We start from the raw sequence: 55,767 nt of genomic DNA on the forward strand, positions 1-55,767 counted from the left end.
AGGACGAAACCCAGCGCCCCGGCGAGCACGAGGGCGGCGACCGCGATGACCGCAACCAAGGCGCGCCGGAGACCCCGCCCGCCGCGGTTCTGGTCGACGCCGTCATCCGCAACGTCATCGTCGACCGTCGAGAAGTCGGGATCCACCCGTGTCGCGGCGTCGGCGGTCATCACATTCCGCCCACGTTGCCCGAGGCGCCGCCCTTCGGCTCCCACAACGGGTTGCCGAACGTGCTGGGGTGCGATTTGAAGGTGGGCTGCGAGCAGGTCGCGCCGTACTCGGGCGTCGTCTTCTGGTTGTACTTGAGCGCCTTGATGAACTGGGCGATGCGCGGGTCGGTGGGGGAGTTGAGGAACAGCTGGTAGCCCCACGCCTGCAGCGAGATCGGAGACTTCAGGTTCGGGTACGGCGACATGGCCATGCGGTCGATGCCGGAGACGTTCTTGGCCAGCGTGCTGACCTGCGCCGCCGACAGCTTGCTCTTGTCGTAGGTGATCCAGATAGCGCCGTGCTCGAGCATGTGCACGGCGTTCTCGTTGGCAATGGCCTTCGAGTAGACGGTGCCGGTGCAGTCGGCCCAGTACTGGCTGTGGTTGCCGCCGACGGGTGGTGTCGAGTCGTACTTGATCTTGCCTTCGACGTGGTTGTGCTGCCCCTCGACGCGGTAGCTGACGCCGCTGATCGCAGCCGCCGCGGGCAGTTCGGCCTGGCGGTACGGATCGCCGGAAGAGACGGCCTGCCCGCCCTTGGTGGCCGTGCCGCTGCTGCCCGACTTGTGGGTGGCGACCACGACGCCGACGACGGCCGCCGCGAACGCGACGACCACGACCGCGGCGATGATCAGGCCCCACGGCCGCTGCTTCTGGTTGACAATCGACTTCTTCTTGCGGGCCGGCCGTTGCTGCGCCGGACCCCGGTTCGCAGGACGATTCGCCGGCTTCCCGGACGGCTTGGACCCCGCGGGCCGACCGGCCGGTTTGCCGCCGCCGGTCGTCCTGGTGCCGGTCATCTTGGTGCCGGTCATCTTGGTGCCGGTCGTCTTGGTGCCCGTCGTCTTCGTGCCTGATGCCTTGCTATCGGCCGGCTTCGTACCTGACGCCTTGGCATCGGCCGGCTTGCTGCCCGGCGCCTTCGTGGTGTCGACCTTGGGCTCGGTGCTGGTCTTCGGCTGGGCGTCGACCGTCGGCTCGGTGCCGGTCGCCCGGGCGTTCGTGCTGCTCCGACCCGAACTCTGCACTGAACTCTTGCCCGAACGCGCTCCGGTGCTGCCCGGCCGGCGACCGGACCCCGAGGCTCTCGACGCGGGTGACTTGCGCTCGGGCATGGGCCTGCTTCCTGCTGGGCGGTCTCTGACGTTGCGGAGGTGAACGTTCCGGAGGTGGACGCGCGGTCCGACCGTCAAGTCTAGGTGCCCGTCGCGTATGCGCGCGCTGAGCGAACCTGTGCCCCGCACGCCCGGCCGTGCACGCCCGCCCCGCAGGCCCCGCACCACGGCGAACTCGTGCCCTCCCGGCCACTACGATCGTGGCGTGACTCCCGCCGACCTCGCCGCCCTGGTGCAGTCCGCCGTCCGGGCTGCCCTCGACGCGGGCGATCTCACCGGTGAGGTGCCCGCCGACGTGGTGGTCGAACGGCCCCGGAGCGCCGAGCACGGCGACTACACCACGAACGTGGCCATGCGCCTGGCCAAGCCGGCCGGACGGCCGCCCCGCGAGGTCGCCGAGCTGCTCGCCGGTCGGCTCCGCGCCGCCGACGGGGTCGCGCGGGTCGACGTCGCCGGCCCCGGGTTCCTCAACATCACCCTCGACGCCGGCACGCTCGGTGCGGTCGCGCGCCAGATCGTCGACGCCGGCGCCCGCTACGGCCGCAGCGACGAGCTCGCCGGGCAGCGGATCAACCTGGAGTTTGTCTCGGCCAACCCCACCGGCCCGGTGCACCTGGGCCACACCCGCTGGGCCGCCCTGGGCGACAGCCTGCACCGGCTGCTCGAGGCGGCCGGCGCGCAGGTGACGGCCGAGCACTACATCAACGACTTCGGCTCGCAGATCGAGAAGTTCGGGGCCTCGCTGTACGCCGCGGCGCAGGGGCGGGACGTGCCGGACGACGGCTACCACGGCGACTACGTGCCCGAGGTCGCCGAGCAGATCGTGCGGGCCGACCCCGGGGTCCTGGAGCTGCCGGCCGACGACGCCCTCGCGGTGTTCTCCTCCCGCGGTGAGCAGCTCATGGTGCAGGCCCTGCGCGAGTCGTTGGCGCGGTTCCGGGTCGACTTCGACGTGTGGTTCTCGGAGCGGACGCTCTACGAGACGGGGGCGGTCGACGCCGCTCTCGACCGGCTGCGCGAGCAGGGGCACGTCTACGACGCGGACGGCGCGATCTGGCTGCGTACGACCGACTTCGCCGACGACAAGGACCGGGTCCTGGTCCGCAGCAACGGCGAGAAGACCTACTTCGCCTCGGACGCCGCGTACTACCTGGACAAGCGCTCGCGCGGCTTCGAGCGTTGCGTCTACATGCTCGGCGCCGACCACCACGGCTACGTCAACCGCCTCAAGGCCATCGTGGCCTGCGCCGGCGACGACCCCGAGCAGACCATCGAGGTGCTGATCGGGCAGCTCGTGAAGCTGGTGCGCGACGGCGAAGAGGTGCGCATGTCCAAGCGCGCCGGCAACATCGTCACCCTGGGCGAGTTCGTCGATCTGGTGGGAGTCGACGCGGGCCGGTACTCACTGGCCCGTTGGTCGGCCGACACCCCGCTCACGCTGGACATCGGCGAGATCACCAAGAAGTCGGCGGACAACCCCGTCTACTACGTCCAGTACGCGCACGCGCGGACGTGCAACGCGAAGCGCAACGCGGGCGAGGTCGGCATCACGCTGGGCGTCTTCGCACCGGAGCTGCTCACCGACCCGCACGAGGCCGCGCTGCTCACCGCGCTCGGCGAGTTCCCGCGGGTCGTGGCCACGGCCGCGGAACTGCGGGCCCCGCACCGCGTCGCGCGCTACCTCGAGGAGCTGGCGGGCACGTACCACCGCTGGTACGACACCTGCCGCATCATCCCGAAGGGCGACGAGCCGATCACCGACGTCAACCGCACCCGGGTCTGGGTGAACGAGGCCACCCGCGTCGTGCTCGCCAACGGGTTGGACCTGCTCGGCGTGAGCGCCCCGGAGCGGATGTAATCGGATGAGCAGGAACGCCCACCCGGCGGGGCCACGGCACGGCGACGTGCTGCCCGCGCCGTCGCAGAGCGCGCGTCCCGACGACGTCAACGGTCTGGACCCCGCCATCTGGCCGGCCACCGCGACGCGCACCGACGGGGTGCTCGAGCTCGGCGGCCTGCCGGTCACCGGGGTGGTGCGCGACCACGGCACTCCGGCCCTGCTGCTCGATGACGCCGACGCCCGGGCCCGGGCCCGCGCCTACGCCGAGAACCAGACCTTCGACGTCTACTACGCGGCCAAGGCTTTCTTATGCACGGCGATGGCCAGGCTGGTCGCCGACGAGGGCCTGGGCCTGGACGTCTGCACCGGCGGCGAGCTGGCCGTCGCCCTCGCTGCAGACTTCCCGCCCGAGCGCATCGTGCTGCACGGCAACAACAAATCCGTCGACGAGCTCACCCGCGCCGTCGACGCGCGGATCGGGCGAGCCATCGTCGACTCCTTCACCGAGATCGAGCGGCTGGCCGCGATCGCCGACGCCGCCGGCGTGCGCCAGCGGGTCCTCGTGCGAGTGACCGTCGGCGTCGAGGCCCACACCCACGAATTCATCGCCACCGCCCACGAGGACCAGAAGTTCGGGTTCTCGCTGCGCGACGGCTCGGCCCTGCAGGCGGTCGAGGCGGTCCTGGACTCGCCGTCGCTGTCGCTGGCCGGCCTGCACTCCCACATCGGCTCGCAGATTTTCGAGACGACGGGCTTCGAGGTCGCCGCCCACCGGGTCGTCACCTTGGCGGCGACCATCCGCGACAAGCACGGCGTCACCGTCGACGAGCTCAACCTCGGTGGCGGCCTCGGCATCGCCTACGTGCCCGGCGACGACCCGGAACCGCCGAAGCAGACCCTCGAACGCCTGCGCGGCATCGTCGAGCTCGAGTGCGCGGCGGCCGGCATGCCCGTCCCGCAGCTGTCCGTCGAGCCCGGTCGCGCCGTCGTCGGCCCCAGCATGATCACCGTGTACGAGGTGGGGACGGTGAAGGACGTCATGCTCGACGGCGGTGTGACGCGAAGGTACGTGTCCGTCGACGGCGGGATGAGCGACAACATCCGCACCGCGCTCTACGACGCGCAGTACACGTGCGTCGTTGCCAACCGCGCCTCGGACGCCCCGCCCGTCCTGTCCCGCGTGGTCGGCAAGCACTGCGAGAGCGGCGACGTCGTCGTACGCGACACCTGGCTCCCGGCCGACGTCCGCCCGGGTGACCTGCTCGCCGTGGCGGCCACCGGCGCCTACTGCCGGAGCATGGCCAGCAACTACAACCACGTGCCGCGGCCACCGGTCGTCTCGGTCGCCGACGGGGTCGCCACCACGGTCGTGCGTCGCGAGACCGAGGACGACCTGCTGCGCCTCGACCCCGGGGTCACCGCATGACCCGGCCGGTGCGCGTGGGCCTGTTGGGCTGTGGCGTGGTCGGGTCGCAGGTCGTGCGGTTGATGGCCGAGCAGGCCGACGACCTCGCGCAGCGGGTCGGCGCACCGCTCGAGCTGGCGGCCGTCGCGGTGCGGCGGCCCGGCCGGCACACCGACGTCCCTGCCGAGCTGCTGACGACCGACGCCGATGCCCTCGTCACGCGTGACGACATCGACGTCGTGGTCGAGGTCGTCGGCGGCATCGAACCGGTGCGCAGCCTGCTGCTCGCCGCCCTGTCCGGGGGCAAGAGCGTCGTCAGCGCGAACAAGGCGCTGCTGGCCGACGACGGCGCCATGCTCCACGACGCGGCCGCGAAGGCCGGCGTCGACCTGTACTACGAGGCCGCGGTCGCCGGTGCCATCCCGTTGCTGCGCCCCCTGCGTGAGTCGCTGGCCGGCGACCGCATCACCCGGGTCATGGGCATCGTCAACGGCACCACGAACTTCATCCTGTCGCGCATGGACGCGACCGGCGCCGGGTTCGACGAGGCGCTCGCGGAGGCCACCGCCCTCGGGTACGCCGAGGCCGACCCCACCGCCGACGTCGACGGTTACGACGCCGCCGCGAAGGCGGCCATCCTGGCCGGGTTGGCCTTCCACACCCGGGTCACAATGTCGGACGTCTACCGCGAGGGCATCGGCGAGGTCAGCGCCGCCGACATCGCGAGCGCGAAGGCGATGGACTGCACCGTCAAGCTGCTCGCCATCTGCGAACGCGTGGTCGACGACGCGGGACGCGAGCAGGTCTCGGTGCGCGCGCACCCGGCGATGATCCCGCGCGACCACCCGCTCGCCGGCGTCGGTGACGCCTACAACGCAGTGTTCGTCGAGGCTGAGGCCGCGGGGTCATTGATGTTCTACGGGCGGGGCGCGGGCGGTGCGCCGACGGCCAGCGCCGTGCTCGGCGACCTCGTCGCGGTGGCCCGCAACCGCGTCAGCGGCAGCCGCGGCGCGGGCGAGAGCGCCTACGCCGACCTGCCCGTCCAGCCCATGGGTGACACGGTGACGCGCTACCACGTCGCGCTGGACGTCGCCGACCAGTCGGGCGTGCTCGCCGGCGTCGCCAACGCCTTCGCCGACGAGGGGGTCAGCATCAAGACCGTCCGCCAGGAGGGACGGGGCGACGCCGCGACCCTGGTGCTCGTGACCCACGCCGCCACCGATGCCGCGCTCGCCCGGACGGTCGACAAGCTCGCCGGCATGGCGCTCGTCGGGCGCGCGGCGAGCGTCATGCGGGTCGAAGGGCAGATCGTCGAATGAGTGACGCCAGCGGACCGGTCCCGTCCCCGCCCGGCGCGAGTCGCACCCGGTGGCCCGGGCTCATCGAGGCCTACCGCGAGCGCCTTCCCGTCGACGCCGGCACACCGGTGGTCACCCTGTTCGAGGGCAACACCCCGCTGGTGCCGGCTCACGTGCTGTCCGAGCTGACCGGCTGCGAGGTGTACCTGAAGGTCGAGGGGGCCAACCCCACCGGGTCGTTCAAGGACCGCGGCATGACCATGGCCATCTCGAAGGCCGCCGAGGAGGGCGCGAAGGCCGTTATCTGCGCGTCCACCGGCAACACCTCGGCGAGCGCTGCGGCGTACGCGGTGCGAGCCGGCATGACCTGCGCGGTGCTCGTGCCGCAGGGCAAGATCGCGCTCGGCAAGCTGGCGCAGGCGCTCGTGCACGGGGCACAGCTGCTACAGGTCGACGGCAACTTCGACGACTGTCTCGAGCTGGCGCAGAAGCTGGCCGCCGACTACCCGGTGTCGCTGGTCAACTCGGTCAACCAGTACCGGATCGAGGGCCAGAAGACCGCCGCCTTCGAGATCTGCGACGCCCTCGGGAAGGCGCCGGACGTCCACTGCATCCCGGTCGGCAACGCCGGCAACATCACGGCGTACTGGAAGGGCTACCGCGAGTACGTGGACGACGGGGTGGTCGCGTCGTCGCCGCGCATGTTCGGTTTCCAGGCCGCAGGGGCCGCGCCCATCGTCATGGGTGCCCCCGTGACCTCGCCGACCACGATCGCCACCGCCATCCGGATCGGCAACCCCGCGTCGTGGACCTTCGCGGAGGACGCGCGCGACGAGTCCGGCGGTCTCATCGACGCCGTCACCGATCGGCAGATCCTGCAGGCCTACCGTCTCGTCGCCCGTAGCGAAGCGGTCTTCGTCGAACCCGCGTCCGCGGCCAGCGTCGCCGGCCTGCTGGCCACGGCGGCCGACGGGCGCCTGCGCCCCGGGACCACCGTGGTCTGCACCGTCACCGGCAACGGTCTCAAGGATCCCGACTGGGCGATCTCGGGCGCACCCAAACCGATCACCGTGCCGGTCGACGGGCTCGCCGCGGCCGTGCAGCTCGGATTGGCCTGATGGTCGACTTCGTCGACGGCACGGTGCAGGTACGGGTACCGGCCAGCAGCGCCAACCTCGGGCCCGGGTTCGACGCCCTGGGTCTGGCCTTGAGTCTCTACGACGACGTCGCCGGCATGGTCACCGACGAGGGGCTCGCCATCGAGATCATCGGGGAGGGCGGGTCGGCCGGCACGGCTCTTGCGCGCGACGAGTCGCACCTGGTGGCCCGCACCATGCGGGCCGCCTTCGCAGCGATGCAGGTCGAGCCGGCGGGGCTCACGATCGACTGCCGCAACCGCATCCCGCACAGCCGCGGGCTCGGCTCGTCGGCGGCCGCGGTGGTCGCCGGCCTGGTCCTGGCGCGCGCCCTCGTCGTCGACGGCAGCGAGCGTCTCGACGACGCCGCCCTGCTGACACTCGCGGCCGACATCGAGGGTCATCCCGACAACGTCGCGCCGAGCCTGCTGGGTGGTCTCACCATTGCCTGGCGCGATCACGACCACGCCCGGGCGATCCGGTGCCGGCTCGACCCCGAGGTGCAGCCCGTCCTGCTCATCCCACCGTTCAGCGCGTCCACCGAGCTGGCGCGTGGTCTGTTGCCCACCACGGTGCCGCACGCCGACGCCGCGTTCGCCGCGGGTCGCGCGGCCTTGCTCGTCGCCGCCCTGACCGGTGCGCCCGAGGCACTGTTCGAGGCCACCGAGGACCGGCTGCACCAGGCCTTCCGCGCGCCGGCAATGGCCGACAGCTGGCAGCTGCTGACCGAGCTGCGCAGCGCCGGGCACCCGGCTGTCATCTCGGGCGCCGGCCCGTCGCTGTTCATCCCGGCTCGAGGTCAGGTCGAGGCCGAGGCGGTACGGGCGGCGGCGCCTGAGGGTTGGCGGGCCGAACGTCTCGCCATGGACGTCGACGGCGCCCGTGTGGTGTCACCCGACTGATCGACGGTGTCACCCGACTGATCGCCGCGCGGGGCGGGAACACGCCGGGCGCCCCTGGTGTTGCTGCTGTCAGAGCGAGCGTCTAGGCTCGAGCCCGTCAGGCAGGTTGGTGCCGCAGGCACAACAGCGGTACGAATCCATTTCCTCCACGGTCGTGATCTTTCATCCGACGCGTGGACGGGCTCTGACTCTCCACACATTCCGGCCTCCGGCCGGAGCACCGGACCCGACCGGACCTCGTCCGGCCTGGATCCGCAGTACACCGGTCGTCGTGCCCGCTCTGCACGACGGCACCTTCGGAAGGATCCGACTCACGTGACAGACACCCAGGAGCAGACCTTGCCCGCCGTCGCCGAAGCACCGGCGCCGGACAAGGCTGCCGGCAGCACGAAGGCGTCCCGCCCGGCTGCCAAGAAGGGCTCGTTGTCCTCGATGTTGCTGCCCGAGTTGCAGCAGATCGCGGGCGGCCTCGGCATCAGCACCGCCAAGAAGAAGAAGAGCGACCTCGTCGCCGCTATCCAGGCCGCGCGCAGCGGCACCGGCTCGACGGGCAGCGCCTCCACGGACAGTGCCCCGAGGACCAGTGGTCCGAGGACCAGCGCTCCGAGGAGCAGCGCCCCGAGAAGCAGCGCCCCGACCGGCGAGGCCGCGCCCGCCACCATCGACGCCCCCGCCGCGGACTCGACCGCAAACGGCACCGCGGCGGGCGCGAGCCGCACCCGGACCCGTGCGGGCCGCGCCGCCGCGGACACCGCGACCGGTACCGAAGCGGCACGTGACACGTCGCCGGCCGCCGACCGGACCGCGTCCGCATCGGCCCCCGCCGAGACCCGTCCGCCCCGCGAGGACCAGGGCGAGCGACGCGTCGAGCGGGCCGCCCGCAACGATCAGCAGGGCCGTAACGATCAGCAGGGCCGTAACGATCAGCAGGGCCGTAACGATCAGCAGGGCCGCAACGATCAGCAGGGCCGCAACGATCAGCAGGGCCGCAACGACCAGCAGGGCCGTGATCAGCAGGGCAACGACCCGCAGTCCGACGACGACTTCGACGGCACCGGGCGCCGTCGTGGCCGTCGTTACCGCGACCGCCGCGGGCGCAACCGCGACCGGCAGGGCGGCCAGGGCCTGGGCCAGGGCAACGACATCGAGCCCACCGTCACCGACGACGACGTCCTCGTGCCGATCGGCGGCGTCGTCGACGCGCAGGAGGACAAGGGCAACTGGTTCATCCGGGTGGGCGGCTACTTCGCCACGTCGGACGACGTCTACATCGCCAACGCCATGGTCCGTCGCTACGGGCTGCGTCGAGGCGACGCCGTCACGGGCCAGGTCAAGGCCCTGCGCGAGGGCGAACGGCGCGAGAAGTACAACCCGCTCGTCCGCCTGGACACCGTCAACGGCGACGCGCCGGACAAGGCCAAGAACCGCGTCGAGTTCACCAAGCTGACCCCGCTGTACCCGCAGGAGCGGCTGCGTCTCGAGACCGAGCCGCACATCCTCACCACGCGGGTCATCGACCTGGTGATGCCCATGGGCAAGGGCCAGCGGGCGCTGATCGTCTCCCCGCCCAAGGCGGGCAAGACGATGGTGCTGCAGGCCATCGCCAACGCCATCTCGATCAACAACCCCGAGGCCCACCTCATGGTCGTGCTCGTCGACGAGCGCCCGGAGGAGGTCACCGACATGCAGCGGTCGGTCAAGGGCGAGGTCATCGCCTCGACCTTCGACCGTCGCCCGCAGGACCACATCACCGTCGCCGAGCTGTCCATCGAGCGGGCGAAGCGATTGGTCGAGATGGGCCACGACGTCGTCGTGCTCCTGGACTCGATCACCCGACTGGGCCGCGCGTACAACCTCGGCGCACCCGCCAGCGGTCGCATCCTGTCCGGCGGCGTCGACTCGACCGCGCTCTACCAGCCCAAGCGCTTCCTCGGCGCCGCCCGCAACATCGAGAACGGCGGCTCGCTGACCATCATCGCCACCGCGCTCGTCGAGACCGGGTCGGCCGGCGACACGGTGTTCTTCGAGGAGTACAAGGGCACCGGCAACGCCGAGCTCAAGCTCGACCGCAAGATCGCCGACAAGCGCGTCTTCCCGGCGATCGACGTCGACCAGTCCTCCACCCGCAAGGAGGAGATCCTGCTGTCGCCGGACGAGCTGGCGGTGACGATCAAGCTGCGGCGGGTGCTGCACGCCCTGGAGTCCCAGCAGGCCATCGAGCTGCTGCTCGACCGTCTGCGCAAGACCCGCACCAACATCGAATTCCTGATGCAGATCGCCAAGACGACCCCCGGCCAGGACCAGTAGGAACCCACAGACACCAGCAGTCACAGCAGACACGGGCCAGGCCCGTCCTCGAATTTGTTCGGGGACGGGCCTGTTGTGTGTCCGGACCGCGACCGATGCCGAACAACACGGCGCGATAGCGATCAGGTGGAAACGCTTGCTGTCAGCCCGGACGCACGGTTACGTTCTGCTGAGTGTGAAGCGGGGCACACGCGATAAACCGGTCGGGATGCCCCCAACAGGCGTCAGATCCGCCGGTCTGAGGGGAGAACGCATGAGTCGATGGACGCGGAACCTGGCACGGGTCGGGGTGAGTGCCGCGGTCGTCCTGGGCACGGTGAGCGCCTGCAGCAGCTCGAGCGGTGCGCCGACGCTGAATTGGTACATCAACCCTGACAACGGGGCGCAGGCGACGCTGGGCAAGGAATGCGCCGCCGCCTCCGGGGGCAAGTACAAGATCTCCACCCACATCCTGCCGAACGACGCCAGCCAGCAGCGCCAGCAACTGGTCACGCGCCTGGCGGCCAAGGACTCCTCCATCGACATGATGAGCCTGGACCCGGTGTTCGTCGCCGAGTTCGCCGAGGCCGGGTTCCTGGCCGACGTGCCGTCGTCGTACAAGGCCGACTTCACCAAGGACATCGTCAAGCCGGCCGTGGTGGCGTCCACGTGGAAGAACAAGCTGGTCGCGGCGCCGTTCTGGGCCAACACCCAGCTGCTCTGGTACCGCAAGTCCATCGCCAAGGCCCAGGGCCTGGACATGAGCAAGCCGGTCACCTGGCAGCAGCTCATCGACGCCGCGTCCAAGGCGAAGAAGACCATCGGCGTGCAGGCCGACCTCTACGAGGGCTACACGGTCTGGATCAACGCCCTGGTCGAGGGGGCCGGCGGCAAGATCGTCCAGAACCCGGGTGCCATCGCCAAGAAGCTCAAGCTCGGCCTGAACTCCGCCGCCGGGAAGGACGCGGCCGGCGTCATCTCGCAGGTGGCACGCAAGGGCATCGGCGGCCCGTCGCTGTCGACCAGCGAGGAGGCGCAGTCGCTGGCCGTCTTCGAGAACCCCAGCACCAGCGCGTTCATGACCATCTGGCCGTACGTCTGGGCCGCGATGAAGGCCGACGGCGTGAAGTTCCGCGACACCGACGTGGGCTGGACCTACTACCCCGAGACGGTGGCCGGCAAGCAGTCCAGGCCGCCGTTCGGCGGCATCGAGATCGGTGCCGGCGCCTACGGCTCGCACAAGTCCCTCGTGTGGCAGGCGCTCTCGTGCATCCGTAACGAGAAGCACCAGCTGGAGTACTTCAACAGCTCGGGCAACCCGGCCGCCAACACCCAGGTCTACAACGCGGCGTCGATCCGCAAGGCCTACCCGATGGCGAGCCTGATCCGCTCCTCGCTCGAGCGGGCCGCGCCCCGGCCGCAGACCCAGTACTACGGCGACCTGTCCACGGCGCTGCAGGAATCGTTCAGCCCGCCGAACTCGGTCAACTCGTCGACACCCAAGAAGGCGCAGGACTTCATCCTGGCCGTGCTGAAGGGGGACAAGCTGCTGTGAATGACGCTTGCGGAATGAACCAAGGGCGCTGGCTCTGCCGGCCGGCCCGAGTGAAGCGAGGCCGGTCGTGACAGCGACCTTGCAGAAGGAGTCGGGCGGCGCGCACGAGGCCGAGCCGAAGAAGGCCAAGAAGGCGGGGCTGTCCGACCGCTCCAAGCAGGAGCGCAACCTCGGCTGGAAGCTGGCCGCGCCGGCCTTCCTCGTCATGATGCTCGTGGTCGCGTACCCGATCGTCAACGCGATCTACCTGTCGTTCTTCAACTACCGGCTGACCGACCCGAACGGGCGGGCCTTCATCTGGTTCAAGAACTACAAGGTGGTCCTGTCGGACTCCACCTGGTGGAAGGCCGTCGAGATCTCGGCGCTGATCATGGTCATCACGGTGGCCATCGAGTTCGTGCTGGGCATGGCACTGGCCATGGTCATGAACAAGATCGTCATCCCGCGCAAGACGCTGCGGACGATCGTGCTCATCCCGTACTCGATCATCACCGTCGTGTCGGCCTACGGGTTCCAGTACGCCTTCGCCCCGACCAGCGGGTACCTGAGCGTGTGGCTGCACTACATCACGTTCGGGTCCTTCAACCGCAACTACGACTTCTTCGGCCACCACTGGTCGGCGCTGATCGCGATCATGGTGTCCGAGATCTGGAAGACCACGCCGTTCATGTCGCTGCTGCTGCTGGCCGGCCTGGCGCAGGTGCCCGGCGAGCTGACCGAGGCGGCCGAGGTCGACGGTGCGACGTTCTGGGAGCGGTTGCGCCGGGTCATCCTGCCGTCGATGAAGGCGGCGATCATGGTCGCCGTCCTGTTCCGTGCACTCGACGCGTTCCGGATCTTCGACAACATCTACATCATGACGAAGGGCTCACAGAACACGCAGTCGGTGGCCATCCTGGCCGCCAACCAGACGCTCACGCGCAGCGAGATCGGCCTCGGGTCCGCGATCTCGATCCTGCTGTTCTTCTGCGTGATCATCATCAGCTTCGTGTTCATCAAGTTCTTCAAGACCGATCTGTCCCGAGTGGCAGGGGAGTGACATGAGTGCCGAGGTCTCCCACCGCGCCAAGGTCTGGATGGGCGTCGCCGCCATCCCGATCATCCTCTACACCCTGCTGCCGATCGGTTGGATCCTGTCGCTGTCGCTCAAGACCGGGGCGACGGTCAACGACCGCGACTACATCCCCAACAAGTGGTCCTGGGCGAGCTACAAGTACATCTTCACCGGCGGGGCCCACGACCTGTTCGTGCCGGCGCTCATCAACTCGATCGGCATCTGCCTCATCGCCACGTTCATCTCGGTGATCCTGTCGGCGTTCTGCGCCTACGGCATCGCCCGGTTGGACTTCCCGGGCAAGAAGCTGGTGCTCAACGCGGCGCTGCTGACGGCGTTCTTCCCGTCCATCAGCATCGTGACGCCGCTGTTCAACCTGTGGCGCGAGATCGGGCTGTACAACACGTGGCCGGGTCTGATCATCCCGTACCTGTCCCTGACCCTGCCGCTGTCGATCTGGACCATGACGGCGTTCTTCCGCCAGATCCCCTGGGAGATGGAGCAGGCGGCACAGGTCGACGGCGCGACGAGCTGGCAGGCGTTCCGCAAGGTCGTGTTCCCGCTGGCCGCTCCCGGCGTGTTCACCACGGCGATCATCGCCTTCTTCAACGCCTGGAACGACTTCGTGTTCGCGACCGGCCTGTCGTCCACGCCGGGCAAGGCCGGGCACTTCGACGGCGCCCAGACCGTGCCCGCGGTCCTGGGTACCTTCCAGGGCCCGTCCCAGTTCATCCCGCCGACGGGGTTCGTGGCGGCGGCCGCCGTGGTCGTCACCATCCCGGTCGTCGTCCTCGTCCTCGTCTTCCAGAAGCGCATCGTCGCCGGCCTCACCGCCGGTGCAGTGAAGGGTTAGGGAGCACTCGTGTCGACCATCGAGATGAACCACATCACCAAGGTGTACGGCGACGGTTTCAAGGCCGTCACCGACGTCAACATCGACGTCGCCGACGGGGAGTTCCTGATCCTCGTCGGGCCGTCCGGATCCGGTAAGTCCACGCTGCTGCGGATGATCGTCGGGCTGGAGGACATCACCAGCGGCGACCTGGTCATCGACGGCACCAGGATGAACGACCGCGCCCCACGTGACCGGAACCTGTCCATGGTGTTCCAGAACTACGCGCTGTACCCGCACCTGACCGTGTTCGAGAACATCGCCTTCCCGCTGCGGTTGAGCAAGAACAAGGTGCCCGAGTCGAAGATCAAGGAGATGGTGGGGGAGATCGCGGACTCCCTCGAACTCCGCGAACACCTCGACCGCAAGCCGGCGAACCTCTCCGGCGGCCAGCGGCAGCGCGTCGCCATGGGACGGGCGATCATCCGCTCGGCCAACGGGTTCCTCTTCGACGAGCCGCTGTCCAACCTCGACGCCAAGCTGCGCGGGCAGATGCGCACCGAGATCGCGCGGCTGCAGCGCCGCCTGGGCATCACCACCGTCTACGTCACCCACGACCAGACCGAGGCCATGACGCTCGGCGACCGGGTCGCGGTGCTGCGTCGTGGAGTGCTGCAGCAGGTGGCCAGCCCGCGCGAGCTCTACGAGCAGCCCGTCAACCTGTTCGTGGCCGGGTTCATCGGGTCCCCGCCGATGAACTTCCTGCCGGCGACCGTCGGCGACAACGTGCTCGAGATGCCCTTCGTCAACCTGCCGCTGCCCGAGGCCGTCGGCAAGGCCAAGAACAAGGGCGACCTGGTCATCGTGGGCGTGCGACCCGAGGCCTTCGAGGACGCGAACCTCGTCGAGGAGGTGCACCGCCACGAGGGGGTCACGTTCACGGCCACCGTCGACGTCACCGAGTGGCTGGGCAACGAGAAGTACGCCTACCTGCCCTTCGAGCCGCACAAGGACGTGCAGCAGGCGCTGAACGAGCTGGACCGCGAGCTCGACGGCGAGGCCATGCGCACCCAGCTCGTGGTGTCGCTGGACGGTTCGAGCAAGATCCGGCAGGGCGACGACGCCGAGCTGTGGGTCAACCCGGACTCGATCCACGTCTTCGACGCCGAGTCGGGCGACAACCTGACCCGCGACGAGAGCAAGGCCCGCCAGATCGCCGACGAGTCCGAGGAGGACCGCAAGCGCGAGCTCGCCCGGGCCCAGGAGAAGGAGCCCCTCAAGGTCTGAGCGCGGGAACAAACGGGCCGCAGCCCGGGTTCAGTGAGCGATTGGATTTGCCAGGCCCGAACCTGGCAGACTGATCGATCGGGCCGCGAGGCCCGTCACCACCCGGCTGCGGTTCACCCTCGCCTTCCACGAGGGACCCGGGGCCAGACACACAAGGGAACCAGAGACATGCGCGAAGGCATCCACCCCGAGTACGTGACCACCGAGGTCACCTGCTCCTGCGGCAACACGTTCACCACCCGCAGCACGGCCAAGTCCGGCCAGCTGCGCGCCGAGGTGTGCTCGGCCTGCCACCCGTTCTACACGGGCAAGCAGAAGATCATGGACGTCGGCGGCCGCGTCGACAAGTTCGAGAAGCGCTACGGCAAGCGCGTCCGCTAATCCGCCTCCCCGGAACTCTTCTGTTGTTGTCGAGTGTGCTGGAACCCTCAGGTGACGTCGTTGCCTGAGGGTTCCAGCGTTAACCCGTCAGGGCGTCTCGCCGAGCTGCTCGCCGAGTACACCGACGTGGAGCGTCAGCTGGCCGACCCGGCTGTGCACGCCGACGCCGGCCGCGCGCGCACCCTGGGCCGCCGCTTCGCCGAACTGGCGCCGATCACGGCCGCGGCGGCCGAGCTCGAGACCGTCCGGGGCGACCTGGCCGCCGCCCGTGAGCTCGCCGCCGAGGATCCGTCGTTCGCAGCCGAGGTCGAGTCGCTGACCACCCGCACCGGCCAGCTCGAGACACGGCTGACGCACCTGCTCGTCCCGAAGGATCCCAACGACGCCAAGGACGTGATCCTCGAGGTCAAGGCCGGCGAGGGCGGCGACGAGTCGGCACTGTTCGCCGGCGACCTGCTGCGCATGTACCTGCGCTACGCCGAGCGGCAGGGCTGGGCCGTCGAGGTCCTCGACGAGGAGTCCACCGACCTGGGCGGCATCAAGTCGGTGACCGTCGCCGTCCGGTCCCGCAAGGTCGACAGCGCCGTGTGGGCGCATCTGAAGTACGAGGGCGGGGTGCACCGGGTGCAGCGCGTCCCGGCCACGGAGTCGCAGGGCCGCATCCACACGTCTGCCGCCGGAGTGGTCGCGCTGCCCGAGGCCGAGGAGGTCGACGTCGAGATCGACCCGAACGACCTGCGCATCGACGTCTACCGGTCCTCCGGCCCCGGCGGGCAGAGCGTGAACACCACCGACTCGGCGGTGCGGATCACCCACGTCCCCACCGGAACCGTGGTCAGCATGCAGAACGAGAAGAGCCAGCTGCAGAACCGCGAGGCCGGCATGCGGGTGCTGCGCGCCCGGTTGCTGGCGGCCGCCCAGGAGGAGGCCGCGGCGGCGTCGTCCGACGCGCGTCGCTCCCAGGTGCGCACCGTCGACCGGTCCGAGCGGGTACGCACCTACAACTTCCCGGAGAACCGGATCAGCGACCACCGCGTCGGGTTCAAGGCCTACAACCTGGACCAGGTCCTCGACGGTGCGCTGGACGACGTCATCGCCGCGCTGCAGCAGGCCGACACCGAGGCGTTGCTGGCCGGCTCCGGCTCATGAGCGTCGCGGCCCGGTCCCTGCTGGCCGAGGCCACCGAACGGCTGTCCGTCGCGGGCGTGGACAGCCCGCGCGTCGACGCCGAGCTGCTGCTGGCCGCCCTGCTCGACCGTCCCCGCGGCGCCCTGCTCACGCTCGACACCGTGCCGGACTCCGTCGCGCGGCGCTTCGACGAGTGGGTCACCCGCCGGGTGCGCCGCGAGCCGTTGCAACACATCACCGGCCGCGCGCCCTTCCGCCACCTCGTGCTCGACGTCGGGCCCGGAGTGTTCGTCCCGCGGCCGGAGACCGAACTGCTGGTCGACGCGGTGCTGCCGCACCTGTCCGGGCTCGAGGCCCCGGTCGCCGTCGACCTGTGTGCCGGGTCGGGCGCGCTCGGCCTGGCGATCGCCGACGAGGTCCCGGCGGCCAGGGTGCTGGCCGTCGAGCGGTCCGGGGCGGCCGCCCGCTGGTTGACCGGCAACGCCGCCGGCACGTCGGTCCGGGTCCTGGTGGGCGACATCCGCGATCCCGAGCTGCTGCGGTCGATGGACGGTCGGGCCGACGCCGTGGTCTGCAACCCGCCTTACGTCCCGCTGCCTACCGACGTCGCCCCCGAAGTGCTGGCCGACCCGGGGGACGCGGTCTTCGCCGGGGCGGACGGGCTCGACCTCATGTCGACGGTTGTCACGCGGGCGGCGGCGCTGCTGCGGCCCGGCGGGATCCTGGCCGTCGAGCACGACGACACCCAGGGCGAGGCGGTGCCCGGCCTGCTCGAGGCCGACGGCCGCTGGACCCGGATCGCCGACCACGACGACCTGACCGGACGCTCCCGCTACAGCACCGCCCGTCGCTCCTGACGCCTGCGTCAGCCTCCGGGCGGGCGAGCTGACGAACCGCGGACAGGTGCGTGGGGCAAGATGTCGGCCGTGGCCCTGTTCTTCGAGTGCGGCGATCCCGACGTCCGCGACGACGCCATCCAGACCGCCGCCCACAGCGTCGCGTCGGGCGAGCTCGTCGTGCTGCCGACCGACACCGTCTACGGGCTCGGCGCGGATGCCTTTGATGCCGTCGCCGTGAACGACCTCCTGACGGCCAAGGGACGGGGCCGGGACATGCCCATTCCCGTCCTGGTCGGTTCCTGGACCACCATCGACGGGCTCGTGAGCGCCGTCGACGCGCGGATGCGGCTGCTGATCGAGGCGTTCTGGCCCGGCGGCCTCACCCTGGTCGTCCGGCACGCGCAGTCGCTCGCGTGGGACCTCGGCGACACCCACGGCACCGTGGCCGTGCGCATGCCCCTGCACCCCGTCGCCATCGAGCTGCTCGAGAAGACCGGGCCGATGGCCGTCTCGAGCGCCAACAAGTCGGGGCAGCCCCCGGCCCAGACCGCGGCCGAGGCCCGGGCCCAGCTCGGCGAGGACGTCGCGGTCTACCTCGAGGACGGCCCGGTGGCGGTCGGGGTCGCCTCCACCATCGTCGACGTCACCGGCCCCCAGCCCCGGGTGCTGCGCGCCGGCGGCGTCACCGAGAGCGCGTTGCGCGAGGTCGTCCCCGACATCATCGGCCTCGAACCGGCGCGGCCGACGCCCCGGCCGCGCCCATGAGGCATCCCAGCCTCGAGTACCTCCTGGTCGCCTGCGTCGCGGCCATCGCCAGCTTCGTGCTGACCCCGATCGCCAGACGGGTCGCGATCAAGATCGGCGCCGTGGCCAAGCCCCGCGACCGCGACGTGCACGCCGTCGCCATCCCGCGGATGGGCGGGGTGGCGATCTTCGCCGGGTTCGCCCTGGGCCTGTTCGTGGCCTCCCGGCTGCCCACGCTGGGGGAGGGGTTCAAGATCGGGCCGGAGATGCCCTGGGTGGTCGCGTCCGCCGCGATCATCTGCGGTATCGGGGTGCTCGACGACATGTACGAACTGGACTCGCTGACCAAGCTCGCCGGGCAGGCGCTCGCCACCGGCCTGATGGTCACCAAGGGCGCGGTCCAGCTCGGCACCATCTACCTGCCCGGGGTCGGCGGCGGGAGCACGTTCACCTTCGACCGCAACCTGGGCATCCCCGTCACCATCATCCTCACCCTGCTCACCATCAACGCGCTCAACTTCATCGACGGGCTGGACGGGCTGGCCGCGGGCGTCAGCACGATCGCGGCCATCGCCTTCTTCGTCTTCGCCTACCACCTGGCCCAGGACGGGTTCACCGGGTCGGCGTCGCCGCCGACCCTGCTGGCCGCGGCCCTGGCCGGCACCTGCATCGGCTTCCTGCCGCACAACTTCTTCCCAGCCAAGATCTTCATGGGTGACTCCGGGTCGATGATGGTGGGGCTGATCCTGTCGGCGTCGGCCACGACGGCCACCACCACCGTCGACCCCCAGGTCTTCAACAGCGCGCTCGGCACCCTGCCGCTGTACCTCCCGCTGATCATCCCGGCCGCGGTGCTCGCGCTGCCGTTCGTCGACCTGCTGCTCGCCGTGGTGCGCCGGGTCGCACGCGGCCGCTCGCCCTTCGCGCCCGACAAGCAGCACCTGCACCACCGCCTGCTCGAGATCGGCCACAGCCATCGCCGGGCCGTGCTCCTGCTCTACTTCTGGTCGGCGGTCGTGGCGTTCGCCGGGGTCGGGTTGTCCTTCGAGGGCAGCCAGTGGGTGGTGCTCTGGCTGCTCGTGACCCTGGTCGTCGTCGGCCTGCTCGTCTCGCTGGTCCCCACCGCGCGCCACCGGCGCACCCCGGGCCCCGCCGTGGCCGGGGCGACGCGCCACCGCGAACGCCTGAAGGCCCGCGAACCCAGCGGTCAGGGCGGCAAGCGCTGACACCGGTCCGTCGGGCACGATTTTCGACGAGGGCCCATCGGTAGGTACGGTTTCAGGCATGGTCGTCCGGGACACGCTGCAGCGGCACCTGACGCCGCCGTCGGCGATGGGTCGCCGGGGCCCCGCCATGATCGCGGTGCGGGTGCGGTTGGTCGTGTTCGCCGTGCCCCTGGTGGTCGGGGCGCTCGCCTACTACCTGCTCTCGGACAAGGCCGGCCGGGCGGCGCTGAGCTACGCCGGCGGCGTGGCCCTCACGGCGGCCCTGCTCATCGGCGGCCTGCTCGCCGTGCGCGCCGGTGCGGCGCTGTCGCCCTCCCTCGCGACGGTCATGGCGCTGAGCACCTACACCACGGTGGCCGCCGTCCTCATCGCGGTGCTCGCCGCGTCCGATCCGCACGTCCTGGACGCCCCCGCGTTCGCGCTCGGCCTGGTCGTCGGCGTGGTCGTCGGCGTCGCCCTGCAGATCCGCGATGCCCGCCCACCCGGCGCACGAGCCTGAGAAATCACTTGTTAGAGTGCGGACGACAATGACGAAGCAGGCATCACCCGGCACCACCGAGGGTGATCAGGACCCATGGGCGGCCTTCGGTTATCTGGTGGCCGGCGTCGCGTTCTACGGTGTTCTGGGATGGCTTCTGGGTCTCTGGCTGCACGCCAGTTACCTCGTCCCGGTCGGCATCGTCGTCGGGATGTTCTTCAGCTTCTACATGATCTTCGCGCGGTACCGCTTCCGCGGTGACGACGACAGCCCGACCAGAACCCCGATCCACCACGATCATCCGACCGAACGACGCGGTGATCGCGCAGACCGAGGAGAGATGCAGTGAGCGACGCTTGCGGAGCGAGCCATGAGCGTGGCGGCTTGTCCGGCCCGAACGGAGTGAGGGCGTGAATGTGCTGGCCGAGAGTTACCAGCCCCCGGACCCGGTCGACTTCTTCCTTCCGGACTTCACGGGGACGCACTGGGACCAGCACGGGTACCTCGCCGTCTACACCAAGCCGGCGGCGTTGCTCCTGCTCGGTGCCATCCTGGCCTTCGCCTTCCTGTATTTGACCTCGCGCCGCGGGGAGGTCGTGCCGGGCAAGCGGCAGTATCTCGGTGAGTCCGCCTACAACCTGATCCGCGACGGCATGGGCCGTGACGTCATCGGCGCCGACTTCATGCGCTGGGTGCCCCTGCTGGTGTCGCTGTTCTTCTTCATCATCATCAACAACCTGTTCGGCATCGTGCCGTTCTTGCAGTTCCCGACGTTCTCGCGCGTCAACTACGCCTACGGGCTGGCCGCGCTGGTCTGGATCATCTTCAACGCGGTCGGGATCATCGACAAGGGCCCGCTGGGCTACCTCAAGCACGTCACGATCCCGTCGGGCGTGCCGTGGTACCTGATCTGGCTCGTGGCGCCGCTGGAATTCCTGTCCAACGTGATCGTCCGCCCGATCACCCTGTCGCTGCGACTGTTCGCCAACATGTTCGCCGGCCACCTGCTGATCATCCTGTTCTCGACCGGCGGTGCCTTCCTGCTCCTGCACGCGTCGAACGGCGTGATCAACAAGCCCGCCGGCGTGCTCGCCTTCGCCCTGGGCGTCGCGATCGGCTTCCTGGAGCTCATCGTGGCCACGCTCCAGGCCTACGTCTTCACCCTGCTCACCGCCAGCTACATCGCCGGTGCACAGGCCAAGGATCACTGACCCGCGCACCGCACGCCCCTGACTCACCCCAGCACGACGCACCACCGACCTCGGTCATCGGGACCGAAGAACGAGAGGAAACACAAATGGCAATCGGCGGCACGCTCAACATGGTTGGTTACGGCCTCGCCGCGATCGGCCCCGGTATCGGTGTAGGCATCGTCTTCGCCGCGTACATCAACGGCACCGCTCGCCAGCCGGAGCTGCAGAGCCGGCTGCAGACCATCGCCTTCCTGGGCTTCGCGCTGTCCGAGGCGCTCGCCATCATCGGTATTGCGCTGGCGTTCGTACTCAAACCCTGACGTGCGACCCAGCAACCCTGAACGACCCCGGATAGGAGCGTCCCGATGAGCGCAGTGCTCGCGGCGAAGGAACCCGGACCCCTGAACTTCGTGTGGTCCGAGTTCGTCCTCGTCCTGATCATCTTCGCGATCCTGTTCTACCTGGTGCGCAAGTACGTCGTGCCCGCGTTCGAGAAGAACTTCGCGGCACGTCGGGACGCCATCGAGGGTGGACTGGAACGCGCCGAGAAGGCGCAGGCCGAGGCCAAGGCCACGCTGGAGAAGTACCAGCAGCAGCTCGCCGAGGCGCGGTCAGAGGCCGCCCAGATCCGCGAGAACGCCCGCGCCGAGGCGCAGCGCACCATCGAGGAGCTGCGTGCGCAGGCGCAGGAGGAATCGGCGCGGATCGTCGCCCGCGGCGAGGAGCAGCTGGCCAACCAGCGGCAGGCCGTCGTGCGCGAGCTGCGCGGCGAGATCGGCACGCTGGCCGTCGAGCTGTCCGAGCGCATCGTGCAGCAGCGCCTCGCCGACGACGCACAGGTCTCGGCCACGGTCGACTCGTTCCTGGCCGGCCTCGAGGCACAGGATGACGCCACGTCGGCCTCGACAGGGTCGGCAGGGGAGCCGCGGGCATGATGCGATCGGCGAGCCGGCAGGCGCTCGAGACCCTGCAGGACGAGCAGCGCTCGGCGGTGGGCCCGCGAGCCCACGCCACCACGCTGGTGACCCTCGCGCAGGAGCTCTACGCCGTGGCCGACCTGCTCGTCGGCAACCCGCGTCTGCGGCGCACGGTGGGTGACCCGGCAACACCCGCCGACGACCGCGTCGGCATCCTCGAGGGCCTGATCGGGTCCCAGATCGGCGAGGCGGCCCGCAGGGTCGTCGCCGCCGCGGTCCGGCTGCGGTGGTCGAACCCGTGGGACCTGTGCGACTCCCTCGAGAGCGCCGGCGACGACGCGCTGTTCGCCTCCGCCGAGAAGCGCAGCGAGCTCGACACCGTCGAGGACGAGCTGTTCCGCTTCGAACGCATCATCCAGGGTGACGGCGAGCTCGTCGCGCTGCTCGACGAGTACACGGTCGACCCGGCCCGCCGCCGGACCCTGCTCGACTCGTTGCTCGGGGGCAAGGTCAGCGACGCCACCAAGGCGTTGCTCGACCACGCCGTCTCCAGCCAGCGCAAGCGCAGCATCCTGCTGGCCATCGACGACCTGCTCGAGCTGGCGGCCAAGCGCCAGGAGCGCTCGATCGCGCGCGTGGTGTCCGCCAGCCCGCTCAGCGACGCGCAGCAGCGCAAGCTCACCCGGATCCTGACCGAGATGTACGGGCGCGAGATCACGCTGCGCACCGCGCTCGACCCCGCCGTCCAGGGCGGTCTCGTGATCCGCGTCGGTGACGAGGTCATCGACGGCAGCGTGGCCGCCCGCTTCGCCACGGCCCGATCCTCGCTCACCACCTGAGCCCACCGACTCACGCACGACGCCCACGACCGAGAAGAAGGAAACACTTATGGCCGAGCTGACGATCTCCGCCGACGAGATCCGTAGCGCTATCGAGAGCTACGTGTCCTCCTACACACCCGAGGCGACCCGGGAAGAGGTGGGCACCGTCGCCGAGACCGGTGACGGCATCGCCCGCGTCGAGGGTCTGCCGAGCGCGATGACGAACGAGCTGCTGGAGTTCGAGGACGGCACCCTGGGCATCGCGCTCAACCTCGACATCCGCGACATCGGCGTCGTCGTCCTCGGCAACGCCGAGGCGATCGAGGAGGGCCAGGCGGTCAAGCGCACCGGCGACATCCTCTCCGTCCCGGTCGGCGACTCCTACCTGGGCCGCGTCGTGAACCCGCTGGGCCAGCCGATCGACGGCAACGGCGAGATCGAGACCTCGGAGCGCCGCGCCCTCGAGCTGCAGGCACCCACCGTGGTGCAGCGCAAGGAGGTCAAGGAGCCGCTCCTCACCGGCATCAAGGCCATCGACGCCATGACCGCCATCGGTCGCGGTCAGCGGCAGCTGATCATCGGTGACCGGCAGACCGGCAAGACCACCGTCTGCCTCGACGCGATCATCAACCAGCGCGAGAACTGGAAGACCGGCGACCCGGACAAGCAGGTGCGCTGCATCTACGTCGCCATCGGCCAGAAGGGTTCGACGATCGCCGCGGCCCGCGACACCCTCGAGGAGGCCGGCGCGCTGGAGTACACCACCATCGTGGCCGCCCCGGCCTCGGACTCCGCGGGCTTCAAGTACCTGGCGCCGTACACGGGCTCGGCCATCGGCCAGCACTGGATGTACGACGGCAAGCACGTCCTGATCGTCTTCGACGACCTGACCAAGCAGGCCGAGGCCTACCGCGCCGTGTCGCTGCTGCTGCGCCGCCCGCCGGGTCGCGAGGCCTACCCCGGCGACGTCTTCTACCTGCACAGCCGGCTGCTCGAGCGCTGCGCCAAGCTGTCCGACGACCTCGGCGGCGGCTCGATGACCGGCCTGCCGGTCATCGAGACCAAGGGCAACGACGTGTCGGCCTACATCCCGACCAACGTCATCTCGATCACCGACGGCCAGTGCTTCCTGGAGACCGACCTGTTCAACGCCGGTGTCCGGCCCGCGATCAACGTCGGCATCTCGGTGTCGCGCGTCGGCGGGTCTGCGCAGCCGAAGGCCATGCGCGCCGTCGCCGGTCGCCTGCGCGTGGACCTCGCCCAGTACCGCGAGCTGGAGGCGTTCGCCGCCTTCGGCTCCGACCTGGACAAGGCCTCCCAGCAGCAGCTGGCCCGCGGGTCCCGGCTGGTCGAGCTGCTCAAGCAGCCCGCGTCCTCGCCGTTCCCGATCGGCCGCGAGATCGTCTCGATCTGGGCCGGCACGTCCGGCAAGCTCGACGAGGTCGAGGTCGGCGACATCCGCCGCTACGAGCGCGAGCTGCTGGACTTCATCGCCCACAGCCAGCCCGAGCTGTTCGACACCCTGGCCGGCGCCAAGGCCCTCGAGGACGACATGGTCACCTCGATGGAGAAGGCCGTCGACGAGTTCAACAAGCAGTTCGAGCCGTCGGAGAAGTAGATGGGAGCCCAGCTTCGCGTCTACCGCCGGCGCATCAGCGCCACGCAGTCGACGCGCAAGATCACCAAGGCGATGGAGCTCATCGCCGCCTCGCGCATCGCCAAAGCCCAGCAACGGATGAAGGCCGCCCGGCCGTATGCCGACGAGCTGAGCCGGGCGCTGGCCGCGCTGACCGACGAGACCTCGCTGCGGCACCCGATGCTCAACGGGGTCGAAAACCCGCGCCGTGCGGGCATCCTGCTCGTCACCTCCGACCGCGGCCTGGCCGGCGGCTACAACGCCAACGCCATCCGACGCGCCAACGACCTCGCCGCGCAGCTCGAGGGCGACGGCAAGGAGGTGGAGCGTTACGTCATCGGCCGCAAGGGCGTCGCGTACTTCCGCTTCCGCAACATCGACCTCGCCGGGGCGTGGACGGGCTTCTCCGAGCAGCCCAACTTCACCGACGCCCGGGGGGCTACCGAGGCGGTCGTGTTCGCGCTCGAGGCCACGTCCGAGGGCACGGTCAAGGTGTCCGAGGACGAGTCGGGCGGGCGCGCGGCCGGCGAGCGGGCCGGCATCGACGAGCTGTGGGTGGTCTACACCCGCTTCGTCAACTCCGTCAGCCAGACCCCCCGCGCCGTGCAGGTGTCGCCCGTCCAGTCAGACCAGGACGACGACGTGAGTACCGACGACGGCGAGGACCGTGAGCAGGGACAGGACGCGTCGGGTTCCGACGACGACGGTCCCAAGCCGCTGTACGAGTTCGAGCCCGAGCCGGGCAAGCTGATCGAGGCCCTGTTGCCGCGCTACATCAGCTCGCGCATCTTCTCGGCGCTGCTCGAGTCGGCGGCGTCCGAGTCGGCCGCCCGCCGCCGCGCCATGAAGTCGGCGAGCGACAACGCCACGGACCTCATCAAGACCTACACCCGGCTGGCGAACCAGGCCCGCCAGGCGGAGATCACCCAGGAAATCAGCGAGATCGTCGGCGGTGCCGACGCGCTTGCGTCAGCAGGAGCTGAGGACTAATGACCGCAACAGCCAACCCGACCTCCGACAAGGTCGAGACCACCACCGGCCGCGTCGTCCGCGTCATCGGCCCGGTGGTCGACGTCGAGTTCGGCCGCACCACGATGCCGCCGCTGAACCAGGCGCTCACCACCGAGATCCAGCTCGGCGAGCTGTCCAAGACCATGACCCTCGAGGTCGCCCAGCACATCGGCGACGACATGGTCCGCGCCATCGCGCTGCAGCCCACCGACGGGCTCGTACGCGGCGCCCCGGTCACCGACACCGGTGGCCCCATCACCGTCCCGGTCGGCGACGTCACCAAGGGTCACGTGTTCGACGCGCTCGGCCGGCCGCTTGACGTCGCGCCCGCGGACCTGGACATCAAGGAGCGCTGGCCGATCCACCGCGAGCCGCCGCCCTTCGACGAGCTGGAGTCCAAGACCGAGCCGTTCTGGACGGGCATCAAGGTCATCGACCTGCTCACGCCCTACGTGGTCGGCGGCAAGATCGGCCTGTTCGGCGGTGCCGGTGTCGGCAAGACGGTGCTCATCCAGGAGATGATCTACCGCGTCGCCGAGAACTTCGGTGGTGTGTCGGTGTTCGCCGGCGTCGGTGAGCGCACCCGCGAGGGCAACGACCTCATCGCCGAGATGACCGACTCCGGCGTGCTCGAGAAGACCGCGCTCGTGTTCGGCCAGATGGACGAGCCGCCGGGCACCCGGCTGCGCGTGGCGCTCTCGGCGCTGACCATGGCCGAGTACTTCCGGGACGTGCAGAAGCAGGACGTGCTGCTGTTCATCGACAACATCTTCCGGTTCACCCAGGCCGGTTCCGAGGTGTCGACCCTGCTCGGTCGCATGCCGTCGGCCGTGGGTTACCAGCCCACGCTGGCCGACGAGATGGGCCAGCTGCAGGAGCGCATCACCTCGACGCGCGGCCACTCGATCACCTCGATGCAGGCGATCTACGTGCCCGCCGACGACATCACCGACCCGGCGCCGCACACCACGTTCGCCCACCTCGACGCCACCACGACGCTGTCGCGTCCGGTGTCGGAGAAGGGCATCTACCCCGCGGTCGACCCGCTCGACTCGACCAGCCGGATCCTGGACGCCCAGTACGTGGGCCAGGAGCACTACGACGTCGCCAACCGCACGAAGCAGATCCTGCAGCGCTACAAGGAGCTGCAGGACATCATCGCCATCCTCGGTATCGACGAGCTGTCCGAGGAGGACAAGGTCATCGTCAACCGGGCGCGGCGCATCGAGCGGTTCCTGTCGCAGAACACCTTCGTGGCCAAGCAGTTCACGGGTGTCGACGGGTCGTTCGTGCCGGTCGAGGAGACCATCGACGCGTTCAAGCGGCTGACCGAGGGCGAGTTCGACAGCTACCCCGAGCAGGCCTTCTTCATGTGCGGCGGCCTCGAGGACCTCGAGGCCAACGCGAAGAGACTGCGGGACTCCTGACCCATGCCTGATTCCATGCACGTGGAGCTCGTGTCGATCGAGGAACCGATCTGGTCAGGCGACGCCAGCGCCGTCTTCGCCCGCACCGTGACCGGTTCGATCGGCATCCTGCCGAGCCACGCGCCGTTGCTGGCGGCGCTGGCTCCGGGCTTCTCGGTACGCATCGATACCGACAGCGGTGACTCGCTGAACGTGGCGGTGCACGGCGGGTTCCTCTCGGTGCGCAAGGACGGCGTTTCTGTGCTGGCCGAACAGGCCGAGATGTCCGACGACATCGACGTGTCACGCGCGCGCCAGCAGCTGGAGAGCAACAACCCGGACGACGGGCCAGAGGCCGAGGCCGCCCACAACCGGGCCCTGGCGCGTTTGCGCGCCGCCGGCGAAGACGTCTGATCGTCACGACGGGTCCGGGACGACAACGTGCACATCGTCGATCTGATCGTGGTGTGTGCGGCCGTCGTCCTCGTCGTGCTCTTCGCCTTCACCCTGGCCCGGCAACGGCACATGCTGCGGATGCGTGGTGCCGTGCCGGTGGCCGTGCAGCGCGGCCACCGGTGGTTGTACGGCATCGGTCGCTACCAGGGCGGTGAGCTGCGGTGGTACCGCGCCCTGGGCGTGGGTACCCGGCCGTCCCGGGTGCTGCGGCGTGGCGAGGTCAAGGTGATCGGGCACCGCGGCCGCACGCAGGCGGAGAGCTCGTCACTGCCGAAGGGCGCCGTCATCGTCGAGTGTCGGGTCGACGGAGAGACGCTGTCGGTGGCTTTCGGCGACAGTGCCTTCACCGGGTTCGTGTCCTGGCTGGAGTCCTCGGCACCGATGACATGAGACCGACGGCGTGACCGGTCGGGGCGGCCCGCAGCTCGTCGTCTTCGGCGGCCTGCCGGGCGTCGGGAAGACGACCCTGGCCCGCCGCGTCGCCGACGCGCTCGGCGTCACCTTCCTGCGGATCGACACCATCGAGGCGGCAGCGGCCCGCAGCGGCCTGGAGATCGGTGACGCGCCGGTCGGGTACCTCGTCGCCTCGTGGGTCGCGGCCGACCAGTTGCGGGCCGGGCGGTCCGTCGTTGCGGACGCGGTGAACAACGTCGAGGTGGCGCGGGCCGGCTGGCGCGAGGTCGCGTCCGAGACCGACGTCCGGATCCGGTTCGTACACGTCACCTGCGACGACGACCACGAACACCGTCGGCGGGTGGAGTCACGCGCGGCCGATCTCACCGGGCACGTCGTGCCCACCTGGGACGACGTGCGCCGGCGGACCTGGGAACCGTTCATCGACGACCACCTGCTCGTCGACAACCGCGGCGCGGTCGAACCGCACGTCGAACGGATCGTGGCCTGGCTCAGGCGGTGACGCCCGGAGTGACGGCGTCGACGATCTCCTGCACCTGTTCGGCCGGTGGCCGGGCGACCTCGACGGTCAGGGCCCGCTCGTCCGGACCCGGTACCTCGAGCGTGCCGAGCTGCGAATCGAGCAGCGAAGGCGGCATGTAGTGACCCCGCCGGGCACCCAGCCGGGCCAGCAACAGCTCGCGGTCGCCGTGCAGCAGCACGAACACGACGTGGTCGGAGATCCCCTCGCGCAGACGTTCGCGGTAGCTGCGCTTCAGGGCCGAGCAGGTGATGATGCCCGGCTGTCCGGCCCGCACCCGCTGCGCCATCCAGTCGTGCACCCGGTCGAGCCACGGCCGGCGGTCGGCATCGGTGAGCGGGTGCCCGGCCGCCATCTTGTCGACGTTCGCCTGCGGGTGCAGGTCGTCACCCTCGCCGAAGTCCCATCCCAGGCGCGCGGCGAGAAGGGCGCCGATCGTCGACTTCCCGGAACCCGACACGCCCATGATCACGAGGATCGGCGGAGCCGCCAGCGGCACGTCAGCGCTCGCCGCCCGGCCTCCACTGGACGTCGCCCTCCGGGTTGGCCACCCGGGCCAGGATGAACAGCAGGTCGGACAGGCGATTCAGGTACAACATCGCCTGCTTGTTCGTACGGTCCGGGTCAGCCTCGAACAGGGCCCACGCGCTGCGTTCGGCGCGCCGGGACAGCGTCCGCGCCTGGTGCAGCAGCGCGGCGCCGGCCGTGCCCCCCGGCAGGATGAAGCTGTCGAGCTTGGTCAGCTCGGCGTTGAACTCGTCGCACCAGTTCTCGAGCCGCTCGACGTAGCCGGCCTCGACGCGCAGCGGCGGGTACTCGGGGTCGGGCACGACCGGCGTGCACAGGTCGGCGCCGACGTCGAACAGGTCGTTCTGCACGACGTCGAGTACCCGCGTGATGCGCTGGGGAAGCCCGCCGAGGGCGAGCGCGACACCCAACGAGGCGTTGGTCTCGTCGCAGTCCGCGTAGGCCGCCACCCGAGGGTCGGTCTTGCGCACCCGCGACATGTCCCCGAGCGAGGTGGTGCCGTCGTCGCCGGTGCGGGTGTAGATGCGGGTCAGGTGTATGGCCACGTGCTGAACCCTACGCGGGTTAGCCTGGTCCGATGCAGGTCCTCAGAGTGGTGGGCGGCGCGCGGCTGGCCGGCAGCGTCGACGTCGTCGGAGCCAAGAACAGTGTCCTGAAGCTGATGGCGGCCACCCTGCTGGCACCCGGGGCCAGCACGGTGGGCAATCTCCCGGCCATCTCCGACGTCACGATCATGCGCCAGCTGCTCGAGGGCATGGGTTGCGACGCCGAGGAGTCCCGCGTCGACGCGGTCGACCGGGTCACCATCACCGTCCCGGACGAGCTGAGCCCCGAGGCGCCCTACGACCTCGTGCGCAAGATCCGCGGCTCCATCTGCGTCCTGGGCCCGCTCATCGCCCGGACAGGGGGGGCCAAGGTGGCCCTGCCCGGCGGCGACGCCATCGGCACCCGCCCGCTCGACATGCACTTCGCCGGTCTCGAGAAGATGGGCGTCGACATCCGCATCGAGCACGGTTACGTGGTCGCCGAGTCCGACGAGCTGCGCGGCGCCAACATCTGGCTGGACTTCCCCAGCGTCGGGGCCACCGAGAACATCATGACCGCCGCGGTGCTGGCCAAGGGCACGACGGTGATCGACAACGCCGCACGCGAGCCCGAGATCGTCGACCTCTGCCAGATGCTGGTGGCGATGGGGGCCCAGATCGACGGCATCGGGTCGTCGACGCTGGAGATCACCGGTGTCGAGGGGCTGCACCCCACCTCGCACGACGCGGTGCCCGACCGGATCGTCGCCGGCACGTGGGCCATGGCAGCGCTGGCCACCCAGGGCGACATCACGGTCCGCGGGGCCAAGTCCGACCATCTCCGGATCGCGTTGGACAAGGTCGACCGGGCCGGCGGCGTCGTCGAGACGCTGGTGGACGGCTTCCGCGTCTCGATCGACCACCGCCCCAAGAGCTTCGACGTCGTCACGCTGCCCTACCCGGGGCTGGCCACCGACCTCCAGCCGCAGGCCATCGCGACGCTGTCGGTGGCCGAGGGCACAGCCATGATCACCGAGAACCTCTTCGAGTCTCGATTCATGTTCTGCGACGAGATCTCACGCATGGGCGCGGACGTGCGCACCGACGGCCACCACGCCGTCGTGCGCGGCCGCGAGGCGCTGTCCGGCGCTCCGGTGCGGGCCACCGACATCCGGGCCGGGGTCGGCCTCGTCATCGCCGGCCTGGTCGCCGACGGGGTCACCGAGGTGGCCGAGATCCACCACATCGACCGCGGGTACGTGCGTTTCGAGGAGCAGCTGCGGGCGCTGGGCGCCGAGGTCGAGCGCGTCGAGTCAACGACGTTCGGCGGCTGAGCCCACCTCGCTGGGCGCTGCGGCGTCGTCCGGCGTCGTGTCGGACGTCGTGTCGGACGTCGTGTCGCCGAGGCCGTGCACCGGCGCCACCTCACCCCCCGACCGCCGCAGGTTGCGGTCGTGCAGCGAACGCAGGACTGCCAGCAGGATGAAGTACCCGCTGCCGGCGTACATGAGGACCTGCGGCACCAGGTAGTGGTGCGGCAGGGTCAGGGTGCCCGCGGCGATGCCGCCCATCCAGAACACGGTGGCCGTCCAGGTGTAGTACCGCATCCACCGGGCACGGGCGATGTGCGGGTAGGGCATGTTCGACAGGCACAGCAGGGACAGGATCAGGACCAGCACCGCGCCGACCCAGGTCTTGGCCTGCAGGAGGAACAGCAGCGGGCCCACCAGGTTCCACGCGGCCGGGTGGCCACGGAACCAGTTGTCCTCGGTCATCATGTCCTTGCGGGCGAACCAGATCGCCGAGCAGAACACCAGCACGCACAGCACGAAGACGCCGAAGTTGTTCTGTGGGACGACGTTGAACTCGTACATGAAACAGGCCGGGACGATGACGCACGTCACGTAGTCGATGATCAGGTCCAGCATGAACCCGTCGATGAGCGGAACGCGCCGTTCCACCTCGAGCGCGCGGGCGATGGGGCCGTCGATGCCGTCGATCAGCAGGGTCAGCAGCAGCCAGACGATCGCGTGCTTGGCGTTGCCCACGAGCACGTCGCGCAGGGCGAGCATGGCGGCGACGATGCCGAGGGTGGTGAACAGGTGGACCGCCCAGGCCCGCCCCCACTGCGCGGGCGAGAACTCGTCGCCCGTGTGACGGAAGGGGGACATCGGCGTGGACATTGCCCCGACTCTAGGCCGCGGGGTGGGCTCCACAAAGTCGGCGCGTGCCCACTGCCAGAGGCGGGCCCACGGGGTTCAGGGGCCCAGCAGGGCGCGGGCGCGCTCGATGTCGTTGCGGAACACCAGCAGGTCCAGACGCCCGTCCCGCCGCTTGGACAGCGACGAGCGGATCTGGGCCTCGCCCAGGGTGGCGCGGCGGGCCAGCGCCTCGGAGCGGCTCAGGCCGGTGAGGACGACCGCGAGCAGGCCCAGATCGCCGGACTCCGTGGCGTCCGGCGGCCGGACGATGGGTCGTTTCCGGGACGGGCGGAACACCCAGCGCATGATCAGGGCGAGCAGCGCGATCACCACGATGGCGGTGATGACTGCCGACGGATCGTTGCCCACAGGGCCATCATGCCCGCGGTGCGGGACCGGACGTCAGGCGTCTTTCGAGGCCGCGCCCGTGACCGGCGGCAGCGCCGACCACGGGAAATCGATCCAACGGTCGGTCTCGCGCCACACGTACTCGCAGGAGACGGTGGACCGGGGCTTCTCGTAGACCACGGCGCAACGCACCTCGGCCACGTGCTCGCGGCAGAACTCCTTGACCAGGGCGAGGGTGGCGCCGGTGTCGGCCACGTCGTCGGCGACCAGCACCCTGGCGCCCGAGAGGTCCACCGGCGCCGGAACGGGCGGCAGCATGACCGGCAGGTCCAGGCGCTCGTCCACGCCGGTGTAGAACTCCACATTCACCAGGTGCAGGTTCTTGACGTCCAGGGCGTAGCCGAGGGCCCCGGCCACGAACAGCCCGCCGCGCGCGATCGACAGGATCAGGTCCGGCTCGTAACCGTCGGCGTGGACCAGCTCGGCCAGTTCACGCGATGCCGTGCCGAACAGCTCCCATGTGAGCACCTCGCGCGACGGCTCGTCCGTCGAGGGCGACGTGGGGGAGGCGTACCGGGTCACATCGGCAAGCCTGGCAGAAGGGCGATCCTGGCCACAGAGGGTTTCCGAAACCGGGGTTGTTCGGCGCGTCCGGAATACACTGCGCCGAAGCTCACGGAGGTGCTCGACAATGCCGTTCCCCTCGGACGACAAGCGCGACAAGCCCTGGTTGATGCGTACGTATGCCGGCCACTCGTCGGCGCGGGAGTCGAACAAGCTGTACCGGCGCAACCTCTCGAAGGGCCAGACGGGCCTCTCGGTCGCCTTCGACCTGCCGACCCAGACCGGCTACGACCCCGACGCCGAGCTGGCGCGCGGCGAGGTCGGCAAGGTGGGCGTGCCCATCTCGCACATCGGCGACGTGCGGACGCTGTTCGACGGCATCCCGATGGAGGACATGAACACCTCCATGACGATCAACGCGCCTGCGATGTACATGCTGGCGCTGTACCTGACCGTGGCGGAGGAGCACGATGCCGACTTCGCGAAGCTGAGCGGGACCACGCAGAACGACATCATCAAGGAGTACCTGTCGCGGGGCACCTACGTGTTCCCGCCGGCCCCGTCGCTGCGCCTGATCACCGACATGATCGCGTACACGGTCGCGAACGTCCCCAAGTGGAACCCGATCAACGTCTGCAGCTACCACCTGCAGGAGGCCGGCGCGACGCCCGTGCAGGAGGTCGCGTTCGCACTGTGCACGGCCATCGCCGTGCTCGACTCCGTGCGCGACTCGGGGCAGGTGCCCGCGGACAAGTTCGGCGAGGTGGTGGCCCGCATCTCCTTCTTCGTGAACGCCGGCGTGCGCTTCATCGAGGAGATGTGCAAGCTGCGGGCGTTCGGCGAGCTCTGGGACGAGATCACCCGTGAGCGCTACGGCGTCGAGAACGCGAAGCACCGCCGCTTCCGGTACGGGGTGCAGGTCAACTCGCTGGGGCTCACCGAGGCCCAGCCCGAGAACAACGTCTACCGCATCCTGCTCGAGATGCTGGCCGTGACGATGAGCAAGGACGCCCGCGCCCGCGCCGTCCAGCTCCCTGCGTGGAACGAGGCGCTGGGCCTGCCGCGTGCCTGGGACCAGCAGTGGTCGCTGCGCATGCAGCAGGTGCTGGCGTTCGAGTCCGACCTGCTCGAGTACGACGACCTGTTCGAGGGGTCGAAGGTCATCGAGGCCAAGGTCGCCGACATCAAGGCCGGCGCCCGCAAGGAGATCGACCACGTCCTGGAGCTAGGCGGAGCGGTCGTGGCGGTCGAGTCCGGCTACCTCAAGTCGGCTCTGGTGTCCTCGCTCGCCCTGCGACGCCGTCGCATGGAGTCCGGCGAGGACACCGTCGTCGGCGTCAACAGCTACACCGAGACCGAGCCCAACCCGCTGCAGGGTTCCGAGGACGGCGGCATCCTGTCCGTCGACCCGGCGGTCGAGGAGTCGGCCAAGGCCGCGCTGGCCGGGTGGAAGTCGGGACGCAACCCTGCTGATGTCGACGACGCGCTGCGCGCGTTGCGCGACGCGGCCAAGACCGACGAGAACCTGATGGCCGCCTCGATGGCCTGCGCCCGGGTCGGGGTCACGGTGGGTGAGTGGTCGGGCGTCCTGCGCGACACGTTCGGTGAGTACCGACCGCCGACGGGGGTCGCCGGCGCCAGCGGCGGTGGGCACGAGGGCGAGCTGTCCGAGGTCCAGGGACGGGTGCGGGCGCTGGGGGAGACGTTGGGCCGACCGCTCAAGTTCCTGGTCGGCAAGCCGGGCCTGGACGGGCACTCCAACGGCGCGGAGCAGATCGCCGTCCGCGCGCGTGACGCGGGCTTCGAGGTCGTCTACTCGGGCATCCGCCTCACGCCGTCGCAGATCATCGCCGCCGCCGTCGAGGAGGACGTCGACGTGGTGGGTCTGTCGGTGCTGTCCGGCTCGCACCTGTCCGTCGTGCCGGAGGTCGTCGCCGGGCTGCGCGCCGAGGGCCTCGACGACGTGCCCGTCATCGTCGGCGGCATCATTCCCGACCGCGACGCGGACCGCCTTCGAGCGGACGGTGTGGCACGGGTCTTCACGCCCAAGAACTTCGAGATCACCGAGATGCTCGGCCAGATCGTCGACGCCATCGAGGAAACGCGCAGCTGACCGTGCCACCGCGACCGACCGTCCGTCTGGTCGCTGTCGACGAGGACGTTCTGCTCCGGTTGCTGGCGACGGCCGTCGGCGACGCAGATCCCGCGGAGGTCATGGCCCCCGTGGCCGGCGCGCCCGGGTGGACGCCGGCCCGGCGCGAGGCCTTTCTCGGCTATCACCGGGCGCGGGGGGCGTCGATGCCGCGACTGCCGATCGGCGAGGTGACCTACGCCGTCGAGGTCGGCGCCGACGTCGTCGGGGCCCTTCGTCTGATTGCGGCACCGCCAAACCCGCTCGAGCTCGAGGTCGGCCTGTGGCTGGGCCGCTCGTACCGCGGGCACGGCGTGGGTTCCGGGGCTCTGGCCGCAGCGGTCACGCGAGCGGCCGAGCTGGGTGCGCGATCGGTGGTCGCACGGACGACCGCGCCGAACACCGCGGCCTTGGCGGCGCTGCGGCGTCACGGGTTCCGGCTCGCCGGCCAGGACACCGAGCAGGTCACCGCCCGGTTGATGCTCGGGGGGACGGCGGGCCCACCGCTGCGAGGGTGGACGACCCGCGGTACGCGCCCCTGAACCTCCGACGGACGTCAGCCGTCGAGCGCGAGTGGCTGGCGCCAGGCGTAGTGCACGCAGGCCATCCCGTTGTGCGTGATCGTCCCCGAAGGCGTGAAGCCGGCCTTGTCGAGAACACGTTGGCTCGCGACGTTGTCGACGGCGGCGATCGCGGCCAACGGCACCTCCGGCGCGGTGTCCTGGTGCCACTGCACGAGCGCGCGAGCGACCTCGGTGGCCAAGCCTTGACCCCAGCGCTGCCTGGACAGGGTGTAACCGAGTTCGCGCCCGTCTCCGCTCACGCCGAAGCCAGCACGACCGACGAGCTGCCCGCTCCCGGCGTCGGCGACGCGCCATTTCGTCCACCCGCGGGCTTGTTGTTCACGCCGGTAGGTGGCCAGCAGGTCCTGGGTCTCGGACCGCGTCTCCGGTCGGCCCTTGCGAACCCAGCGCATCGTCAAGGGGTCCGAGTGCAGGTCGTGCAGGGCGTCGACGTCCTCCGGCAGCCAGGTCGTCACGACGAGCCGCGTGGTCGTCAGGATCGATCGTCGCTGCGCCGCGTGGCTCTGTTGCTGGCCGTTCCGTTGTACCGAGTCGTTCTGGTGCACCGCTTCATTCTGCCGATTGTTGTCGGACCCCAGGTCGATAATCGAACGCGTGGACGTGGTGGTCGGTTCGGAGGTGGTGGTGTTGCCGCGGGTACGGCCTGCTGTGCTGTCTGCGGCGCAACGGATCGACACCTTGGACGGTTTGGCGCGGGTGCGGGCGTGGGCCGATGCGCAGGAGCAGCACCTGTTGGCGGCCATGGCTGGCCCGGGGGATCCGCCGCGGACCCTGGATGATCCGGTGGCGGTGGACAAGCAGTTCGTCCGCGAGGAGATCGCGTGCGTGCTGAAGCTGGCACCGTCCACGGCGAACGCGCGGCTGCATCTGGCCGGTGAGCTGGTGCGCCGGTTGCCGGAGACGTTGGACCAGCTCGAACGCGGCACGATCGGCATGGCCTACGCGCGCTGTCTGGCCGAGTCGGTCGGGCCGCTGCCCGACGAGGCGGCCTTGCTGGTGCAGGCGCGGGTGCTGGGCGCGTCGGGTCGGCAGACGCTCTCGGCGTTCCGCGCCTCAGTGGCCCGGGCAGTGCTCGCGCTCGACCCGCGCCGAGCCGAGGCCCAGCACCGGAATGCGTGTGAACGGCGGCGCGTCGAGGTGCGGATGCTCGAGCACGGCATGGGCTCGCTCTACGCCGAACTGCCCGCTGAGGCGGTGCAGGCCATCGCGACCCGCGTACAGGCTGCTGCCGACACCCTCACCGCTGCTGACAGACGTGCCGCTGCTGACAGATGTGCCGCTGCTGACAGCCTGGCTGCCGCCGAAAGACCTGAACCCGTCGAGACGGTCCAGCAGCGTACGGCCGACCAGGTGCGGGCTGATGCCCTGGTCGCGCTGGTGACCGGTCAGGACCTCGATCTCCGCGCAACCTGGCAGGGCCGGCGCCCCAGCGTGCAGGTCAGCGTGGCGCTGTCCACGCTGCTGGCCCTCGATGAGGAACCCGGCGAGCTCGACGGCTACGGCCCGATCCCCGCGCAGCTGGCCCGCCGCATCGCTGCCGACCCGACCGGCACCTGGCGTCGGCTGGTCACCGACCCGCTCGGCGGGGTCATCGACGTCGGCCGCGACGCCTACGAACCACCCCAGAACCTCACCGAACACGTCATCGCCCGCGACCGGACCTGCCGCTTCCCCGGCTGCCGGCGCAGGGCCCGCCGCTGCGAGATCGACCACCAGACCCCGTGGGGCCAGGACGGCCGCACCAACGAGTGCAACCTCGAATGCCTCTGCTCCCGGCACCACCACCTCAAACACGAAGCAGGCTGGACGGTCCTCGGCAACCCCAACGACCCGCTGCTGTGGATCACCCCCACCGGCCACACCTACCTCGATCCACCGGGCCGAAACCCCATCGACACCACCACCGTGCCCAGCGTGACGGAAGCCTGCCCTTTCTGACGTGCGTCGGCGCGCCTCATGCGCACTGGTGTTGGCACACCCTTCGGGTGGCGTTCACCTGCGAACGCCGTCGCGTCATCCCGACCGCCTAGCTTCGGCGACTCCGAGACGAGGAGGCCTGGTGCACGACACCGCCATGGCGCACATGCAGTTGTGCGTCGAGCAGTACCTGAAGCGCGGACGCCACTACGACGTGCTCGACGTCGGCTCGCAGGCCGCCGGCAACATGCGCACCCACCGCGAGCTGCTGACCGGTCTCGACGTGGACTACACCGGTACCGACGTGTCCGCCGGACCCAATGTCGACGTCGTCATGCGCAAGCCCTACCGATTGCCGTTCCGGTCCAAGAGCTTTGACGTCGTGTTCACGAACTCGGCGTTCGAGCACATCCCGTTCCCCTGGGTGTCGTTCCTGGAGATCGTGCGGGTGCTGCGTCCGCACGGGCTGCTGTTCCTCGTGGCGCCGTCCCGCGGTCACATCCACTGGGAGTTCGACTGCTGGCGTTACTACCCGGACGCGATGCGGGCGCTCGCGGCGTTCGCACGCGTCCAGCTGCTCGAGGCACACACCGACATGCCGCCCAAGCTCGACCAGGACGCGGCACGGGTCGACTACAGCCGCGTGCGCTTCCCCGAGAACTACTGGGGCGACACGGTCGGGGTGTTCCGGCGCCCCTTGCGGTACTCGCGCGGCGTCGTCATCCCGCGCGAGATCGGCGTCTGGTGGGGCAACCGGGTCGGTGGCATCGAGGCGCACCCCCGCAAGTACGGCACGCCGGCGCGGTACCGCCTCGTACCGCCACCCTCGCGCGCCGAGGTGCTGTCCGACAGCTAGCCTGCCAGCGTGCGTCTGGTCATCGCGAGGTGCAGCGTCGACTACGTCGGCCGGTTGACGGCGCACTTGCCCCTGGCCACCCGGCTGTTGCTGGTCAAGGCCGACGGCTCGGTGCTCGTGCACTCCGACGGCGGGTCCTACAAGCCGCTCAACTGGATGAGCCCGCCGTGCACGCTGGTCGAGGTCCCGGCCGCGGACGACGCCGACGGACACGGCACGTGGACGGTCACCAACAAGGCGGGTGAGCAGCTCATCGTCACGGTGGTCGAGGTCCTGCACGACTCCTCCCACGAGCTGGGCGTGGACCCGGGGCTGGTCAAGGACGGCGTCGAGGCGCATCTGCAGAAACTGCTGGCCGAGCACATCCACACCCTCGGCGACGGGTACCGGCTGGTCAGGCGCGAGTTCCCGACGCCCATCGGGCCCGTCGACATCCTGGCCCGTGACCCGCACGGCGTTGCGGTGGCGGTCGAGATCAAACGCCGGGGCGAGATCGACGGGGTCGAGCAGCTGACGCGGTACCTGGACCTGCTGAACCGCGACCCGTTGCTCGCTCCCGTGCGTGGGGTGTTCGCGGCGCAGGAGATCAAGCCGCAGGCGCGGACGCTCGCCGAGGACCGCGGCATCCGCTGCCTGGTGCTCGACTACAGCGAGCTGCGAGGCATCGACGACCCCTCGCAACGCCTGTTCTGAGCCTGAGCGCGTGCCGTGCGGCGCGGGTCTGCCAGAGTGCAGGCATGCCACTCGTCGACCTCACCGACGGCCCCGCCGACGGCGTCCGCGTCCTGACCCTGAACGACCCCGAGCGTCGCAACGCGATGTCGCCGGAGCTGCAGCAGGCCCTGGGTGCGGCGGCGGACACCGTCGCGGCCGACCCCGCGGCGCGGGTGCTCGTCGTCACCGGCAACGGCACGGCCTTCAGCGCCGGCGCCGACCTGCCGGCCGTGTTCCACGACCTCGACCGCGAGGTGTCCGACATCCGCGCCGGCCTGCAGTCCATCTACGACAGCTTCCTGCGCATCAAGCGGCTGCGCATCCCGACCCTGGCCGCGGTGAACGGGGCGGCGGTCGGTGCCGGCGTCAACCTGGCCATGGCCTGCGACGTGCGGATCGCCGGGTCACGGGCGCGCTTCGGGGTCACCTTCACCACGCTCGGACTGCACCCGGGCGGCGGCTGCACCTATTTCCTGACCCAGGCCCTGGGTCGACAGCGGGCGTTCCAACTGATCATGGACGGCGCGGTCCTGGACGCCGACGAGGCGCTGCGCCTCGGCCTGGTCCTCGACGTGGTCGACGACCCGCTGGCGGCGGCACTCGAGACCGCGCAGCGCTGGGCCGGCGTGGACCCGCGCCTCGCCCGCGACATCAAGACCTCAGTCGGTATCGCCGAGCGCGGGCTGTTCGACGAGACTCTCGAGTTCGAGGGCTGGGCCCAGGCGGCCGCCGCGGCGCACAGCCCGCAGCTGCGGGAGGCCGTCGCCCGCTTCGCGAAGTAGCTCCTACGTGATCTGACCCTCCCTGCCCGTCCGCAGGGCGACACGGGAGAATACGGGTGGCTAGGGTCCGGTAACCGCTCGGCACCAGGAGCGGGCACCAGCGCTCGGCACGACCGCGCATCATCGCGCGACACAGGAGGACCTCGTCATGGCTCGTGAGTTCCAGCAGGTCGGCGTCATCGGTCTCGGCACGATGGGCGCGGGGATCGTCGAGGTCTTCGCCCGCAGCGGGCTGTCCGTCGTTGCGATCGAGAAGAGCGCCGACGCGTTGGCGCACGGTCGCAGCACGCTGGAGAACTCGGTCGCACGCGCGGTCGATCGCGGGAAGATGTCGGCCGAGGAGCAGCAGGAGCTGCTCGCGCGCGTCCGCTTCGGCACCGAGCTCGCCGAGCTGGCCGAGGTCGACCTCGTCATCGAGGCCGTCCCGGAGCAGCTGGAGCTCAAGCGCGCGCTGTTCGCCGAACTCGACGGGATCTGCAAGCCCGACACCGTCCTGGCCAGCAACACCTCCTCGCTGTCGATCACCGAGATCGCCGTGTCGACGGGGCGTCCCGGCAAGGTCGTCGGCCTGCACTTCTTCAACCCGGCGCCGGTCATGAAGCTCGTCGAGGTCATCCGCACCGTCGTCACCGAGCAGGAGGTCATCGACGACGTCGAGGCCTTCGCGCAGCGTCTCGGCAAGACCGACGTGACGGTCGGTGACCGGGCCGGTTTCATCGCCAACGCGCTGCTCTTCGGCTACCTGAACCACGCCGTCGCGTTGTTCGAGTCGCGCTACGCCAGCCGCGAGGACATCGACGCCGCCATGAAGCTCGGCTGCGGGCTGCCGATGGGCCCGCTGGCGCTGCTCGACCTCATCGGGATCGACACCGCCTACGAGATCCTCGACACGATGTACAAGCAGTCGCGCGACCGTCTGCACGCGCCGCAGCCCATCTTCAAGCAGATGATGACGGCGGGGCTGCTGGGTCGGAAGAGCGGTCGCGGTTTCTACACCTTCGACGCACCCGGCTCGCCGAACCTCGTCGCCGACGAGCTGACCCCGCCGGCCCACCCGGACCTCCAGGGCGTCCGCCCGGTCAGCAGGGTCGGTGTCGTCGGCTCGGGCACGATGGCGACCGGCATCATCGAGGTGTTCGCGAAGGCCGGTTACGACGTCACGTTCGTCACCCGCGGCTCGGACAAGAGCGACAAGGTCTCGGCGGCGATCACCAAGTCGCTGGAGAAGGCGGTCGGGCGCGGCAAGCTCAGCGAGGCCGACCGCGACGCCACCCTGGCGCGCCTGACGCCGTCCACGACGCTCGACGACCTCGCCGGCGTGCAGCTGGTGGTCGAGGCCGTCGTCGAGGACCTCGCGGTGAAGCAGACCCTGTTCGCCAACCTCGACGACATCTGTGCGCCGGGCACCGTGCTGGCCACCACCACGTCGTCCCTGCCGGTCATCGAGTGCGCGGCGGCGACGTCACGGCCGTCCGAGGTCATCGGCATGCACTTCTTCAACCCGGCCGCCGTCATGCGGCTCGTCGAGGTCGTCCGCACGGTCTCGACCGCGGCCGACGTCGAGGCCACCGTCCTGGACGTCACCGCCAAGATCGGCAAGCACGCCGTCCGCTGCGTCGACCGGGCCGGGTTCATCGTCAACGCGCTGCTGTTCCCCTACCTCAACGACGCCATCAAGATGCTCGAGGCGCACTACGCCACCGCCGACGACATCGACTCGGCGATGAAGGTGGGTTGCGGTTACCCGATGGGGCCGTTCGAACTGCTCGACGTCGTGGGCAACGACGTCTCGCTGGCCATCGAGCGCGAGCTCTACCAGGAGTTCCGCGACCCCGGCTTCGCACCGGCCCCGCTGCTCGAGCAGCTGGTCACCGCAGGCCGCCTCGGCCGCAAGACCGGTATGGGCTTTCGCGACTACCGCTGACGGCGCGCGACCACGGCGAACAGCGGGTCGCCGCGATAACCGTGCTCGGGGGTGCGACGCGAGACCTCGGCCGGGTCGAATCCTCCGGCCCGTCGCAGGTGCTCGGCGACCAGCGCGCAACGGCCCTCGTCGTCGGTCGCCAGCCAGGCGTGCACCGCCTTGGTCGGGAAGCAGCGGTTCGAGAACGTGAGGACCACCGGCGCGCCGGGCCGTAGTACCCGCGCGGCCTCGGCCAGCACCTCGACGGGCCGCGTCAGGTAGTCGATCGAGACGCAGCACAGCACCGCGTCGAAGGACGCGTCGCCGAACGGCAGCCGGGGGTCGACGTTCAGATCGTGGACGACGTGCTCGGTGGCCATCGGGTTGGCCTCGAGTTCAGCGGCGTTCATGCCCAGCACGACGAGCTCACGCGGGGCACGGCGCAGGTGCGACACCCACGACGACATCAGGTCGAGAACACGGGAATCGGGAGCGTCGACGCCCAGCTCGGTGTAGAGCGCCGCGACGGCGTCGATGGCGCCGTCGTCGATGTGGGTGACGAAGCGGGGCTGGCGGTAGAACTGCGTATCGGCGGCCGGGTCGTCGCGTGCGAAGAACCAGGGCGGGTATTCGTCGGTCACCTCCCCGAGGCTAGGCCGAGGGGGGTTGGCGCCCGGAGTTCAGGCGGGCGGCGTCCAGGGCTGGACGAAGTCGTTGCCGGGGCGCCCCTCGACGGCCATGACCAGCGACGCGGCGTCGGCCCCGTCGAGCTGCTCACGCAGGATGTCCGCGTGGCCGGCGTGCCGGGCCAGCTCCTCGACCAGGTGGACGAACTCGAAGCGGGCGACCGAGGCGACCGGCTCGTCGACGCCGTCCCAGGGAGCGGGCGGGGCGACGACCTCGTCGCCCGGACCGATCGATGCCACCCGGGCCAGGAACTGCGCGCGGAGGTCGTCGAAGGTCTTCAGGGCCGCGGCCAGCGTCTCGCCCTCGGCGAGCGTGAAGCTACCCGTGAACTCGGCGAACCCGGCTTCGTCGATGGGGACGTCCTCTCCCGAGCTGCGGCGCAGGTACTGCCGCATCACGTAGGAGGCGTGCTTGATCAACCCGCCGACCGACAGGGAACTGCGGCACGGGGTGTCGCGCGCCTGCGGCTCCGAGAGCCCGAACGCCGCGGCGCGCAGGGACGTGAGTTGACCGTCGAGGAACCCGACGAGGTTGTCGCCCTCGCTGTGCCGGCCCGGACCGAACATGGTGACCTCCCAGGGGTGTAGCTGCATGCTCCTACGCTGGACGGGTGCCACGCCAGAACCGCCGCCGCGAAGCCGCACCCCTGGCGACCCCGCGGGGCGGGGGAGAGCGTCGCGAGGACTACCAGGGCCTGACGTACGCCGTGCGGGCCGTGAGCGGGCAGGCCGCTGCGAAGCCGTACCGCTGCCCGGGATGCGACCAGGAGATCCGCGCCGGCGTTCCGCACCTGGTGTGCTGGCCGGCCGACGACGTGTCCGCCGAGGACCGCCGTCACTGGCACAGCGCGTGCTGGGCGGCCCGCGGCCGCCGGGCGCCCGGCGTGCAGCGCTCGCGTTCAGCACCTCGGTACTGACCGCGCCGGCGCAGGCTACTTCGCGGTCGGCGGCTCGTCGGGCGTGACCGTGCGGTTCTCGGCCAGCGCGCTCTGCAACCGCTGCGTCAGCAGCGTGATCTCGTCGTGGGCGGTGTCGCGGACCTCGTGCAGGCGACGGACCTCGCGGGTGGCGTCGGCGACGACCTGCTCGGCCTGTGTATGGGCCTCGGCGACGATCGTCGCGGCCTTTGCGTCGACGGCCTGCTTCTGCTCGGTCTGCTGACGCTGCGCCTCGGTGCGGCGCATCCGCAGCGTGATCTCGAAGTCCTCGTCGGCCTGCGTACGCGCCGCGAGGGACGCGGCCTCGAGCCGGGTCCGCTCGTCCAGCGACTCCTCGTCGAGCCGGGCCCGTTCCGCGACCGACTCGGCGTCCAGGCGGCTGCGCTCGGCCTCGGCCTGCGCCGTCAGGGCGGCTTCCTGGTTACGGGTCCGCTGCTCGCTCGCCGCCAGCTCGGTCTCGACTGCGGAGCGGCGCTGCTCGGCCTCGGCGATCCGGGTGCGGAAGGTCTGCTCGGCGTCGGTGAGGCGCTCGCCGGCCGCTGCGGTGATCCGCTCGGCCTCGGCCTGGGCCTCGGCCCGGATGCGGGCCGCCGCGTCGTCGGCCCCACTGCGGATCTGCTCGGCCTCCGCCTTGGCGTCGGCCCTCGTCTTCGCAGCGTCCGACGTCGCCGCATCGAGCTTCTGCTTGATCTTGTCGTCGACGTTGGCCTCGTTGACCTCCTCGCTGGCCAGGCGCAGCTGCCGCCGCAGGGACTCGACCTGGGCCTGGACGCTGGCCAGCTGCGCCGCGAGGTCGGCGCTGCTGGCGGCCGCCGAGTCGCGCTCGGCGGCCATCATCCGGATGTCGTCGTCCAGCCGGGTGATCTCGCGGTCGACCTGGGTGCGGTCGTAGCCGCGCATCGCGGTGTCGAAGCCCCGGCTCGAGTCGTAGAGAGGGAGAAGGTCTTGGCTCTGCTCGCTCATACGCGCACTCCTGACGTCGCTCGGCTCCGGGACGGGTCGGTTACCCCGCTCCATCGTCGCACCTCGCCGTGGGAGCGGGCCAGGTGCCGCAGAGCTCGTGCGTGGTGGGCCGGTCAGCGGTCCCGGAAGCGGTTAATCCCCTCGAGGTGCTGGGCCCGCAGGTCGTGGTCGCGCACGCCCAGACCCTCCTCCGGGGCCAGGCACAGCACGCCCACCTTGCCCTGGTGCAGGTTCTTGTGGACGTCGAGGGCGGCCTGGCCCGTCTCGGCGAGGGGGTACACCTTGGACAGCGTCGGGTGCACGGCACCCTTGGCGATCAGGCGGTTCGCCTCCCACGACTCGCGGTAGTTCGCGAAGTGCGAGCCGATGATGCGCTTCAGCGTCATCCACAGGTAGCGGTTGTCGTACTCGTGCATGTACCCCGAGGTCGACGCGCAGGTGGTGATGACGCCGCCGCGGCGGGTGACGTAGACCGAGGCGCCGAAGGTCTCGCGGCCCGGGTGCTCGAACACGATGTCGATGTCGTCGCCACCGGTGAGCTCGCGGATCTTGGACCCGAACCGCTTCCACTCCGACGGCTGCTGCTCGCCGTCCTTCCAGAACTCGTAGCCCTCGGCGCTGCGGTCGATGACCAGCTCCGCGCCCATCGCGCGGCAGATCTCGGCCTTCTCCGGCGAGGACACCACGCAGACCGGGATCGCCCCGCCGTTGAGGGCGTACTGCGTCGCGTAGCCGCCCAGCCCGCCGGAGGCGCCCCAGATCAGGACGGTGTCGCCCTGCTTCATGTTCGCGCCGTGGTGGCTGACGAGCTGGCGGTAGGCGGTGGAGTTGACCAGCCCGGGTGCGGCGGCCTCCTCCCAGGTCAGGTGGGCGGCCTTGGGCATGAGCTGGTTGGACTTGACCAGGGCGAGCTCGGCCAGCCCGCCGTAGTTGGTCTCGAAGCCCCAGATGCGCTGCTGCGGGTCCATCATCGAGTCGTCGTGGCCCTGCGGGTCCTCGAGCTCGACGGACAGGCAGTGGGCGACGACCTCGTCGCCGGCCTTCCATCGGGTGACGCCCGGCCCGGTGCGCAACACGACGCCGGCGAGGTCGGACCCCACGACATGGAAGGGCTGGTCGTGCTTGCCGGCCAGCTCCGAGGACCGGCCGTAGCGCCTGAGGAAGCTGAACGTCGAGACCGGCTCGAAGATCGACGTCCACACGGTGTTGTAGTTGATCGCGCTGGCCATCACGGCCACGATCGCCTCGCCCGGCCCGAGCTCGGGGGTGGCAACCTCCTGCAGGTGCAGGCTCTTGCGCGGGTCCTTGTCGCGGGTCTCGAGGCCGGCGAACATCTCCTGCTCGTCGGCGCGGACGACCATGCCCCGGTAGCTGTCGGGGACGGGCAGGCCGGCGAGGGCGCCCAGGTCGTCGGCGAGGATGGCGCTCTGCACATCGCTGACGCTGTCGGAGTGAATGTCGTCCACAGTCAGGCCTTTCGGTGTTCGGAAGGTCAGATGTTACTGAACAGTAACATTGTCAGTGGTCGGCGGGTTCGACGAGCTCCATGAGCACGCCGCCGGTGTCCTTGGGGTGGACGAAGTTGACCCGGCTCCCGGCGGTGCCGCGCCGCGGCTCGTCGTAGAGCAGGCGCATCCCGCGCGCCCGCAGCGTCTCGCTGACGGCGGCGACGTCCTCGACGGTGTAGGCGACCTGCTGCACGCCCGGGCCGTTGCGGTCGAGGAACGTCGCGATCGTCGACTGCTCGGACAGCGGGGCCAGCAGCTGGATCTGCGTGGCGCCGTCGCCGACGGCCAGCATCGCCTCGCGGACGCCCTGCTCCTCGTTGACCTCCTCGTGCACGGACACGATGCCGAAGGTCTCGGCGTAGAAGGCGATCGCCTTGTCCAGGTCCGGTACGGCGATGCCGACGTGGTCGATCTTGGTGAACAGGCCGGCGGACGTGCTGCCGGTGGGCGCGCTGTCGGTGGGCATCGGGACATCGTGCCAACCTGAACCGCTTACAGAGACCGTCCGGTGGGACGGTTCACACATCGACCCCGTCACGAGCCGGCGCCTGGATATGGTGGTCGGGTCGTCCATCCACCGAGGAGACCAGGAGTCAGTCATGGCCGGATCCGTCATCGTCAGCGGGGCCCGTACCCCGATGGGCCGCCTGCTCGGCTCCCTCAAGGACTTCTCGGGTGCCGATCTGGGCGGTGTGGCCATCAAGGCGGCGCTGGAGCGTTCCGGAGTGGCCCCGGACCAGGTGCAGTACGTCATCATGGGCCAGGTCCTGCAGGCCGGGGCCGGGCAGATCCCGGCCCGTCAGGCAGCGGTCAAGGCGGGCATCCCGATGACCGTGCCCGCGCTCACGATCAACAAGGTCTGCCTGTCCGGCCTCGACGCGATCGCGCTCGCCGACCAGCTCATCCGGGCCGGCGAGTTCGACATCATCGTGGCCGGCGGCCAGGAGTCGATGACCAACGCCCCGCACCTGCTGCCCAAATCGCGCGGCGGTTACAAGTACGGCGCGATCGAGCTGCTCGACTCGATGGCCTACGACGGCCTGACCGACGCCTTCGACCACATCCCGATGGGCGAGTCCACCGAGCACCACAACGGCAAGCTCGACCTCACCCGTGAGGCGCAGGACGAGTTCTCGGCGCGTTCGCACCAGCGCGCGGCACTCGCCGCCAAGAACGGCGTCTTCGACGACGAGATCGCCACCGTGCTCATCCCGCAGCGCAAGGGCGACCCCATCGAGTTCCGCGACGACGAGGGCATCCGCGCCGACACGAGCGTCGAGTCGCTGGCCAAGCTGCGCCCGGCGTTCACGAAGGACGGCACGATCACCGCGGGCTCGGCGTCGCAGATCAGCGACGGTGCGGCGGCCGTCGTCGTCATGAGCAAGGCCAAGGCCGAGGAGCTCGGGCTGAGCTGGCTGGCCGAGATCGGTGCCCACGGCAACGTGGCCGGCCCCGACAACTCGCTCCAGTCGCAGCCGGCCAACGCCATCAAGCACGCCTTGAGCAAGACCGACCTGTCGGTGTCCGACCTGGACCTCATCGAGATCAACGAGGCGTTCGCGGCCGTCGGCCTGCAGTCGATGAAGGACCTCGGCGTCAGCGAGGACATCGTCAACGTCAACGGCGGCGCCATCGCGCTGGGCCACCCGATCGGTATGTCCGGCGCGCGGCTCGCGCTGACCCTCGCGCTCGAGCTCAAGCGGCGGGGTGGCGGTACGGGTGCGGCCGCGCTGTGCGGCGGTGGCGGGCAGGGCGACGCCCTGCTGCTGCACGTTCCCGCGTCCTGACCGGCACGCGTTCCCGCCGTGGCCGTCTCGCGCCGTGACGTCGATGTCGACGACCTCGTCGCACGGGCGCGCGACGGTTCGGCGCGGGCCGTCGCCCGGCTGATCTCCCTGGTCGAGAACGACTCACCGGTGCTGCGCGCGGTCGCGGCCGCGCTGGCACCGGACGGCGGGCACGCCCAGGTGGTCGGGCTGACCGGTTCGCCCGGCGTCGGCAAGTCGACGTCCACCTCGGCGCTGGTGACGCACCTGCGTGCTGCGGGCAGGCGGGTCGGTGTCCTGGCCGTCGACCCGTCGTCGCCGTTCTCCGGCGGGGCCCTGCTCGGCGACCGGGTGCGCATGCAGGACCACGCCACCGACGAGGGCGTGTTCATCCGCTCGATGGCCTCGCGCGGGCAGCTCGGCGGGCTGTCGGCCGCGGTACCTCAGGCGCTGCGCGTGCTCGACGCCGCGCGCTGCGACATCGTGCTGATCGAGACGGTCGGCGTCGGCCAGGCCGAGGTCGAGATCGCCTCCCTCGCCGACACGACGCTGCTGGTCGTCGCGCCCGGTTTCGGCGACGGCATCCAGGCCGCCAAGGCCGGCATCATCGAGATCGCCGACGTGTTCGTCGTCAACAAGGCCGACCGCGACGGTGCCGACCAGGTCGTGCGCGACCTGCGCTACATGCAGTCGCTCGGTGGTCGGCACTCGTCCGAGGGGGCGTGGCGCCCGCCGATCGTCAAGACGGTGGCGGCCCGTGCGGAGGGCGTCGACGACGTCATCGCCGCGGTCGAGAAGCACCGTAGCTGGCTGGACAAGCACGGCGAGCTGACCCGCCGCCGGCAGGTGCGTGCCGCCGCCGAGATCGAGGCCATCGCGCTCGGTACGGTGCGTCGCCGCTTCGCCGACGTCCACGGCTCGGTGGCCCTGGACAAGGCTGCCGCGCGCGTGGTAGACGGCCTGACCGATCCCTACACGGCAGCCGACGAGCTGGTCGCCGAGCTCTGATCCACGGAGCAGCGCGAGTCAGGGCAGGCCGGCGATGAACTCGCGGGTCAACCGGCCGGTCTCGTCGCGGTACTCGAACTGCGGCACGTGGCCGCAGTTCTCGAGCACCACGCCGGTGCTGTCCGGCAGGGCCTCGGACACGAAGCGGGCGAACCCGGGTGGCACCAGCGTGTCCCGGTCGCCCCAGATGAACAGGGCGGGCGGCGTCAGCGCGGGCAGGCGATCCCAGAAGCCCTGCTCGCCGAAGGGCTGGTCCAGGTAGATGTGCCGCAGCGCCGAGAACGTCGCCAGCCGGTTGGCCCGGATGGTGATGACCCGGACGAACTCGTCGATGGCCGCCTCGAGCCACGCCGGCGGGATGCGGGACGGGTCGGCGAACAGCCCGCGCAGGCCGCGCATCGCCATCCGGCGCGGGATCCGCACCGGCAGCGCCGCGATCTCGTCAGGGACGATGCGGACGAAGGGCACTAGCTGGCGCAGCTTGCGGAACGCAACCGCGGGGCACAGCAGCACCAGGCCGCGGACCTCGGCGGGGGAGTTCAGCGCTGCCTCGAGGCACGTACGGCCGCCGAGGCTGTTGCCGACCAGCACCACCGGGCCGTCGCACGTCTGGCGGATGAAGTCCGTGAGCCAGTCACCGAGGTACCGCGCCGCGTGGGCGGCGCCGGTGGCCTCGGTACCGCCGTGCCCCGGCAGGTCCGGCGCCAGCACGCGGTGGGTGCCCGACAGGGCCGGGATCAACGGCAGCATCGAGGCGTTGGTGGCGCTGAGGCCGTGGACCAGTACGACCGTCGGGGCGTCGACGGGCCCGGCCTCGAGGTAGAAGGTCTCGATGCCGCCCGCGACCACCGAGCGGGTGAGGGTGCGCGAGTCGTCGGTGGCGTCGCCCGGGAACAGCCCGTCCAGCTGCAGGGCGAGCGCCAGGTTGCCCCGCACGGTGAGCGCGCCGTCGAGGAAGGCCTGGACGCCGCTGCGCTGCCCCGACAGGACCTCGACGAGCACCGACAGGGGCGCGCGGACCGTGGTCGTGGGTCGCGACGGGCCGCCGCTGCGCGCCGACGCGCGGCCGTTCTCGATCTGGACCGTCCAGTTGGCCAGCCCGCCGGCCGTGAACAGCAGCGTCGCCGACACGTCGGACAGCAACGGCGAGTAGATGCCCTTGAGCCGCTCGACCAGCAGCGGCAGCAGGTCGTTGTCGTCCACGGTCGAATCCTCTCAGCCGGGTGTTTCACGCCGGGACAGCGACCCGGCCGCGCTAGCGTGGACAGCCATGGCGCGGGTACCGATCGGTGGCGACGTCGACCCGGGCTGGGAGCCCGTGCTGCACGAGTTCGCACGCAACTTCGAACGCCGCGGCGACGTCGGCGCGGCGGTCGCGGTGTTCCGCCGGGGCCGGCCGGTGGTGGACCTGTGGGGCGGCCGGCGGGACGTGGCGCAGGGACTGCCTTGGAAGCGCGACACGATCGTCCCGGTGTTCTCGACCTCGAAGGGCATGGCGGGGTTGGTTCTCGCGTCGCTGCGGTCGCGGGGCCACCTCGACTACGACGTCCCGGTGGCGAAGTACTGGCCCGAGTTCGGTGCCCACGGCAAGGACGGCATCACCGTGCGCCAGCTGCTGGCCCACGAGGCGGGGCTGGCCGTGCTGGACCGCACGGTGACACGCAGCGACCTGCTGGACCTGAACGCCCTCGCGGCGACGCTCGCCGACCAGCGGCCGGCGTGGGCGCCCGGGACGAAGCACGGCTACCACGCCATCACCCTCGGGCTGTTCCAGAACGAGCTCGTGCGTCGCACCGATCCCGAGGGCCGCACGCTCGGGCAGGTGCTCGAGCAGGACCTCGTCCGCCCGATGGGGCTGTCGTTCCACATCGGCCTGCCTGAACGCATCGACATGGACCGGGTCGCGGTGCTGGGCCGGCTGGCCACCGCCGACGCCCTGCGCCAGCTGCCCGGTGTCCCGTGGCGTCTGGCCGTGCAGCTGGCCAACCCGCGCAGTGCCGGCTCGCGGTCGCTGCGCAACCCGCAGCTCGGCGCCGCCGAGCGGTTCAGCCGGCGCGAGGTCCTCACCCCCGAGGTCGCGTCCTCGAACGGCACCGGTGACGCGCGCTCGTTGGCCGCGCTCTACAGCGCGGCGGCGACAGCCGCGCCGGACGTGCTCGACGCCGGCACGCTCGCGCAGCTCGCCGAGCCGGTGACGGGTCGCGTGTCGAGCGACGTCCTGCTCAAGGCGCGGCGCGCGTTCTCGCTGGGCTTCAGCAAGCCGGTGCCCGGCTACCGGTTCGGCTCGCCCGGCGGCCGGGCCTTCGGCGCCTGCGGATACGGCGGCTCGTTCGCCTTCGCCGATCCCGACACGGGCGTCGGCTACGCCTACGTCACCAGCCGGCTGGGCGTGCGGCTCGACGACGACCCGCGCGAGGTCGCCCTGCGTCGGGCCGTCTACGACTGTGTGACGGCGGCCGGCTGAGCGCTGGACGCCTCGACCTCGAGCAGCGACGCCTCGTGCAGCGAGGCCTCGTAGGCGCGGTGGCCCCCGCGGATCCCGAACAGCCGCTTGGACAGCAGCAGGTAGATCACGGCGGCCACGTTCACGATCAGGACGACGAGCTTGAGCCAGCTGACCTTCTCGGTGAGTTCGTAGACCTCGAGGGGGACGAACAACGTGGTGCCGACGACCGCGACGTACTCGCCCCAGCGCTTCAGCGACCACAGGCCGATGCCCTCGGCGAGCTGCAACGCCCCGTAGAGCAACAGCCCCGCGGCGATGAGGTGGTAGGTCGACGGCTTCGCGTCCAGGAACTTCTCGACCGAATGGATGGTGCTCGAGTCGTCGACGTTGAAATGGATCTGCCGGAAGAACGGGTCCAGGGACTTGAGGTCGCGCCGGAACAGCTCCTTGAGACTCACCCGTGTGCTCTCGAGCCGCAGCACGGCGACGCCCAGCAGGACCAGCACCACCCCGCGCACCCAACGCTCGATTGCCAGCGCCCGCAGGATGAACGCGCTGCGCAGTGCTTTGCCACGCAGCAGCACCGGCGCGTCGTCGGCCGGCCCGCGGCCGTGCGGGTCGCCCAGTACGTACGTGCCGCAGCGCAGGCATCGCCACGCGTCGCCGAGCGGGGTGGTGGCCTCGAGGCGGGCCCGGTAGTCGTCCTCGTCGGGCGCGTACGTCACGTGCCCCTTGCGGGCGCACGTCCGCAGGTTCCACTCCATCGCGTCATCGTGACAGCCGACGGGGTGCAGGGCCTACCCGGGCGGGGTCGTCATGCCCGCCCGCCGAAGAAGACCTGGATGTCGGTGACCCGGCTGCCGTGGACGGTGATCAGCTCGGCGTTGCGGAAACGCTCGCCGGTGTCGGCCAGCTCGTATTCGTAGAGCACGAACACCTGATCGCCGACGGTCGACGACGCCAGGATGCGCTGCGTCCTGAACCGGGCCGCCGTCGGGAAGCAGCGTTCGAGGTAGGTCGTGCGGTCGATGTGGTCGTCCTGCGAGCTGGTGAAGCGCAGCCCCGGCGACAGCAGGACCTCGGCAGCGGCGCGGTCGCCCGCACGGTAGGCGGCGAACATCCGTCGGACCACCTCGTGCGCGGGCAGGCCGGCCGCCTCGACCATCTCTAGCGGAAGGCGTCGACGCCGGTGAGCTGCGAGCCGAGGACGAGCGTGTGCACCTCGTGCGTGCCCTCGTAGGTGTAGACGGTCTCGAGGTTCACCGCGTGCCGCAGTACCGGGTACTCGGTGGTGATGCCGCTGCCGCCGAGCACCGAGCGGGCCTCGCGGCAGATGCCCAGGGCCGCCGAGACGTTGGCGAACTTGCCGAAGCTGATCTGGTGCGGCTTGATGCGGCCGCCGTCCTTGAGCTCGCCGAGCCGGCGGGCCGTCATCTGCGCCTGCTGCAGCGACACGGCCAGGTCGGCGAACTTCTTCTGGGTGAGCTGGAAGCCGGAGACCGGCTTGCCGAACTGGGTGCGGGACCCGGCGTAGTCGATCGTGGAGGCAAGCGCATCGCGGGCGGCTCCCGTGACGCCCCAGATGATGCCGTACCGGGCCTCGTTCAGGGCCCCGAGCGGCGCGCGCAGGCCGTTGCCCTCGGGCAGCCGGTTGGCGTCGGGGACGCGGACACCGTCCAGGATCAGCTCGCTGGTGACGGACGCGCGCAGCGAGATCTTGTGGTGCACGTCCTGGGTCGTGAAGCCCGGGGTGCCCTTCTCGACGAGGAAGCCGCGCACGCCCTCGTCGGTGCGGGCCCAGACGACGGCGACGTCGGCGAGGGAACCGTTCGTGATCCACATCTTGGTGCCGTCGATGATCCAGTCGTCGCCGTCACGGCGGGCGCGGGTGCGCATCGAGCCGGGGTCGCTGCCGGCGTCGGGTTCGGTCAGCCCGAAGCAGCCGAGCAGCTCGCCTTTCGCCATGCCGGGCAGCCAGCGCTGCTTGTGCTCCTCGCTGCCGTAGGCGTGGATGCAGAACATGGCGAGCGACCCCTGGACGCTGACCAGCGAGCGCAGCCCGGAGTCGACGGCCTCGACCTCCGCGCACACGATCCCGTACTGCGAGGCCTTGGCCCCGGCGCAGCCGTAGCCCTCGAGGTGCATGCCGAGGATGCCGAGCTCGCCGGCCTCCTGGGCGATCTCGCGGGCGGGCAGGGTGCCGCCCTCGAACCACTCGCGGATGTTCGGGCGCAGCCGGTCGTCGGCCCACTTGCGCACGGTGTCGCGCAGCAGGCGATCGTCCTGGTCCAGGTCGTCGTCGAGGTCGAGCAGGTCCAGCCGGTCGAGTGCGTCGCTCATACCCCGCACGCTACCCGGCGGCGTGGCCGCCCAGCGCCGCCACGATCCCGCGCCGGGCCCGGCCGGTGAGGTAGCCGGCCTTCGGGTGGGCGCCGAACTCGACGGTAAGCGCGACGCCGTGGTGCCGTGCGGTGTACCAGCGGGTCATGCTGCCGTGGCAGGTACTCCAGCATCGGAAGGGCTTGGACGGCAGGCCCAGGTTGTGGGCCAGCCGCTTGCGCAGGCGCGGGTCGAGCCGCCCGCCGTCGGTGGTGTCGACGCCGTACAGCGGTTGGTGCAGGGAGATGACGTCGCGCGCGTGCTCCCGCAGCAGGAACGCGTGGACGGCCCGGTTCTCCGGCTCGGACAGCGGCCGCGGACCTGAGGCGTACTGCCCCGTCAGGTGCTTCCACGCCACCGGCCAGTTGCGGTTGAGATCGACGTGGTGGGCGTTCTTGCGGGTGTGGGCGGCGTCGCCGTCGGGGTTCATGGTGGGGATGACCCACAGGTTGACGCCGGTGAGGCGCCCGCCGCGCACGATGGCGTTCGCGACCCGCACGCCGGCGTGCTCGTCGCCGTGCATCTGGCCGATGACGACGTCGACGCGACGCAGCTTCGGGTTCCCCAGGTGGTAGGCGACGATCGGGCGGTGCCGCACGCTGTGCCCGATGACGAGGCGTTGCAGCACCGGGGTGGCCGAGGCCGGCGCCGGAACGAGCAGCGCGAGACCCGCGACGGCAACGAGTGCGACCGACACGGCACGGCGCACGAACACCGCGCGACAGTAGCAGCGCCCACTACCCTCGCGGGATGCCTGAGCCGCTCGAGTTCGACCCCATCGACCGCGCCGGGGACCTCTGGGCGCAGCACTGGCCGGACGAGGACCCCGGGGTCTACGCCTCGATGCGCGCGGTCACCTCGATCATGCGCGCCCACCAGATCCTGATCGCCGAGCTGGACGCGGTGCTGCGCCCGTTCGGGGTCACCTTCTCCCGCTACGAGACGCTCGTGCTGCTGGTGCACTCGGCCCGCGGGTCGCTGCCGCTGTCCAAGATCGGCGAGCGGCTGCAGGTGCACGCCACCTCGGTCACCAACGTCATCGACCGGCTGGAGGGCGCCGGGCTGGTCCGTCGCGAGCCGAACCCGCGCGACGGCCGGGGCACCCTCGCGGTCATCACCGACAGCGGGCGCGACGTCGCCGCGAAGGCCACCGCCGAGCTGAACCGGTCACGCTTCGGGCTGTCGACGCTGTCCGCGGCCGACCTCGACCGGCTGTTCGCCGTCCTGCGGGGACTGCGCGTGGGCGCGGGGGACTTCCGCACCTGAGGGCCGGACGTCAGGCCGGCAGGGGCCGTGACCGGCTCAGGAAGGCGTTGACGATGACGTCGTAGTCGTAGTCGGTCCCGTGCGCCTCGGCGCAGGTGATGATGACGATCCGGCGCGGCGTCTTCTCGTTCATCAGGCTCGCGACGTTGCCCGCCTCGCTCTTGGCCACGCCGTAGACCTGCCGCACCGTGTAGGTGAGCACCCCGGTGCGCGTGGTGAGCTCGATCGTCGAGCCGTTCAGCACGGTCGTCGGGTAGATCGTGATGCCGTCGAGCTTGCTCGAACGGCCGGCGCGGACGCTGCGCATGATCTGCTTGGTGGCCGGTTCCGACGCCGGGTTCATCACCTCGAGCCGGTCCTCGGCCCAGGCGTGCCCGAGGATGTAGGTGGTCGCGGACGTGCTGCCCGGTGCGACCCCGAAGTCCTTCTTCACCCAGCACACGGTGTGGTGCTGCTCGCCGGGCGGGTCCAGGGGCCGGACGTAGGGCATGCCGCACACCCGGGCCCTGATCGTGTACGGCTGCGCCGCCGGGCCGCGCATCAGGAAGCGTGTGGGGGCCGTGGCCCGGACGTCCTGGATGGTCTGCGGGGTGGGCGTCGGCGTCGGCCGGGCCGACGTGGTGGGCGCGACGGTCGGCGTGGGCGCGGCTGCGGTGCGCGCCGGCCGCGCCGCGTGGTGCGACGGCCAGAGCGTCACGGCCAGCACGACGGCGACGACGGCGCACGCGGCACCGGCTCCCGTGACCCACCACCGTCTGCGCACCCGAGCAGGATAGATCCTCAGGGCGGGACCGGCCCGCTGTCCGCGTGAAACATGGCCGCGGCCTGCGCGCGGGTACGGGCGCCGAGCTTGGTCCGGACGTTCTCGAGGTGCTTGTCGACGGTGCGCGGGCTGAGGAACAGCAGGGCGGCGATGCGGGGGGTGCTGTGGCCCGCGGCCACGAGGGCCAGCACCTCGCGCTCGCGGGTGCTCAGGGCGTCCAGGGCGCCCGGCGCCCGCTGGGTCTCGGCCTCCCGGAGGGCGGCGTGGTGGAAGGCGGGACCCACGTGTTTCTGCAACTCGCCGAGCACGGCCATGTCGTGGTCGTCGAAGTCGTGGCTCCACCGGTTGACGCCGATGCCCACCACGCGGCTGCGGGAGGCCAGGACGGCGAAGGCGATCTGGTGGTTCGTCTCGAGTGGCCGGAACACCTCCCGCCAGAGGTCGAGGGCCTGCAGGTCGGGCAGGGTGATGAAGTCCGACATCCGGCGCGGGGCCGGGTTGCCGGTCGCGGCGTAGTCGCACACGAGCGGGTGCTCGTGCTGCAGGGCGTCGAACGCGAATTCGAGCTCCGGCCGGGGGGTCAGCTCCGGTTCGAAGAAGGTGCGGGTCCCGCCGGACGCCGGTGCCTCGACGTCGATGTCGTTGTAGCTCACGACGTCGCACGCGACGAGTTCGTGCAGCCGGCTGATGAGCAGGTGGCCGACGTCCTGCGGGTTGGGGGCCTCGTGCAGCGAGCCGAGCACGTCCAGGATGCCGACGGCATCCTCACCGCGTAGCTGCGACATCCTGTGAACCTCCAAGGAGGCCGTGAGCGTAACCGCACCGGCGCGGGTCGGCCAGTGGCAGATACTCGGACGTCCTAGTAAATTGTCGGACGTAGGGCCGACCGCCCGCCCGTCACGC

The 55,767-nt window shown here is 70.5% G+C and carries 60 protein-coding genes (1 of these 60 cut by a window edge); 40 read left to right on the forward strand and 20 right to left on the reverse strand.

The window, feature by feature from the left end; translation table 11 throughout:
- Both ACFFCA_RS01245 and ACFFCA_RS01250 read right to left on the reverse strand, forming a co-directional pair.
- Positions 1-170 carry the start of a DUF305 domain-containing protein gene (locus ACFFCA_RS01245; protein WP_375481099.1) on the reverse strand. 553 nt of this gene lie to the left of the window's left edge, so only the first 170 of its 723 coding nucleotides appear in the window; its start codon is at positions 168-170; the stop codon falls past the left edge of the window.
- Positions 170-1,237 (reverse strand): DUF3105 domain-containing protein, encoded by a 1,068-nt coding sequence (locus ACFFCA_RS01250; RefSeq protein WP_375481100.1) that lies wholly within the window; start codon positions 1,235-1,237, stop codon positions 170-172. Before ACFFCA_RS01250 ends, ACFFCA_RS01245 begins: the two co-directional genes overlap by 1 nt.
- Positions 1,238-1,529: 292 nt before the next feature.
- Here ACFFCA_RS01250 and argS point away from each other — a divergent pair, with 292 nt between their 5' ends.
- The 27 genes from argS to ACFFCA_RS01385 all read left to right on the forward strand — a co-directional run bounded on the left by argS (position 1,530) and on the right by ACFFCA_RS01385 (position 28,071).
- Positions 1,530-3,182, forward strand: coding sequence for an arginine--tRNA ligase (argS, locus tag ACFFCA_RS01255; RefSeq protein ID WP_375481101.1), 1,653 nt, complete (start codon positions 1,530-1,532; stop codon positions 3,180-3,182).
- Between the two features lie 4 nt (positions 3,183-3,186).
- Positions 3,187-4,590: a diaminopimelate decarboxylase gene (gene lysA, locus ACFFCA_RS01260; RefSeq protein WP_375481102.1), complete on the forward strand. Its 1,404-nt coding sequence runs from the start codon at positions 3,187-3,189 to the stop codon at positions 4,588-4,590.
- A complete protein-coding gene (locus ACFFCA_RS01265) occupies positions 4,587-5,888 on the forward strand; it encodes a homoserine dehydrogenase (RefSeq protein ID WP_375481103.1) in 1,302 nt (433 codons plus the stop codon). The genes lysA and ACFFCA_RS01265 overlap by 4 nt, the downstream gene beginning before the upstream one ends.
- Positions 5,885-6,985: a threonine synthase gene (gene thrC / locus ACFFCA_RS01270; protein ID WP_375481104.1), complete on the forward strand. Its 1,101-nt coding sequence runs from the start codon at positions 5,885-5,887 to the stop codon at positions 6,983-6,985. The genes ACFFCA_RS01265 and thrC overlap by 4 nt, the downstream gene beginning before the upstream one ends.
- Complete coding sequence (gene thrB / locus ACFFCA_RS01275) at positions 6,985-7,905, forward strand: homoserine kinase (RefSeq protein WP_375481105.1); 921 nt, start codon at positions 6,985-6,987, stop codon at positions 7,903-7,905. The genes thrC and thrB overlap by 1 nt, the downstream gene beginning before the upstream one ends.
- A 315-nt stretch (positions 7,906-8,220) precedes the next feature.
- Positions 8,221-10,212, forward strand: a complete 1,992-nt coding sequence (gene rho, locus ACFFCA_RS01280) for a transcription termination factor Rho (protein WP_375481106.1) — start codon at positions 8,221-8,223, stop codon at positions 10,210-10,212.
- Positions 10,213-10,465: 253 nt separating this feature from the next.
- Positions 10,466-11,746: an extracellular solute-binding protein gene (locus ACFFCA_RS01285; protein ID WP_375481107.1), complete on the forward strand. Its 1,281-nt coding sequence runs from the start codon at positions 10,466-10,468 to the stop codon at positions 11,744-11,746.
- Positions 11,747-11,813: 67 nt separating this feature from the next.
- Positions 11,814-12,785 carry a carbohydrate ABC transporter permease gene (locus ACFFCA_RS01290; protein WP_375481108.1) on the forward strand — a complete coding sequence of 324 codons (972 nt, stop codon included), beginning with the start codon at positions 11,814-11,816 and terminating at the stop codon, positions 12,783-12,785.
- Position 12,786: 1 nt separating this feature from the next.
- Complete coding sequence (locus ACFFCA_RS01295) at positions 12,787-13,653, forward strand: carbohydrate ABC transporter permease (protein ID WP_375481109.1); 867 nt, start codon at positions 12,787-12,789, stop codon at positions 13,651-13,653.
- Between the two features lie 9 nt (positions 13,654-13,662).
- The gene (locus ACFFCA_RS01300; protein ID WP_375481110.1) at positions 13,663-14,919 is read left to right on the forward strand and encodes an ABC transporter ATP-binding protein; all 1,257 of its coding nucleotides are present in this window, start codon (positions 13,663-13,665) and stop codon (positions 14,917-14,919) included.
- 168 nt (positions 14,920-15,087) lie between these two features.
- Entirely contained in the window at positions 15,088-15,300 is a 213-nt protein-coding gene (rpmE, locus tag ACFFCA_RS01305; RefSeq protein ID WP_375481111.1) for a 50S ribosomal protein L31, read from the forward strand.
- 51 nt (positions 15,301-15,351) lie between these two features.
- Entirely contained in the window at positions 15,352-16,449 is a 1,098-nt protein-coding gene (gene prfA / locus ACFFCA_RS01310) for a peptide chain release factor 1 (RefSeq protein WP_375481112.1), read from the forward strand.
- The gene (prmC, locus tag ACFFCA_RS01315) at positions 16,446-17,285 is read left to right on the forward strand and encodes a peptide chain release factor N(5)-glutamine methyltransferase (protein WP_375481113.1); all 840 of its coding nucleotides are present in this window, start codon (positions 16,446-16,448) and stop codon (positions 17,283-17,285) included. Before prfA ends, prmC begins: the two co-directional genes overlap by 4 nt.
- A 60-nt stretch (positions 17,286-17,345) precedes the next feature.
- Positions 17,346-18,032 carry an L-threonylcarbamoyladenylate synthase gene (locus ACFFCA_RS01320; RefSeq protein ID WP_375481114.1) on the forward strand — a complete coding sequence of 229 codons (687 nt, stop codon included), beginning with the start codon at positions 17,346-17,348 and terminating at the stop codon, positions 18,030-18,032.
- Positions 18,029-19,237 (forward strand): glycosyltransferase family 4 protein, encoded by a 1,209-nt coding sequence (locus tag ACFFCA_RS01325; protein WP_375481115.1) that lies wholly within the window; start codon positions 18,029-18,031, stop codon positions 19,235-19,237. The genes ACFFCA_RS01320 and ACFFCA_RS01325 overlap by 4 nt, the downstream gene beginning before the upstream one ends.
- A gap of 58 nt (positions 19,238-19,295) precedes the next feature.
- The gene (locus ACFFCA_RS01330; protein WP_375481116.1) at positions 19,296-19,736 is read left to right on the forward strand and encodes a hypothetical protein; all 441 of its coding nucleotides are present in this window, start codon (positions 19,296-19,298) and stop codon (positions 19,734-19,736) included.
- A gap of 28 nt (positions 19,737-19,764) precedes the next feature.
- Complete coding sequence (locus tag ACFFCA_RS01335) at positions 19,765-20,064, forward strand: hypothetical protein (protein ID WP_375481117.1); 300 nt, start codon at positions 19,765-19,767, stop codon at positions 20,062-20,064.
- Between the two features lie 61 nt (positions 20,065-20,125).
- The gene (gene atpB, locus ACFFCA_RS01340; RefSeq protein WP_375481118.1) at positions 20,126-20,926 is read left to right on the forward strand and encodes a F0F1 ATP synthase subunit A; all 801 of its coding nucleotides are present in this window, start codon (positions 20,126-20,128) and stop codon (positions 20,924-20,926) included.
- Between the two features lie 86 nt (positions 20,927-21,012).
- Positions 21,013-21,228 (forward strand): ATP synthase F0 subunit C, encoded by a 216-nt coding sequence (atpE, locus tag ACFFCA_RS01345; RefSeq protein WP_375481119.1) that lies wholly within the window; start codon positions 21,013-21,015, stop codon positions 21,226-21,228.
- Between the two features lie 45 nt (positions 21,229-21,273).
- Positions 21,274-21,843 carry a F0F1 ATP synthase subunit B gene (locus ACFFCA_RS01350; RefSeq protein WP_375481120.1) on the forward strand — a complete coding sequence of 190 codons (570 nt, stop codon included), beginning with the start codon at positions 21,274-21,276 and terminating at the stop codon, positions 21,841-21,843.
- Positions 21,840-22,664 carry a F0F1 ATP synthase subunit delta gene (locus ACFFCA_RS01355; RefSeq protein ID WP_375481121.1) on the forward strand — a complete coding sequence of 275 codons (825 nt, stop codon included), beginning with the start codon at positions 21,840-21,842 and terminating at the stop codon, positions 22,662-22,664. Before ACFFCA_RS01350 ends, ACFFCA_RS01355 begins: the two co-directional genes overlap by 4 nt.
- A gap of 49 nt (positions 22,665-22,713) precedes the next feature.
- Positions 22,714-24,264: a F0F1 ATP synthase subunit alpha gene (gene atpA, locus ACFFCA_RS01360; RefSeq protein ID WP_375481122.1), complete on the forward strand. Its 1,551-nt coding sequence runs from the start codon at positions 22,714-22,716 to the stop codon at positions 24,262-24,264.
- Positions 24,265-25,272, forward strand: a complete 1,008-nt coding sequence (locus ACFFCA_RS01365; RefSeq protein ID WP_375481123.1) for a F0F1 ATP synthase subunit gamma — start codon at positions 24,265-24,267, stop codon at positions 25,270-25,272.
- Positions 25,272-26,720, forward strand: a complete 1,449-nt coding sequence (gene atpD, locus ACFFCA_RS01370; protein ID WP_375481124.1) for a F0F1 ATP synthase subunit beta — start codon at positions 25,272-25,274, stop codon at positions 26,718-26,720. Before ACFFCA_RS01365 ends, atpD begins: the two co-directional genes overlap by 1 nt.
- A 15-nt stretch (positions 26,721-26,735) precedes the next feature.
- The gene (locus ACFFCA_RS01375) at positions 26,736-27,113 is read left to right on the forward strand and encodes a F0F1 ATP synthase subunit epsilon (protein WP_375481206.1); all 378 of its coding nucleotides are present in this window, start codon (positions 26,736-26,738) and stop codon (positions 27,111-27,113) included.
- Between the two features lie 27 nt (positions 27,114-27,140).
- Entirely contained in the window at positions 27,141-27,545 is a 405-nt protein-coding gene (locus ACFFCA_RS01380) for a DUF2550 domain-containing protein (RefSeq protein ID WP_375481125.1), read from the forward strand.
- Between the two features lie 10 nt (positions 27,546-27,555).
- On the forward strand, positions 27,556-28,071 hold the full coding sequence (locus ACFFCA_RS01385; RefSeq protein ID WP_375481126.1) for an AAA family ATPase: 516 nt from the start codon (positions 27,556-27,558) through the stop codon (positions 28,069-28,071).
- Here the strand turns inward: ACFFCA_RS01385 and ACFFCA_RS01390 are convergent.
- Positions 28,061-28,555, reverse strand: coding sequence for a gluconokinase (locus ACFFCA_RS01390; RefSeq protein WP_375481208.1), 495 nt, complete (start codon positions 28,553-28,555; stop codon positions 28,061-28,063). The two genes, ACFFCA_RS01385 and ACFFCA_RS01390, sit on opposite strands and share 11 nt — an antisense overlap.
- Before the next feature lie 34 nt (positions 28,556-28,589).
- Positions 28,590-29,162 carry a cob(I)yrinic acid a,c-diamide adenosyltransferase gene (locus ACFFCA_RS01395; protein ID WP_375481127.1) on the reverse strand — a complete coding sequence of 191 codons (573 nt, stop codon included), beginning with the start codon at positions 29,160-29,162 and terminating at the stop codon, positions 28,590-28,592.
- A gap of 32 nt (positions 29,163-29,194) precedes the next feature.
- Here ACFFCA_RS01395 and murA point away from each other — a divergent pair, with 32 nt between their 5' ends.
- Positions 29,195-30,475, forward strand: coding sequence for a UDP-N-acetylglucosamine 1-carboxyvinyltransferase (gene murA, locus ACFFCA_RS01400; protein ID WP_375481128.1), 1,281 nt, complete (start codon positions 29,195-29,197; stop codon positions 30,473-30,475).
- Here the strand turns inward: murA and ACFFCA_RS01405 are convergent.
- The 3 genes from ACFFCA_RS01405 to ACFFCA_RS01415 all read right to left on the reverse strand — a co-directional run bounded on the left by ACFFCA_RS01405 (position 30,455) and on the right by ACFFCA_RS01415 (position 32,272).
- Positions 30,455-31,324 carry a CDP-alcohol phosphatidyltransferase family protein gene (locus ACFFCA_RS01405; RefSeq protein WP_375481129.1) on the reverse strand — a complete coding sequence of 290 codons (870 nt, stop codon included), beginning with the start codon at positions 31,322-31,324 and terminating at the stop codon, positions 30,455-30,457. The two genes, murA and ACFFCA_RS01405, sit on opposite strands and share 21 nt — an antisense overlap.
- A gap of 75 nt (positions 31,325-31,399) precedes the next feature.
- Positions 31,400-31,711 carry a hypothetical protein gene (locus ACFFCA_RS01410; protein ID WP_375481130.1) on the reverse strand — a complete coding sequence of 104 codons (312 nt, stop codon included), beginning with the start codon at positions 31,709-31,711 and terminating at the stop codon, positions 31,400-31,402.
- 33 nt (positions 31,712-31,744) lie between these two features.
- Entirely contained in the window at positions 31,745-32,272 is a 528-nt protein-coding gene (locus tag ACFFCA_RS01415) for a phosphoribosyltransferase (protein ID WP_375481131.1), read from the reverse strand.
- Positions 32,273-32,381: 109 nt separating this feature from the next.
- On the opposite strand from ACFFCA_RS01415, the gene ACFFCA_RS01420 reads away from it, so the two are divergent.
- Together ACFFCA_RS01420 and ACFFCA_RS01425 are read left to right on the forward strand one after the other, a co-directional pair.
- Positions 32,382-34,367 (forward strand): protein meaA, encoded by a 1,986-nt coding sequence (locus ACFFCA_RS01420; RefSeq protein ID WP_375481132.1) that lies wholly within the window; start codon positions 32,382-32,384, stop codon positions 34,365-34,367.
- Between the two features lie 2 nt (positions 34,368-34,369).
- Complete coding sequence (locus ACFFCA_RS01425) at positions 34,370-34,927, forward strand: GNAT family N-acetyltransferase (protein WP_375481133.1); 558 nt, start codon at positions 34,370-34,372, stop codon at positions 34,925-34,927.
- Between the two features lie 14 nt (positions 34,928-34,941).
- On the opposite strand, the gene ACFFCA_RS01430 is transcribed toward ACFFCA_RS01425, so the two are convergent.
- A complete protein-coding gene (locus tag ACFFCA_RS01430; protein WP_375481134.1) occupies positions 34,942-35,514 on the reverse strand; it encodes a GNAT family N-acetyltransferase in 573 nt (190 codons plus the stop codon).
- A gap of 49 nt (positions 35,515-35,563) precedes the next feature.
- Here ACFFCA_RS01430 and ACFFCA_RS01435 point away from each other — a divergent pair, with 49 nt between their 5' ends.
- The 5 genes from ACFFCA_RS01435 to ACFFCA_RS01455 all read left to right on the forward strand — a co-directional run bounded on the left by ACFFCA_RS01435 (position 35,564) and on the right by ACFFCA_RS01455 (position 41,162).
- Positions 35,564-36,907 (forward strand): DUF222 domain-containing protein, encoded by a 1,344-nt coding sequence (locus ACFFCA_RS01435; protein WP_375481135.1) that lies wholly within the window; start codon positions 35,564-35,566, stop codon positions 36,905-36,907.
- Positions 36,908-37,028: 121 nt separating this feature from the next.
- A complete protein-coding gene (locus ACFFCA_RS01440; protein WP_375481136.1) occupies positions 37,029-37,742 on the forward strand; it encodes a methyltransferase domain-containing protein in 714 nt (237 codons plus the stop codon).
- Between the two features lie 9 nt (positions 37,743-37,751).
- Entirely contained in the window at positions 37,752-38,435 is a 684-nt protein-coding gene (nucS, locus tag ACFFCA_RS01445) for an endonuclease NucS (protein WP_375481137.1), read from the forward strand.
- A 44-nt stretch (positions 38,436-38,479) separates the two neighbouring features.
- Positions 38,480-39,238, forward strand: coding sequence for an enoyl-CoA hydratase (locus ACFFCA_RS01450; protein ID WP_375481138.1), 759 nt, complete (start codon positions 38,480-38,482; stop codon positions 39,236-39,238).
- A 148-nt stretch (positions 39,239-39,386) separates the two neighbouring features.
- Positions 39,387-41,162 (forward strand): 3-hydroxyacyl-CoA dehydrogenase family protein, encoded by a 1,776-nt coding sequence (locus tag ACFFCA_RS01455; protein WP_375481139.1) that lies wholly within the window; start codon positions 39,387-39,389, stop codon positions 41,160-41,162.
- On the opposite strand, the gene ACFFCA_RS01460 is transcribed toward ACFFCA_RS01455, so the two are convergent.
- Together ACFFCA_RS01460 and ACFFCA_RS01465 are read right to left on the reverse strand one after the other, a co-directional pair.
- A complete protein-coding gene (locus tag ACFFCA_RS01460) occupies positions 41,153-41,782 on the reverse strand; it encodes a class I SAM-dependent methyltransferase (protein ID WP_375481140.1) in 630 nt (209 codons plus the stop codon). The genes ACFFCA_RS01455 and ACFFCA_RS01460 overlap by 10 nt on opposite strands.
- Positions 41,783-41,821: 39 nt before the next feature.
- Complete coding sequence (locus tag ACFFCA_RS01465; RefSeq protein ID WP_375481141.1) at positions 41,822-42,421, reverse strand: DinB family protein; 600 nt, start codon at positions 42,419-42,421, stop codon at positions 41,822-41,824.
- 17 nt (positions 42,422-42,438) lie between these two features.
- Here ACFFCA_RS01465 and ACFFCA_RS01470 point away from each other — a divergent pair, with 17 nt between their 5' ends.
- Positions 42,439-42,744, forward strand: coding sequence for an ATP/GTP-binding protein (locus tag ACFFCA_RS01470; protein WP_375481142.1), 306 nt, complete (start codon positions 42,439-42,441; stop codon positions 42,742-42,744).
- Between the two features lie 15 nt (positions 42,745-42,759).
- Here ACFFCA_RS01470 and ACFFCA_RS01475 read toward each other — a convergent pair whose 3' ends face one another.
- The 3 genes from ACFFCA_RS01475 to mce form a co-directional block, all read right to left on the reverse strand.
- The gene (locus tag ACFFCA_RS01475; RefSeq protein WP_375481143.1) at positions 42,760-43,728 is read right to left on the reverse strand and encodes a hypothetical protein; all 969 of its coding nucleotides are present in this window, start codon (positions 43,726-43,728) and stop codon (positions 42,760-42,762) included.
- Positions 43,729-43,841: 113 nt separating this feature from the next.
- The gene (gene ccrA / locus ACFFCA_RS01480; protein ID WP_375481210.1) at positions 43,842-45,161 is read right to left on the reverse strand and encodes a crotonyl-CoA carboxylase/reductase; all 1,320 of its coding nucleotides are present in this window, start codon (positions 45,159-45,161) and stop codon (positions 43,842-43,844) included.
- A gap of 85 nt (positions 45,162-45,246) precedes the next feature.
- Entirely contained in the window at positions 45,247-45,702 is a 456-nt protein-coding gene (gene mce, locus ACFFCA_RS01485) for a methylmalonyl-CoA epimerase (RefSeq protein WP_375481144.1), read from the reverse strand.
- Positions 45,703-45,835: 133 nt separating this feature from the next.
- Here mce and ACFFCA_RS01490 point away from each other — a divergent pair, with 133 nt between their 5' ends.
- Together ACFFCA_RS01490 and meaB are read left to right on the forward strand one after the other, a co-directional pair.
- Entirely contained in the window at positions 45,836-47,023 is a 1,188-nt protein-coding gene (locus ACFFCA_RS01490; protein ID WP_375481145.1) for an acetyl-CoA C-acetyltransferase, read from the forward strand.
- Positions 47,024-47,041: 18 nt separating this feature from the next.
- A complete protein-coding gene (gene meaB / locus ACFFCA_RS01495; protein WP_375481146.1) occupies positions 47,042-48,010 on the forward strand; it encodes a methylmalonyl Co-A mutase-associated GTPase MeaB in 969 nt (322 codons plus the stop codon).
- Between the two features lie 18 nt (positions 48,011-48,028).
- Here the strand turns inward: meaB and ACFFCA_RS01500 are convergent, their stop codons facing one another.
- Positions 48,029-49,213, reverse strand: coding sequence for an alpha/beta fold hydrolase (locus ACFFCA_RS01500; protein WP_375481147.1), 1,185 nt, complete (start codon positions 49,211-49,213; stop codon positions 48,029-48,031).
- 67 nt (positions 49,214-49,280) lie between these two features.
- Here ACFFCA_RS01500 and ACFFCA_RS01505 point away from each other — a divergent pair, with 67 nt between their 5' ends.
- A complete protein-coding gene (locus ACFFCA_RS01505; RefSeq protein WP_375481148.1) occupies positions 49,281-50,474 on the forward strand; it encodes a serine hydrolase domain-containing protein in 1,194 nt (397 codons plus the stop codon).
- Here the strand turns inward: ACFFCA_RS01505 and ACFFCA_RS01510 are convergent.
- From ACFFCA_RS01510 to ACFFCA_RS01525, 4 genes are read right to left on the reverse strand one after another with little or no spacing between them, the layout of a single operon-like run.
- Positions 50,447-51,220 (reverse strand): DUF2127 domain-containing protein, encoded by a 774-nt coding sequence (locus ACFFCA_RS01510; RefSeq protein ID WP_375481149.1) that lies wholly within the window; start codon positions 51,218-51,220, stop codon positions 50,447-50,449. The two genes, ACFFCA_RS01505 and ACFFCA_RS01510, sit on opposite strands and share 28 nt — an antisense overlap.
- Before the next feature lie 50 nt (positions 51,221-51,270).
- On the reverse strand, positions 51,271-51,621 hold the full coding sequence (locus tag ACFFCA_RS01515; protein WP_375481150.1) for a nuclear transport factor 2 family protein: 351 nt from the start codon (positions 51,619-51,621) through the stop codon (positions 51,271-51,273).
- Positions 51,622-51,623: 2 nt separating this feature from the next.
- A complete protein-coding gene (locus ACFFCA_RS01520; RefSeq protein ID WP_375481151.1) occupies positions 51,624-52,796 on the reverse strand; it encodes an acyl-CoA dehydrogenase family protein in 1,173 nt (390 codons plus the stop codon).
- A 10-nt stretch (positions 52,797-52,806) separates the two neighbouring features.
- Positions 52,807-53,550 (reverse strand): M14 family zinc carboxypeptidase, encoded by a 744-nt coding sequence (locus ACFFCA_RS01525; protein WP_375481152.1) that lies wholly within the window; start codon positions 53,548-53,550, stop codon positions 52,807-52,809.
- A 35-nt stretch (positions 53,551-53,585) separates the two neighbouring features.
- Here ACFFCA_RS01525 and ACFFCA_RS01530 point away from each other — a divergent pair, with 35 nt between their 5' ends.
- On the forward strand, positions 53,586-54,101 hold the full coding sequence (locus ACFFCA_RS01530; RefSeq protein WP_375481153.1) for a MarR family winged helix-turn-helix transcriptional regulator: 516 nt from the start codon (positions 53,586-53,588) through the stop codon (positions 54,099-54,101).
- Positions 54,102-54,111: 10 nt separating this feature from the next.
- Here the strand turns inward: ACFFCA_RS01530 and ACFFCA_RS01535 are convergent, their stop codons facing one another.
- Positions 54,112-54,864, reverse strand: a complete 753-nt coding sequence (locus ACFFCA_RS01535) for a hypothetical protein (protein ID WP_375481154.1) — start codon at positions 54,862-54,864, stop codon at positions 54,112-54,114.
- A 17-nt stretch (positions 54,865-54,881) separates the two neighbouring features.
- The gene (locus ACFFCA_RS01540) at positions 54,882-55,649 is read right to left on the reverse strand and encodes a LuxR C-terminal-related transcriptional regulator (protein WP_375481155.1); all 768 of its coding nucleotides are present in this window, start codon (positions 55,647-55,649) and stop codon (positions 54,882-54,884) included.
- Positions 55,650-55,767: the final 118 nt, after the last annotated feature.

Origin of the sequence: uncultured Jatrophihabitans sp., assembly GCF_964252635.1 — a bacterium.
Classification (GTDB): domain Bacteria; phylum Actinomycetota; class Actinomycetes; order Mycobacteriales; family Jatrophihabitantaceae; genus Jatrophihabitans.

Coding starts and splice junctions, on each gene's coding strand:
- ACFFCA_RS01455 (WP_375481139.1), top strand. CDS start 39,387: ATGGCTCGTGAGTTCCAGCAGGTCGGCGTCATCGGTCTCGGCACGATG.
- lysA (WP_375481102.1), top strand. CDS start 3,187: ATGAGCAGGAACGCCCACCCGGCGGGGCCACGGCACGGCGACGTGCTG.
- ACFFCA_RS01325 (WP_375481115.1), top strand. CDS start 18,029: ATGAGGCATCCCAGCCTCGAGTACCTCCTGGTCGCCTGCGTCGCGGCC.
- ACFFCA_RS01515 (WP_375481150.1), bottom strand. CDS start 51,621: ATGGTCGAGGCGGCCGGCCTGCCCGCGCACGAGGTGGTCCGACGGATG.
- ACFFCA_RS01405 (WP_375481129.1), bottom strand. CDS start 31,324: ATGTCCACGCCGATGTCCCCCTTCCGTCACACGGGCGACGAGTTCTCG.
- ACFFCA_RS01490 (WP_375481145.1), top strand. CDS start 45,836: ATGGCCGGATCCGTCATCGTCAGCGGGGCCCGTACCCCGATGGGCCGC.
- ACFFCA_RS01520 (WP_375481151.1), bottom strand. CDS start 52,796: ATGAGCGACGCACTCGACCGGCTGGACCTGCTCGACCTCGACGACGAC.
- ACFFCA_RS01350 (WP_375481120.1), top strand. CDS start 21,274: ATGAGCGCAGTGCTCGCGGCGAAGGAACCCGGACCCCTGAACTTCGTG.
- ACFFCA_RS01540 (WP_375481155.1), bottom strand. CDS start 55,649: ATGTCGCAGCTACGCGGTGAGGATGCCGTCGGCATCCTGGACGTGCTC.
- thrC (WP_375481104.1), top strand. CDS start 5,885: ATGAGTGACGCCAGCGGACCGGTCCCGTCCCCGCCCGGCGCGAGTCGC.
- rpmE (WP_375481111.1), top strand. CDS start 15,088: ATGCGCGAAGGCATCCACCCCGAGTACGTGACCACCGAGGTCACCTGC.
- ACFFCA_RS01330 (WP_375481116.1), top strand. CDS start 19,296: ATGGTCGTCCGGGACACGCTGCAGCGGCACCTGACGCCGCCGTCGGCG.
- ACFFCA_RS01320 (WP_375481114.1), top strand. CDS start 17,346: ATGTCGGCCGTGGCCCTGTTCTTCGAGTGCGGCGATCCCGACGTCCGC.
- ACFFCA_RS01475 (WP_375481143.1), bottom strand. CDS start 43,728: ATGAGCGAGCAGAGCCAAGACCTTCTCCCTCTCTACGACTCGAGCCGG.
- mce (WP_375481144.1), bottom strand. CDS start 45,702: ATGCCCACCGACAGCGCGCCCACCGGCAGCACGTCCGCCGGCCTGTTC.
- ACFFCA_RS01295 (WP_375481109.1), top strand. CDS start 12,787: ATGAGTGCCGAGGTCTCCCACCGCGCCAAGGTCTGGATGGGCGTCGCC.
- ACFFCA_RS01365 (WP_375481123.1), top strand. CDS start 24,265: ATGGGAGCCCAGCTTCGCGTCTACCGCCGGCGCATCAGCGCCACGCAG.
- ACFFCA_RS01355 (WP_375481121.1), top strand. CDS start 21,840: ATGATGCGATCGGCGAGCCGGCAGGCGCTCGAGACCCTGCAGGACGAG.
- ACFFCA_RS01420 (WP_375481132.1), top strand. CDS start 32,382: ATGCCGTTCCCCTCGGACGACAAGCGCGACAAGCCCTGGTTGATGCGT.
- prmC (WP_375481113.1), top strand. CDS start 16,446: ATGAGCGTCGCGGCCCGGTCCCTGCTGGCCGAGGCCACCGAACGGCTG.
- atpE (WP_375481119.1), top strand. CDS start 21,013: ATGGCAATCGGCGGCACGCTCAACATGGTTGGTTACGGCCTCGCCGCG.
- ACFFCA_RS01285 (WP_375481107.1), top strand. CDS start 10,466: ATGAGTCGATGGACGCGGAACCTGGCACGGGTCGGGGTGAGTGCCGCG.
- ACFFCA_RS01265 (WP_375481103.1), top strand. CDS start 4,587: ATGACCCGGCCGGTGCGCGTGGGCCTGTTGGGCTGTGGCGTGGTCGGG.
- ACFFCA_RS01465 (WP_375481141.1), bottom strand. CDS start 42,421: ATGCAGCTACACCCCTGGGAGGTCACCATGTTCGGTCCGGGCCGGCAC.
- ACFFCA_RS01450 (WP_375481138.1), top strand. CDS start 38,480: ATGCCACTCGTCGACCTCACCGACGGCCCCGCCGACGGCGTCCGCGTC.
- atpD (WP_375481124.1), top strand. CDS start 25,272: ATGACCGCAACAGCCAACCCGACCTCCGACAAGGTCGAGACCACCACC.
- ACFFCA_RS01390 (WP_375481208.1), bottom strand. CDS start 28,555: ATGGGCGTGTCGGGTTCCGGGAAGTCGACGATCGGCGCCCTTCTCGCC.
- atpA (WP_375481122.1), top strand. CDS start 22,714: ATGGCCGAGCTGACGATCTCCGCCGACGAGATCCGTAGCGCTATCGAG.
- thrB (WP_375481105.1), top strand. CDS start 6,985: ATGGTCGACTTCGTCGACGGCACGGTGCAGGTACGGGTACCGGCCAGC.
- ACFFCA_RS01530 (WP_375481153.1), top strand. CDS start 53,586: ATGCCTGAGCCGCTCGAGTTCGACCCCATCGACCGCGCCGGGGACCTC.
- ACFFCA_RS01375 (WP_375481206.1), top strand. CDS start 26,736: ATGCACGTGGAGCTCGTGTCGATCGAGGAACCGATCTGGTCAGGCGAC.
- ACFFCA_RS01510 (WP_375481149.1), bottom strand. CDS start 51,220: ATGGAGTGGAACCTGCGGACGTGCGCCCGCAAGGGGCACGTGACGTAC.
- murA (WP_375481128.1), top strand. CDS start 29,195: ATGCAGGTCCTCAGAGTGGTGGGCGGCGCGCGGCTGGCCGGCAGCGTC.
- ACFFCA_RS01335 (WP_375481117.1), top strand. CDS start 19,765: ATGACGAAGCAGGCATCACCCGGCACCACCGAGGGTGATCAGGACCCA.
- ACFFCA_RS01505 (WP_375481148.1), top strand. CDS start 49,281: ATGGCGCGGGTACCGATCGGTGGCGACGTCGACCCGGGCTGGGAGCCC.